Source organism: Agrobacterium sp. NPDC090273, from assembly GCF_044772305.1.
In the GTDB taxonomy this organism is placed as follows: Bacteria; Pseudomonadota; Alphaproteobacteria; order Rhizobiales; family Rhizobiaceae; genus Agrobacterium.
Map to the genome: position 1 here is coordinate 1 of NZ_JBIVYN010000010.1, position 57,671 is coordinate 57,671.

Below are 57,671 nucleotides of genomic sequence, written 5' to 3' on the forward strand. Positions count from 1 at the left end.
CCACCGCACCCAACACCGTGGCTGACGCGTTACCGCCCAGTGCCATCGTCAAAACTCCAGCTATCAGAAATCGTCGCATTCTGTCCTCGACATGTCAGGCTGCGTTTTCGAGCTTTTCAAGATGCTCCTCGCAAACGATCTTCACCAGATCGAGCAGATGTCCAGTTCGCTCCCCGAGCCACACGAACGCGCCCTCGCTGATCTCGAAATGTTTGGAGTAGCGGGCTTTGACGTAGGCTTCGTTCAGGGTGTTGAACTAGGCCCGTTCCCGGTGCTGATCTCGTGGAAAAGCATCAGCCAGCCGGCGATCCTGCTCCTCTGCAAGCGACCGCAAAAACTTGATGTTGTGCGACGCGGGACCGTAGTTTGTCAGCGTCAGCAAAACGCAGCCGTAAGCCTGCTCGAGTGCTTGATGCAAACTGAACGCTGACCAATTAACCCAGGCACCGCCCGACTTTTTCGACTGTTCAAGTTGAAAAATTGAAGTTTCAAGTATCACTTTCGCTTCAGAGAACCTGAGTTCAAAATGCTCCTGTGCTACCCGCCAACGTTCTTCCGGCGTCAGCGGCTTCGGCTCGACCAGCGGCTGCTCATCCAGTTCATAGAAAGCAATGCCTTCCTTGCGGATATCGGAAAAGAAGTACTGCCTTCCCTGAGGTTGGTATTCACCTCGCGCAGCGAATGCACGATAAAGCTGACCGGCGTTTCGATAAAGCTGTCGCGGATCAGGCGGTCGGCTGCCTTGTACCAGTATTCGGCAAAGTCCGTGAGCTTGCGATTGTTGACGATCACCGGGAGATCGAAGTCGGAGCGATAGCCTTTCATCGTATGCGGCTCGTCGACAAAACCGCCGCGGGCGTAAGAACCGAACAGGATGATTTTCAGGATCCGTCCGCGCTTCTTTCAGCGCGTCCTCGAACTCCTCATGCAGGATCTCCAGCGCGCGCGAAAGTTCTCGCTGCTTTCGAGGCGGGATACGATCGAGGGAGGATCTGATCAACTCGGGTGAAAATCAAAGACGCAAATTGCATGGTGCCCGGACCTGACATGCTTCGTCCAAAACCACAAATGACAGAAGTGCCAGTAACGGCGACACCTTTGACGCACGAGAGCGACACTCTCCGTTCAACCGAATACGCTCATGGCGATCCTTCACTCCTGGCAATTTCAAGTTCGCAGCGCCTTGTCGCTTTTGCTGAGCGAAACGATCCCGCCATGCGCGCAAGCGTGCCATCCTTGAGGGCCAGTTGATGGAACAGTGCCATGACAATGTGCCCGGCAATCAAAACCAACAGGCACCACGACAAAACCCCATGCAACAGATTGGCAGGTGCCACCATCCAGTCGATCCTGACACCGCTTGCCGGTATCCACGGCATAAAGCCACGACCGTTGCCGTAGGCCCTTAGAAGCGCCAGCGCAGGAATGACAAACATCAGCCCATAGAAACTGCAATGGACAACAGCTGCAGCTCGGCCCGACCAGCCTGAAGCGCGTTCCGGCCGCCGTCCGCGATTGATCAGCGCCCAGATGACGCGAATGACGACAAGGATAATCGTCAGCAGACCGATTGTTCCATGGCCCGGCCCGAACGATGTCACGCTCTTTACCCAGTCAGCCGGACCAAAGACACGCCACGTGAGGATCACGGCAAACTGCCAGACCAGCAGGCAGGCCATGCCCCAATGCAAGAGACGGCTGATCAGTCCGTAACGATCCGGCGAATCCAGCCACATGTTCATTGCTTTATCCTTCATGTGCTGCATCTACCCGCGAAGGGAGGCCGAGACAATGCTGCCGACACCACCCCATGCCTGCGTCCCAATAAACATTGCTCATGGAGATGCATTGAACGCCCCAGCGGTCTGGCGCTACTCGCACTTCTGTCAGTCGTCAGCCCCCTCGACCCGAGGCTAGCCATGCCTGCGGATGTCAGCAAGGGCGCACTTACGAGTTGGACCGGTCCTGCTCCTCAGATGTGCGCCTTCCCCGGCAGTGGAGGCAGGCATGGCGATCTACCATTGCAGCAACAAGCCGATCTCTCGCGGTGCCGGCAGAAGTGCGGTTGCGGCCATCGCCTATCGCACCGCAAGTCGCATCGAAACGAGCGCGAGAATGTCCTCTATGACTTCACTGCAAAGCGCGGGGTTGAACACTGCGAGATTGTCCTTCCCGACGGAATGGAGGCAGGTTGGGCACCTGACCGATCGACCCTGTGGAATGCGGCCGAGACCACTGAGCGCCGCCTCGATGCCCGCGTTGCCCGCGAGTTCGAGATCGCCCATCCGCATGAGCTGGATGACGCGCACAGACTGTCGCTAACACGCGCCTTTGCCCGTGATATCGCAAACAAATTCGGCACGGCCGTCGACTTCGCCATCCACGTGCCTGTCGAGGCTCGCCAGGGTCAAAACGACGGCCCCAACATCCATGCTCTTGTGATGATGACCACGCTTACACCTTCCACACCGCCATTGCAGCCGTCATGGACATCATCGCAACTGGTCGAACTCCAGGCAGAACAGCGAGCCAGCACGTTTTTCCACCATTGCCATGGTGGTCGGTTTTGCCGGTGCTGGCAAATCAATCATGCGGGCCGCCACAAGGCACCTGGGCGGGCAAAGGGCAGATGGCACCTGCCACAGACGGTGGGTGGCCACGTTCTGCAAAAGAAGCGAGCCAGCAGTCTGAAACAAAAGAACGGGACGATCATGCCAGCGCAAGATCAAATCAACGTGCGTTGTCGCCCGGCAACTTCGACTTCAATGAAACGCTAAATGTGTCGCCTGAAGTATCGTAACAAGCAATGCTGTCGCCATATTAGCGAAACCATTGATTTTGCTGTGAACGGGGAACCGTATGCGATTGCGGCTACTGAATATGCTGCCTGCCGGAAGCTCGCTCCACAGCAGCGCAAGGCTCATCGTCAGGTAACCCACAAGTCGTGGGGTTTCTCTTTCGCGAGGTACCCTTCAACACGCCTAACTCGTGATTGCCTTGTTTTCGAAGCGAACCCGGAAATTTCGCCTCTGGAAATCTTCCTTAAAACACACGAAAACGAGTTCGAGGTCCTTTAAAGCATCGCGTTTGCCAAGAAGACTGAGAGACGCGACAATGACTTCGTTGTAACCCCGCGTTAGGCGAAATGCAGTATTGCGTATCTCGGTCGCGTCAGGATCCCGGCGGTCTTCACGGCGTTCATAGACGATCCAGAACCTGGCATTGTCCCAGGCAAGCTGCAGCATCTCTCTGACCAGCGCATGAAATTCTTCGGCACTCATCGAAGGGGCCCATGACAATGGCGTCTCGCCCAAATCGCTCGCAGCATTGAAATAACCATCGTATTCATGATCGGCAGTGAGTGCCTGCTCGATCATTTCGAGTGCCGCGCCTTCGGAGATTGGCGTCTTGAAGAATATTGCCATGCAACTGAACCGGCCTGCGATACGACTACTGAATCAAGATTACAGACAGCGGTGAAAAAGGGCAATATTTATGCCGAAAAGGTTGTCGCGTTTGAAGCAATCGCTCACCGCCGAGATGCTTAAACTGAACGTCGCTCTCAACGGAGGAAGACCATTCAGAAGGCAAAACCGCGCATGTTCATCGAGGTCGATAACGTCAATGCAGCCTCCTTCGAACAGTGGGTCGTTGAGAACGACTACGAGAAAATAGCCCGCTTCAAGCGCTATCCCTCAAACGAAAACTTCATGATCGCTCATCGCAGCAGTCCGCATCTGGTTTAGGCGCGCGATTGGCCGCGCGCGACCACCTCTCGAATGAAAGAGAGGCTAGACCTTACCGTCTAGCCTCCCCGTTATAAAATCGTGCCAGATCAATCCATCTGGACGTTAGCGTCTTTCACGACAGGCCCCCATTTGGCGATTTCCGCCGAAACGTGGGTCTTCAATTCTTCAGGTGATGAGCCAACGATTTTCGCACTGAAATCGGCCATGCGGCCGGCAACAGCAGGGTCAGCCAGGGCCTTCTTTGCGGCTGCATTGAGCTTGTCTATCGCATCGGCTGGCGTGTTGGCCGGCGCAAAAAGCGCATTCCAGGTATAGGTCTCATAGCCCGGCACCGTCTCGGCAATCGTTGGCACGTTCGGGAAAGACGATGCACTTTCGGCAGTCGTCACGCCAAGCGCCCGAAGTGTCCCCGATTTGATATGGCTGGAGGACGAAGGCAGATTGTCGAACATGATCGAGATCTGGTTGCCGAGAAGATCGTTCAATGCTGGCCCGGCGCCCTTATAGGGAACATGCTGCATGCTGACGCCGGTCATGCTCTTGAAAAGCTCGCCTGAAAGATGAAGGGGTGTGCCGTTACCGGATGAGGCGTAGGCATATTTGTCGGGCTCGGCTTTGAGCAGCGCGATCAGTTCCGCGACATTGTTGACCTTGAGTTCCGGGTTGACGACCAGCACGTTCGGAACGACGACGAGCAGCGATACGGGGGCGAAATCCTTTTCAGGGTCATAGGGCTTCGTCTTGAGAATGAGCGGGTTCAAGGCGTGGGTCGCGACGGTCCCCATCAAGATCGTGTACCCATCCGGGTCCGCTCGTGCCACACGATCGGCGCCGAGATTGCCACCTGCGCCAGCGACGTTTTCAACGACAATTTGCTGGCCAAGCTCATCCCCCATTTTCTGAGCGATGACGCGCGCCACAACATCCGTCGATCCGCCCGCTGCAAAAGGCACGACCAGCGTGATCGTTCGTTCTGGAAAACTTTGGGCGCTCGCTGGCATTCCCAGGAAAGATAACGATGCTGCTCCGGCGGCAAGTTTCAGCAACATCCGCCGTTTCGAAAACCGCTTATTCATGAACCCTCCTCGTGTATGGCCTCCTCGCCACGCCGGTATAGTAGCCCAACTTGCCTCAAGGGCAACCCGCAGGAAGTCTTATGCTTCCCACGGGTCCGAGAGATCATCGCTGAGGACAGTGTGTGCTTAAGCCTTTATACGTTCCTCGATGACCCGCCAGTTGATCAGCTTGTCGAGAACCGCTGCAATGTGATCGGCCTTGCGATTTTCATAGTCCACGTAATAGGCGTGTTCCCAGATATCGATACCGAGATAAGCCGGGCGGCCGACCGCGACTGGATTGTTCCCGTCTTCGTAGCCGATGAGTGCGAGCCGATCGTCGTCACCGCGTGTCAACCAGACCCAACCGGTTCCAAATACAGTGTCTGAAACATCGACTGCGCGCTCGATAAAGCCGTCATATCCCCCGAATGCAGTGTCTATTGATGTTGCAACATCGCCTTGCGGCCTGTTCGGTCCACCTGGAACAAACTGATCCCAATAGGCGACGTGGTTCCAGGCCTGGGCAGCGTTGTTGAAAATCTTGACATCGCCCTCGACTTTGGACGTCGCAGACTGCCGAACAATTTCGTCCAGTTCCATATCGGCATAGCGGGTGCCTTCTGCGAGCGCATTGAGCTTATCGAAATAGGCCTTGTGATGTTTGCCGTAATGCAAACCCACGGTTTTAGCAGAAATAACCGGGGCCAAGTCCCCTTCCCCAAACGGAAGCGGTGGCTGTTTCAGTGGCAAGGCCGCACGGGCGACATGGGGCTGGGAAAACATCGTGGAAGCTGCCGCTGCCACACCGGCTGCAAGAACTGTTCGTCTTGTGATCGTCATGGGGTCCTCCTGAGGAAACTAAGCCAAGGAGAACCAACAAAGTCAGCACAGGTTGCCTTCACGATCCCGTGCTGGCGTTATTGTGGACATTAAACGGCTATCGGCATCTCCCTGGCTTCTCATCCAAGGGAGTGCCCGAAGCATGTTCGCCGAACTTACCAGCGATAATGATCGCGGCCGTCTCTCCAGTCCCTGCGGTCGCGCCATTCGCGCCACTCGCGTCGGGCCTGGCGTTCGCGCCACTCGCGACGGGCTTCCCAACGGTCTCGGCGATCCCAACCACGCTCATAGCGAGGAGGACCGTTCGGACGGCAGTAGCCCCGCGGCGAGAGGTGAAAACCACGGCCGCATGCATAGTCCACCTTCTGGATGTGGGACACCGAAGGGGCAGAAGGTTGGCCGACGGGCATCGCATTTGCGGCCGTGCCAAACAGGGTGCCGAACAGCAATCCGGCGGTGATAAACATCTTGTGCATCTCATCTCCCTCCTTGTTGGATGAGTGCGATTTAGCGCTACGGCCAGTGAACTGCAGGTGAATGAAAAGTGATCTTTTCGTGGCACAGCCACCGGACCGCCTCAGTTGCATCTTCGGCATTTTTCTGGCGGTGATCTTTGCCAGATTACCTGCGAATACTCCCTAGCGATTGCGAAACACGGTGCAGGATCCACCGCCGCTTTTGATCCGTCCGCACAGTTCGTTGGCCTCCGCTCGCGTCTCCCGACCGATGCGTGCGGCGTAACGCGGACGCGAACCGAAGTTTCCGCCGCGCTGGCGAACGAGCAGCGCTCGTTCCGCATTCAACGGTTCGGGCAGCCTGACGATTGCTCGCGTAAACAGACGGCTTGCGACAGAGGGATTATAATGCGCCGAAAGTTGCACACCCCAAGGTGCCCAGTCTGCTGACGCCAACAGAACGGGGTCCCGCATGGTTCGGGTCACGGCAAGCCGGACACAGGCCTCAAGGAAAGGTCTGTTATCATCGAGGGCGGGAGCAACGCGCTCAGGCGGCGTATCTTTCCAGGTTTCGACGGGATAGCCCGTGATTGCGAAGACATAATCGCGTGTCTCTGTGGGAAGTCGCCCCTTGTCGATGAAGGTCCGCAGTCCCGCCTCGCCGGCGTTATAAGCTGCGGCAGCCAGGCCGTAATTTCCGAACCTTGTATTCAGTTCGGCAAGGTAGGCTGCTGATTTTTCCAATGCCTCGACAACGTTGAAGCTGTCTTCAAGTCCGCGCAATTTCGCAGTCCCGGGCATAAACTGTGCGATACCTTCTGCCCCTTTCGGGCTGACCGCGTCGGCGCGAAACAGGCTTTCACGCCATATCAGCCTGGCGAAGTAATCCGGGGGCACAGCGTGGCGCAAAGCCAGCACCTCGATTGCGTGACAAAGATCATTGTCATAGCTCTCTGCACGGATGCAGAGCTCGGGAGCGACCACATGCGCAGAAAGACAGGAACCCTCGTTCTCGGTTTTTGGCTCCGAGGCTGCAGCATCTGTAACGATGCCCAGCGTGCAGACGCTCAGAACCAGCAAGCTGCCCGTGAAGCGGTTGACCACGCCATCTCCCCTATTATTCAAGGCGCAACACGCTCACTATTCTACAATCTTCGGTGTCTGCCTAGGCTTTGCCACCAATATGGGCCCGGCATCCCATCTAAAAAACCTCCCCTTCCAGCACAAAAAACCGGATGCGTTTCTTAATCCTCCCGAAACCGGCGTTTTCTATTATGCGCATATGCGAATAAGTACGATCACCAATTGGGCCTATGGCATTACCGTTGTCCTGACTGCCCTGTCGGCAGGGGCATTCATCATGGCGTCGAAAAGCGCCAACGATGAGCGGCTTGCTGTTGAGGAGCGCCTGCGGCTCGACGAACTGGTCGAGGATCTGGAAATCGGCGCTGAAGTTCGCAGCGACGAAGCGCGTCTTTATGTGATGCGCGGCGAAAAGCGCCATCTGCAAGCTTTCGAGAGTGGCGAGAATAACGAGAAACGCCTTGAGGAGGCGGCCGTGCGTCTTGAGGAGCATGGCCTCAATCAGACAGAATCCAACGCCTTGAAGCAACTGACCGTTGATGCCGACGCGCTTGATGCGCTCGAGCGGTCAGCAATTTCAGCCTACGGAAGCGGCGACACATCCGGCGCCCAGCAGATACTTTTCGGTCCGGAGCATGAGAGGCTACAGTCCGATCTTCTTGGTCAGGTCAACACATTCCGCGCTCTTGTCGATGCGCGCACGGGTGCCGCCTTTAACACTGCACGCGAATTTGCAGACTGGTGGAGCCTCGCCGCTCGCGCGATCCTTGGCCTGACTGGCGCCCTTTTTCTGGCGGTCCTTTATTTCATCCTGAGGCGGCGCATTACCATGCCGCTTGCCCGCATGACCGGGATAGTAAGCCGTCTGGCAAAAGAGGATTACGCCGTCGAGGTACCACAGGACCGGCGGCTCGATGAGATCGGCGAGATGAACAAGGCGATCCTCGTGTTCCGGGAAAACGGACTGGAGCGGGAACGTCTGGACGCGGAGCGGCGCGCGGATCAACAAACGAAAGACCTGCTGCTGCAGATGATGCACAGGCTTCAGGCCTGCCAGACGGAAGCCGAACTCGCAGATATTGTCGCCCGTTTTGCACCGCAGATATTTCCGGACCACGCCGGCGGCCTCTACATTCTGAGCAACGACAAATCGATGCTCAACAGAACGGGAAGCTGGCTTGACCCGCAACATTCAGATCCCGCGTTTACCACGGACGCCTGCTGGGCCCTGCGTCGCGGCCGCCCACACGTGAGCGGCGTCGCCGCAACAGATGTTCCCTGCCAGCACCTCCACGGCGAAGAGGCGGAGACCTTGTGCATCCCGTTGACGGCAATGGGCGACATGATCGGGCTCCTTTATCTGGAAAGGCCTGAACACAGGCCAGCTGCCAATGCCGGTGCACAGCTTTATCTGGAACTGATTGCCGAGAATGTCGGACTTGCAATCGCCAACCTGCAACTGCGCAACACGCTGACAGACCTCGCTGAACGCGATGCGCTGAGCGGGCTCTTTAACCGTCGGTTTCTCAATGAGAGGCTCGAGCATTATAGAAAATCCACATCGGAAAACAGCCTCGCCTGTTTGATGATCGATATCGATCACTTCAAGCGCTTCAACGACATGTTTGGTCATGATGCCGGAGACATGGTGATCCAGCATGTCGCGCAGATCATCCTCAACACGCTGCGTGATCGCGGCACGGCCTTCCGGTTCGGGGGCGAGGAATTCACAGTCCTCATTCCTGATCGTGGAGAAGATGACTGTTACGCATTGGCCGAAGAACTGCGTGAAAACGCCGGCCGGGCACATCTTTCGCACGACGGGCGCCCTCTTGGCCGGATTTCCATTTCAATTGGCCTGGCCATTTCGCCCGAAGATGGGCCTTCACAAACGCTCGTAAGCCGGGCGGATGCAGCGCTCCTGATGGCGAAGGCGAAGGGCCGCAATCAGACGGTCCGTGCTGCCGAAACTAGTGAGCTATCAAGCGGAAGCCATCTTGAAGAGTGATGCATTCTTGCAACTGTATGTGCGAATTTCGTGGAAAACTAATATTTACAGAAGAATTCCTGCTTGGCAGGCCCTCTTCCCCACGCAAGTATGAGTCGACCGCGGACGTCTGTATGGAGGTTTTTATGACGTACGATTGGGACGGACGAAAGACACGCAGCCTGAGGGCCGTGAAACTGACGATCATCAGCCTGACAGCACTTTTCGTGCTGACGGCACCGATACTCGCCTACCATTGAGGCGAACCAATTCTGATTAAAAAATTCAGGCAGTCTGACGGCTCGTGGCTCTCGCCCTGAGCCGTTTTTTCAACCATGTCTGTACAGGTTGGTCGTACCAGACCGTAAGAGCCCATGAGAGAACAACGACCGCGGCAATAAAGGCGTAGCCGTAAAGGCTCGCGGTTTTGCCCTGCGTAAGGCTCGGCACTAGGAACACCGTCCAGGCAAGGAGCGGAATATGCAGGACATAAACCGCGTATGATGCCGTACCAAGGAACGATGAGAGTTTGCCGACAATTTTGTCCGGCACGGTTCTGCTCGCCAGATAAAGCAGGACCGGCCACCCAAACACGACCATAGCCAGATCGTAGAACGGCCGCACGGCGCGCGAGATCGGCAAAGCAAGAACCAGGCACACAAAGGCCAGGTAGAGCAACGCGCTGAATGGCGCAATTTTGGGAACGTGGTCGCGAAAACGATAGATCAATACGCCAACCAGGAAGGAAAAGAACACCCTTCCCATGCCGGCGTACATTTCATGCCAACGGAAACCGGCGTGAAGCTTGCCGAATTCAATGGCGGCAACGACCAGCAGGCAAAGGCTAAAAAACACAACGCACAGAATGAAGCGCAAACTCGCACGCACACCCCAGCGTGCGTAGAAGGTGTTTACCACCAGTTCGTTGAACAACGACCAGGCCGGGCTTACGAGAAAAAGCGCACCGTTGAGAGTAATCGTGAAGGGTGCCGGGAGGAAAAGCAGACCTGTCAGGAGCACGACCCCAAGCTCGGAAAGATCTATTGGCCTGTGGAGGTCATCAATCGGGGTCGGCAGTCCGAGCACATAGAGGCAGATGAAAAACGCAGCCATCAAAAGAAGTGAAAGAACATAAAGCGGATAGAGACGAAAGAAACGCGCTGTCATGAATGTGGCGGGTGACGTCGTTCCGTCGGCAAGCTTCTTTCCGTAGGCATGTGCGAGGACGAAACCACTCAAGGCGAAAAACAGGTCGACAGCAAGGTAGCTTGATTCCTCAGGCCTTCCGAAAAATAGCTCTGCATGCCTGTGTACGATGAAAAGGGCAGCCACGCCCCTAATCCCATCCAGCAGAACGAACCGTTCCGGCACCGATATGGCCATCTTCAAAAACCCGAAGCAGAAAGACTGTTGAACAAACGGCGAATGCCTTCTTTCGGTTCATTGCACCGTCTCGACAGACGTTCAAGACACGATCCGTTGTAAATGAAAAAGACGCCGGAAACCGGCGTCTCATGATTTTAAGGGGCCTGTCGACCACCATGTCGCATCAGGGACAATCTAGCCCCGCTTGCGGAGAGTTCTGGTTCCGGTATCAACGAGGTTCTGAGCAGCCTCATCGACGCTTGCGCGCCCGAACGCGAGTGAATCGGCGATAGGCCGCATGACACCGCGGTCAAATTCATTTGCGCCGATCGGTGCGGGTTCCGGGTATGGATCAAGCTTTCCGGAGAGACCTTCAATATAGTCTACTGTCTTGCGCTCCGTCTCGTTGAGGCTCGGCAGAACGGCCTCGCGTACCGTCTTGGAAGGTGGCACGCCACGCTCGACACCGAGGACCTTGCCCGCAGCAACGTCATTGACAAAGAAGCTGATGAACTTCGCCGCCTCTTCCGGTTTGGTTGACGTGGAGGAAATAGACCAGATCAGCCCGGGACGGTAATAGTGCCCGGTCGGTTTGCCTTCACCTTCGCCTGGCAACATGCCCACCGAAAGCGTCTTCTTGTTCAGCTGCTGATACCCGACCAACTGATTGGAGTAGGCAAACCCGATTGCGGAATTGCCAAGTGTCAGGGAATTGGATTCGATCGTATTGTCATCGCGGGTCTGAATGTCGGCCGAAACGGCAAGACCGGCCTGCCTCAGATCTTCCCAATAGGCGAACCACTCTTTTGCGTCTTCCTTGTTGAACCCGATGGTACCGTCCTGGAAGAGCAGTTTGCCGCGCTGGCGCAGCCACACGTCGAAGACGTAGTGGTAGCGTCCACCATAGGGGACGGCCCAGTAATTGCGCCGTGCAGGCGCATTTTTCTTGTAGTCCTTTGCCAGTTCGGCAAGCGCTTTCCAGGTGATCTGTTCCTTTGGAATGGAAACGCCGCCCTCTTTCAGCGTCTCAGCGTCATACATCATGCAAAACGAGTTCAAGCCGAGACCGACGCCATAGAGCTTGCCGTCAATGCGGCAAAGGTCGACTTCGGTCTTGCCAAAACCCGAGAGATCAAGCGAGGATCCGACAAACTTGTCGAGCTCCATGCAGGCTCCACGGCCGGAATAGTCGGCGATGGTCGAGGGCTCGAGCTGGAAAATATCCGCCACATTGCGACCGGCCATAGAGGTTGCAAGTTTGGTCCAGTAGTCGGAGCCGGCGATCATTTCGCCGCTGATCGCCGTCTTTGGATCTGCTTTCTGATAAAGCGAGATCACCTCATTGGTGCGCCGGCTTCGATCGGCCGATCCCCACCAGACGCACCGCAACCGGTTTTCCTGGGCCTGCGCGTTGAAAGCGCCGACCGTTGCGCCAAGCCCCAGGGCCCCTACCCCCATTGCCGCTGTCATCAAAAACTTACGTCTGTCGATAGTTTGCATCTGCTCCTCCCGCGTTTTGCAAAATTTGCATAAATAAGTTATTTCTTGCAAATTTTCTATCGTTGCAATATTTGCATCATTATTGCTTCGTTTGCAAGCACAGGAGTCACAATGCCAGACGCCACCGATATCAACCGTCCCCGCCAGGCTGACATTGCCCAGCGCGCGGGTGTTTCGATCAGCACAGTTTCTCGTGTGCTTGCGGGAGAAAAGGGCATTAGCGCGTCGATACAAACGAAGGTTCTAGGTGTCGCCGCCGAACTCGGATACCCGCTACGGCCCGCAAACTCTGGTGTGTCCATGCCTCTTGATGGCAAACGCATCATGGCCTTCATGTCTGCGGAGCGAGCAACGGGCGATATCGGCGCGTTTTATCATGACATCCTCGACACGTTGCGCGCCCTCTCTCAAAGCGAAGGCTTTGAACTCGACATCAAACTGCTGCATCAGGCGCAGATCGACGAAACAATGATGCAGCGCGCCTGCGAGGCCGATGGTCTTCTCGCAATCGGCCTTGACCCTGAAGACGACAAGATCAGCCGCATGGCACAGGGTGTGTTGCCGACAGTCCTTGTCAATGGTGCAGACCCTGCCATGGCGTTCGACTGCGTCTCTCCCTCCAACTTCTATGGTGGACGACTGGCTGGAACGCGCTTGACGGAACTTGGCCATCGCAAGGTCGCCTATATTGGTCCCGACCATCGCCACACGGTACGGGAGCGAATTCGCGGTTTCCGTCATGCCATCCGTACGACAGAAGGCACGGATTATAACGAAGTGCTTCTTTCGACGACTGAAAGCGGCTTTGCCCAGGCTGGTGACGCCGTCCACCGTTTGCTCGCGGAAAAGCCAGAAATCACCGGCCTTTTCTGCATGAATGATGCGATTGCTCTCGGTGCACTTGGTGCAGTTCAGGAACTTGGACTGAGCGTTCCCCGGGATATTTCGGTGATCGGTTTCGACGACCTGCCATTTGCGGAGCTCTCTACGCCAAGGCTGACGACCATTCGTGTCGACCGCCGGGAAATTGCCCGTGAAGCAATCGACCTCATACGACGCCGGCTGCTCGACCCCTCCGCTAATGCCCGCCAGGTACAACTGGCCGTACATCTCGTCGAAGGTCAAACCGCGGACGTCGCGGGGAAGGCAAAAACCAATGACTGATCCCAATATCCGCTTCAACCCGCTCCACGGAAATCCCTTGCAAAGCAGAGCCGACGTGCGCAAAGCGCTCGACGATTGCTTCGCACCGCTCCTTCCCTATTTTTCGGAAGGAGCCGGGCGCGTGACGCTCAGCGGAACGGCTGCCCATTTTGATCGGGCGGCAGCGGATCTGGAGGGATTTGCACGTCCGTTATGGGGCATTGCGCCACTTGCCATCAGTGGCGACCATTTCGAACATTGGCCGCTTCTTGCCAAGGGCATAGCAAACGGCACCGATCCAAAGCACCCGGACTATTGGGGTGATGTCCGCCAGAAGGACCAGCGGCTCGTTGAGCTTGCCGCAATCGGATTTGCGCTGCGGCTTGCACCCCAACACCTCTGGGAACCGTTATCCGACGCGCAAAAAGCAAATGTCAGCCATTATTTGCTCACGGCGCGCGAGCGGACCTACGCTGACAACAATTGGAAGTTTTTCCGGATCATGGTCGATATGGCGCTCGACCACCTCGGCATTGCGTTCAATCGCGACCTCACGGAGACGTTCCAGGCTGAGCTTGACGGCTTCTATATTGATGATGGCTGGTACCGGGACGGAAACTACCGCAGGATCGATCACTACATTGCATTCGCCATGCATTTCTACGGTCTGATTTATGCAAAGCTCTGCAAACCGGATGATGTCTACGGACAACGGTACAGGGAGCGGGCACGCCTTTTTGCCGGTGACTTTGCGCAATGGTTTGATGAAGACGGCGGTACGCTCGCCTTCGGGCGCTCGATGACCTATCGTTTCGCATGCGGCGGCTTCTGGGCAGGTCTTGCCTTTGCCGATGAAGAGGCGCTCCCGTGGGGCAAGATCAAAGGTCAATATCTGCGACACTTGCGCTGGTGGGCGCAAAAACCGGTCGCCGATCGCGATGGCGTGCTTTCGATTGGATACGGTTATCCGCAACTTACCATGTCAGAAAGCTATAATTCTGCCGGCTCACCCTACTGGGCCTTCAAGGCGTTCCTGCCGCTTGCATTGCCCGAGCATCACCCATTCTGGCAGGCGAAGGAGGAACCTCTCGAGCGATCACAAAAAGTAACGCCACTTCTCCACCCAGGCATGGTGATGATGCGTTCAAACGGTACTGTGACGGCATTGAGCTGCGGCCAGGAAAACCTGATGATGCGTGGCGGGCCGGAGAAATATGCCAAATTTGCATACTCCTCCCGATATGGCTTCGGCGTGGAAGTTGACGAGCGGGGGTTCAAGACCAACGGCTTCGACAACATGCTCGCCTTTTCAGACGACGGTTTGCACTACAGGGTCAGAGAAGCCAATGAAACTGCCGTCCTTGCGCAGACAAACTTGCGCTCGACATGGCGACCCTATTCCGACGTTTCCGTTGAGACCACGCTTGTTCCATCAGGTGATTGGCACATCCGGCTGCACAGGATCGTTTCCGAGCGACCTCTCTGGGTGACGGAAGGCGGATTTGCGATCGAACGCAACGATGGCGACCGCGACCCTTTGGTCGAGGCGACAGGGCGGGCGACAGCAGATTGCGGTTCGGACCTCTCGGCAATTGTCGATCTCGGCTCGACTGTCGAAAGACAAGGCGTTGCCTTGAAAGCCCTGCCAAACACCAACCTCATTCACGCAAAAACCACGGTCCCGCAGCTGCGCGGAAAAATCCCGGCCGGGGAAAGTTTCCTAGCCTGCGCAGTCTTTGCCGTGAAGAAGGACACACAGAACGCGGAAGCTTTGCCAGACGCCCCTGATCTTCCGGACTTGGAAGCGTTGGACAGGGTGTTTTCGCAAGACGGCAGAACCGTGAGCGCGATCGCCGTCATCGGGGATGGCACATGACGAAGAGGCTTGCCCGCCTGAGCGTTGCGATGGCTCCAGAAAGAACCAGGCACGTCCTGGCGCCGGCGACTGTCGAGCGGCTTGCCCGGTCGGTGGATATTCTTGGGGATGCCGCGGTCACCGATTTCCATGATCCGAGATACCGGGCGCAGCTTGAACAAACCGAAATCCTGCTGACCGGGTGGGGATGTCCGCAAATCAGTGAGCATGAATTGTCACTGATGCCCAACCTCAGGATGATTTCGCATGCAGCCGGGACAGTCAAATATTTCCTGTCACCGGTCGTATTCAGACACGGCATTATCGTCTCGAGTGCCGCCGAGGCCAATGCACAGCCTGTTGCAGAGTTTTCTCTTGCGATGATCCTGCTTGCCGGGAAACGTGTGTTCAGCTTCCGGCGGATTTACGCGGACGATCGGGGACGTGAAAACGTCGACAGGCTGCAGTCGGAGGCTATCGGTAATCTCGGGCTGACGGTCGGCATCATCGGCGCGTCACGCATCGGGCGGCGCGTTTTGAAGTTGCTTCAGCCGTTTGATTTCGACTGTATTCTTTTTGATCCCTTCCTCACAGACAAGGACGCAAACGCCCTTGGTGCGCGACTGGTCACGCTCGAAGAGTTGATGGCGAAAAGCGACGTAATCTCGCTGCACGCTCCATCTCTTCCGCAGACACACCACATGATCGGCAAAGCCATGTTGTCCCTGATGAAGGACGGCGCAACGCTGATAAACACGGCACGCGGCGCACTGGTGGACGACGACGCATTGCTGGGCGAACTTCAGAAAGGCCGTATCGAGGCCGTGATCGACGTAACAGACCCGGAGGTGCCGCCGCGGTCATCACCCTTTTACAGCCTTCCGAATGTCTTCCTGACACCGCACATTGCCGGCGCCGTCGGGCTTGAGCGGGCGCGCCTCGGCGAGATGGCAGTTGACGAGATCGAACGCTACTGTCGCGGGGAGGCGCTTGCGCAACAAATCCAGATCGAACATCTCGAGATGATTGCATGAGACCGTTCGAACCCGGCCTTTGCTCCGTTACCTTCCGCTCGATGGAGCCGCAAAAACTAATCGGCCTCGCAGCTGCAAACGGTCTTTCGGCGATTGAGTGGGGTGGCGACATCCATGTGCCTCCAGGCGACCTTGTCAAAGCGAGGGCGGTCGGCGCTCAGACGGCGGACGCAGGCCTTCGGGTATCGTCTTACGGTTCATATCTTTTCGCGCCAGATTTCGTGTCTGCAGACGTCGACGCCGTACTCGACACGGCTGAGGCATTGAACACCCGTCACATTCGAGTCTGGGCGGGCAGCCGTAAACGCCCATCTGCCGATTATCGCCTGAATGAACGAGAGGCAGCAACAACGGCCCTCGCAAAGATCTCTGAGAGTGCCGCCAAACGTGGCATGACGATTGGCCTCGAATACCATCCGAATTCGTTGACGGATAATCTGGTATCATCGCTGCAACTGGCAAACGATCTGCCGTTCGACAATCTCTTCTTCTACTGGCAGCCCGCTCCCGGATTGCCCCTTGAAGAGGCATTAAAGGAGATTGCGGCGCTCGGATCACGTGTCTGCCATCTCCACGTCTTCGCTTGGCTTGCCGACGCAAGCAGGCTTGCCCTTTGCGAACATGAAAACTATTGGCGCGCCTGCATCGAAGCGATGCCTCAAAGCAGTTGGCCATCGGCGGCTTATACCATGCTCGAATTCGTGAAAGGCGACGATCTCGCTCAATTCGAGCAGGATGTCGCAACGCTCAAGGCAATTCTTGGGCGATCCTGAGAGCACCGTCAGCGCGGTAAGGATCAAACGGAGCGAGCCCGCAACGCGGATCAACGCCGCGTTGCGCGTAACGAAGGGTATCAGGTCAGGCTGGCGAGGAAGCGATCGATACCGGCCTGTGCGCACTGGCTATCCTGCGCGGGTGTACCGGAACTTAGCCCAATGCCGCCGACAACGTCGCCGTCCACAATCACGGGGAGACCACCGGCCACGACGAGAAGCCTTCCCCCAATTGCCGAATTGATGCCGTAAGCGGGCTGGCCGGGCTGACTTACCGTCCCGTAGCTTTCTGTCGATCTCTTAGCGCCGGCAGCGGTGTAGGCCTTGTCCTGCGCAATGATGCTGCTCGTAAGCTTGCCGCCATCCATACGTTCGAATGCGATCAACTGACCGGATTCATCGGTCACGGCAACGCACATCGGGACGCCGATCTCCTCGGCTTTTGCCACGGCACCCGCAATAAGGACGCGTGCATCCGCCAGACTAAGGCGCTTGATGGTCAGCATGAATTTCTCCTTGGTTCAAATGTAACGTCATTGGTGGGTCCAGGTTACAGGGACCGTCTCGCCACTAATATTGGAGATAGTGGATATTGATTTGTTCTAAATCGGAAAGCATCAGCCGTTACAGCACTCTAGGCCTGTTGACAAAGACAGATGGTGGCGGCGGCGCAGATCACCGCCACCATCTGACTTTGTCAACAGGGCCAAATGGGGCGAGGCGTATGCCATCGTTTTGCAACGCCGCGGCATGGTAACAGATCGTCAGCTATCCACGTTCGGCGCCGACATCCGCGCTCTTGCGAGTGCGTCTGCCTGATCGTTGCCATCAAGGCCGGAATGCCCCTTGCACCATTCTATGACGATCTCAGGGTTCGAAAGGAGGAGCCTGTCCACCTCCTGCCATAGCTCTTTGTCGGGTATCGGCCGTTTGCGGACACGGCTGTTTGCGTTGATACGCTTCCATCCATTGCCGCGCCAGATAGAGCGCCAGCGTTGACATCCCTCGACAACATGACGCGAGTCCGTCCGAATGACAGCACCTGTTTTCCGATCCCTGTCGTCCAGCCACGTCAGGGCTTTCAATACGGCCAGCACTTCGAAGCCATTGTTGGCGATGCCCGTACCCGCCCCACTGTCTGAATGGATTTCCTGGCCGTTTCGATAAACGACGAACGCCCAACCGCCCGTCAAGGTGGCAGGTTTGCAGGAACCGTCGGCAAAGATAACGAAGTGGTCGGTCATCGAGGACGTTGTAGCGCACAGATCAAGCCGCGCAATCGCCTTAGATCATGAATGCGACAAACCTCGATCGGAAAACTCCTGCCCGCGACCGCGTACAAGCAGTGCAAGGCGAATTTCCCTTCGGTGGCCGGCAAGGTGCAGCCACCGAAGTCTTTGTCTCAACATCGTGAACGCTGCCATTCGTCAAAATGACGTGGCATTTGCGCTCAAATGCGCCGCCCATCAGCTCCGAACAGATGCGTCTGCGACAGATCAAAGGCAAAAGGTATCGTCTCGCCGATACGGATCTGCCTTTGGCCATCCAGGAGAACTGTTGCAGGCTGACCATCCGGTGTGTTGGTGTAAATCACCGTAGAACCGCCAAGGTGTTCGACAAGCTGGATCGAAGCGTCACCGAGCGAGGCCGAATGCGACTGCGGGTTCACGTGTTCCGGGCGCACGCCAAATGTCAGCGGCTCGTTCTCCTGTGCCATAACCGGCTTGTCGAGCGTGATACGCTGCCCGGCAACCTCGATCGTGCGATGTGAGCTGTCACCATTAGAAAGTCTGGCGGAGAGGAAGTTCATCTTGGGCGACCCGATGAAGCCTGCGACGAACTTGTTGGCGGGGTTGTTATAGAGATCGAGCGGCCGTCCAACCTGCATGATCTTGCCGTCACGCAACACGACAATCTTGTCTGCCATTGTCATGGCCTCGACCTGATCGTGCGTGACGTAGATCATCGTGCTGCCGAGCGCCTGGTGAAGCTTGGCAATTTCGACACGCATCTGGACGCGCAGCTCCGCATCGAGGTTGGAGAGTGGTTCGTCGAAGAGGAAGATCTTTGGCTCTCGCACGATCGCCCGGCCGATCGCCACACGCTGGCGCTGGCCGCCCGAGAGCGCCTTTGGCTTACGCTGCAGAAGCGGACCAATCTGCAGAATATCTGCGGCCTTGTTCACGCGCTCTTCGATTTCAGCCTTCTTGTAACCGGCCGTTTCGAGACCGAAGGCGAGGTTCTTGTAAACACTCATATGCGGATAAAGCGCATAGGACTGGAATACCATCGCGATACCGCGCTTGGAGGCGGCGGTCTCGTTGACACGTGTCCCATCGATTTTGAGGTCCCCGCCAGAAATTTCCTCCAATCCGGCGATCATGCGCAAAAGCGTGGATTTGCCGCATCCGGACGGTCCGACGAAGACGGTAAATTCGCCAGGTTCGATCTGCAGATCGATACCGTGTACGACAGTCAGTGCGCCGTAGCGCTTGACGATTTTCTCAAGAGTGATGCTGCTTGCCATGCTGTTCCTCCCGTCCCGCGTTCAAGGCCGCCAGGTGACGTATTTCGGATGGCCCTGGCCGATCGGCAGGGCAACATCACTATTGGTATCGTTGGAATGATAGACCGCCGCCAGAAGCTCCAGCGAACGATGAGCGTCAGCGCTGGTTACCGGCGGTTTTTCGCCCGTTTCCAACGCCTGATAAAAGGCCTCCATCTGCCCGTTGAAACGTCTGCCGACCGCAGGCATTTCTGAAAGCAGCGCATCGATCTTTTTCCCGACCTCTTCGTTGGCCGGAACGATGCGCCAGGGTCCGTCGCCCGGCGAATAGGGCGAGTGATTGCTTTCAAACGTCACGTTCTCAAATGCGAGATGCAGACGGCTCTCTTCTTCCTGCGACCCAAGCGTCGCAGTCGCCGAGACAACAGCGCCGCTCTGCATGAGAAGGCTTGCAGAGACGCAATCTTCGACCTCGATCGCGTTGACCCGTGTGGTCGTGCGCGCAAATACCCGCGAGACTGGCCCCATCAGATAGGTCAGCATGTCATGAAGGTGGATGGCGTGGGTCATCATTACGCCGCCCAGTTCGGTGGCCCATCGGCCCCGCCACGGGTTGTCGTAATAGTCTGCGCCACGGTTCCAGAAGGTCTCGGCTGTTGCAACGTAAGCCTTGCCGGCCAGACCGCTTTCGACGATGCGGCGAACTTGCTGTACACCCTCTCCATAACGGTACTGAAAGATCGGCATCAGAACCCCGCTTGACTTTTCCTCTGCCGCCATCACCTCATCGACTTCGGCGAGTGAGCCGGTCAACGGTTTTTCGCAGACGACATTTTTTCCTGCTGCAAGAGCCTGCAGGATCAGTCGCGTATGCGTCGCCGGTGGCGTGCAGATATCGACGATATCGACATCCTCCATCGCCATAATCTCGTCTGAGGAGAGCGTGCGGCGCGGCACGGAAAACTCATCTGCGACCGCGTTCAGGCGTTTTTCATCGAGATCGCATAGCGCAACCAGATCGAACTTGTCAGCGTGGGGTTGATACCCTTCGACAATATGCGACTTGCCGATGCCGCAGCCGATAACGGCAACCTTGTAACGTTTAGCCACGATAGGTTCCCTCCGCCATCTGCTGTGCCTTGAGTGCGACTTCCATGGCTGCAAAGCAGCGCGCCTGCGGCATCGCAGTCTCCGTGCGATTACGGATATCATGGAGAAGCTGGCCGCCATAGGGCAACTCGACGTTCGAGCAATCGATGTGCTGAACGCCCTTCTTGTCGGTGAGGAAGAGGTGATTACCACCATCTCGCCCGGCAACGTCGATGTTCTTGCGGATCTCTATTGCACCTTCCGTTCCCGTGATGAAGAGACGCCCGTCCCCCCAACTCGGCAAGCCCTCCGGCGTAAACCAGTCCACGCGAATAAAGCCGTCGGCATCGGCAGTCGACAAATGGATGTCGCCGCTATCCTGCAAACCTGGCCATTCCGGGTGAGCGCGATTGGAAACGGTTGCTGACCGTATTTCGACGCTCTCGGCACCAGTGAAGAACAGGAACTGCTCGCACTGATGTGAGGCGATATCGACGAGAATGCCGCCATACCGTTCGCGTTTGAAGAACCATTCAGGCCGGGTTGGCGCACGCAGGCGGTGCGGACCGAAGCCTGCTGTCGAGACGACCTTTCCGATCGCCCCTGCGGCAACGAGTTCGCCTGCCTTCACGGTGGCACGATTTTCGAAATGTTCGGAATAGAGGATCGAGAAGATACGCCCGGTTTCCGCCTGGACGCGCCGCACGTTGGCGAGTTCGTCCATCGTGACCATACCAGGCTTGTCGACCATCACATCCTTGCCCGCCCGCATGGCCGCAATCGCAATCCCTGCCCTGTCACCTGGAATGGCAGAACTGATGATAAGGTCGATGCTGTCGTCATCCAGGAAACGGCGTGCGTCGTCGGTACGGGGACCGCCGGGGAATTTCTCGCCATAAGCCCGGGCCAGGTCGTCTTCCTCGGCATAAAAGCCGACAAATTCGGCACCCGCATTCAGAAGGCAGTTGGTCTGCCCGTAAATGTGGTCGTGATTGATGCCGATCGTCGCAAATCTTACAGGTTTCATTGGAAATGCCCTGGCCTTTCAGCGTTTCATGCCGGTTGTCGCGATGCCTTCGATCAGCAACCGCTGGAAAAAGAGGAAAAACAGGAAGACCGGCACCAAAGAGAGATTGGACATGGCGAAAAGCGAGGTCCAGTCGGAGCTGCCGGTGGAGTCCACGAAGGATCGCAGACCAAGCTGAACGGTGTAGGTGTTAATGTCGTTCAGATAGATGAGCGGACCGAAGAAATCGTCCCAGGTCCAGATGAAAGAAAAGATGGCTGCCGTTGCAAGGACCGGCATCGACAAGGGCAACATGATCTTCCAGTAGATGCGAAACGGGCTGCAACCGTCCATCACGGCAGCTTCGTCCAGTTCGCGCGGAATGCCGCGGAAGAACTGTACCATCAGGAAGATGAAAAACGCATCCGTCGCCAGGAATTTCGGCACGATCAGCGGGAGCGATGTGTTCACCCATCCAAGCTCGAGGAACAGGATATATTGCGGGATCAGCACGACATGATAGGGCAGCATCAGTGTGCCGAGCATGAGCGCAAACCAGAAATTTCTCCCTCCGAAGCGCAATCTCGCGAAGGCAAAGGCTGCAAGCGAGCAACCGACGACGTTGCCGATTGTCGCAAAGACCGCAATGAGAGCGGAGTTCCAGAAGAACTGGCCAAAACTGACCTGTAGCCCGGTCCAGCCGCGAATATAACCACCGATATCGACGGCCGATGGAATAAGCGACGAGGTACCGAAGAGCTCGTCCTGGGGACGGAACGATCCTGAGATCATCCACAGGATCGGATAGAGCATCGCAAACGACACAATGATCAGGGTCGTGTGCAAGAGCACCGAACGCATCGGGGAACGTTGCGGGCCATCGCCTGGCCGGGGGGCGGTAACAGCATCAGTCATCGTAGTGCACCCAGTATTTCGCGCTGAGGAACGAGAAGGCCGTGAACAGCGAAATGATGATGACGAGGATCCAGGCAAGTGCCGAGGCATACCCCATACGGAAGAAACCGAAGGCTTCCTGATAAAGATAGAGCGTGTAGAACAGTGTCGAGTTGATCGGCCCGCCCGTACCTTCCGAGATGATGAAGGCAGGCGTGAATGCCTTGAAAGCGTCGATCGTCTGGATCACGGCGTTGAAAAAGATCACCGGTGTCAGAAGCGGCAGTGTAATCCGGAAGAACTGTCTTACCTTGCTTGCACCGTCGATCTCGGCTGCTTCATACATATCTTGCGGCACTTGGCGCAGACCCGCCAGGAAGATGATCATTGGCGAGCCGAACTGCCAGACCGACAGGATGACCAGCGTGTAGATCGAATAGTCGGGGTTGGAAATCCAGCTCGGGCCTTCGTAACCGAATAGCTGCCAAAGAAGCATGTTGACGAGCCCGTCAGAGGCAAAGAGCTGGCGCCAGAGGACCGCGATCGCAACCGATGAACCGAGGAGCGAAGGCAGATAGAAGATGGCCCGGTAGAGTGTCAGACCCTTGATGCCACGATTGAATGCGAGCGCCAGAAGAAGCGCGAAGATGAGCTTCAGCGGAACCGAAAGCAGGACATAGGTGAAGGTCACCTTCATCGCGGCTGCGAATTTCGGATCATCGGTGGCAATTCGTACGTAATTGGCTGCCCCAACCCAATCGGGTGATTGCAGCAGGTCGTAATTGGTGAACGACAGATAGAGCGAGGCCAACGCCGGACCGAGAGTCAGGCCAAAGAACCCGATCAGCCAGGGCAGGAGAAACAGGTAGGCGTGAATGTTACGGTCGAAAATTCGACGCACGCCTCCCCGTTTCGGGAGAGCCGCAGCGCGGCTCTCCTCTACGAGAGTTTCAGATCGAAAGGCCATATATCACTTCCGTTTGATAACGGTTTCGGATTCCTTGACGAGCTTGTCGCCACCCTGCTCCGGCGAAATCTTGCCGAAACCGACTTCTTCAGCCGTCCGTTTCAGGACGAAGGCAAATTCCCCTGCGCCTGGAGGAGGAGCTGGCGGCAGGTTGCCGACGCCAGGGGTAATTTCTGCGATGTACTCAACCATGCTCTTGCTGACGTCATCGAGTTTCGCTGTCAGCTGGTTGCGCATGGATTCGGAGGCTGGAACGCCACGCTCGACCCCAAGGATATCGATGCCCTGGGGTTCGGCGACGAGGAAATTGATGAAACCAATTGCCTGTTCGATACCAGCGCTACCATTGGCAACACTGATAAGCATCGACGGCTTCAGATAGTGGCCCGACGGCGCATCTTTCGACACCTTCGGATATGACGTCATGGCAAGCTTTGACTTGTTGAGTGCCTGGTATCCAACGAACTGGTTGGAGTGGGCAAACGCTGTGGCAGCCTTGCCGGTTGTCAGCGCATTGGTTTCAATGTTGAGCTGATCGAGCGCCTGGATATCGGCTGGCACACAAGCCTTGCTCTTGCGAAGATCCGCCCACATGGTGAACCACTTCGTCGCATCAGCTGTATCAAAGCCGATACCACCATCTTCGGTGTAGAGAGCCTTGCCGCCCTGCCGCAGCCAGTTTTCAAAGCTCGGCTCGACACCACTGGCATCTGCGGTCGCATAATAATTGGGTTTCGGCTTCTTCTCGGCGAATTTTGCACCGTTTTCGGCAAACTCTTCCCAGGTCTGGCCGATCGTCGGCGGGGTAATGCCCGATTTTTCCCAGGCAACCTTGTCGAAGAAGACGGCACTTGAGTTTACGCCAAGATTGACGCCGTAGAGTTTGCCATCGACCCGACCGGAATCGATGTTCATCTTGCCGAAGTCGTCGATCTTCAGACCCTTGCCGATATGGTCGTCAAGTGGCGCCAGAGCACCACGACGGGCGTATTCGAAGATGTAGCGATAGTCCATCTGGATAAGATCGGGCGCGTTTCGGCCTGCAACCTGTGTTGCCAGGCGGGGCCAATAATCGCTCCATCCGGCAAACTCGCCAGCGATTTCGAGATCGGGCTTAACCTGCTTGTAGGCGGCGATTGCCTTGTTGGTACGATCGGCGCGCTCCTGCGATCCCCACCACAACATACGCAGGCGGGCGGCCTGTGCTGACGCGGAACCTCCCCCCAATGTTGCGAGTGAAAGGGCCGCAAGCCCGGCCGAAAGCACAGTACGCCTCTGAAGCATCACGGACATTGGCAACTCCTCCCTATTGACTGCCAAATTAATGATGAGAGCAAACGACACTTGCCGTTTTATAACTAATTGGTTACATGGGAACACCGATCGTTAGCATTGTCAAGCGGGTGCTGAAGTGGAAAAAACAGAGAAAATCATCCCGAACGAACCGGCATCGGAGGAAACGTCTGCGGCAAAGCGCAAACGCGCCGTCACGCAGACCAGAAACCCGGAGCGAACCCGGGCAGCCATTCTCGAGGCAGCCCGGCGCGAGGTCGCGGCGAAGGGCCTGGCTGGCGCGCGAATCGATGTCGTGGCTCGCCGCGCCGGCACCAACAAGCGAATGATCTATCACTATTTCGGTGACAAGGACGCACTCTACCTCGCTGTTCTGGAAGACGCTTACCGCCACATCCGCCATGCCGAGCGACGCCTCGATCTGACACGCAAGGCGCCGAGCGAAGGCCTGCGGGAACTGGCGCTTTTCACATGGCACTATTATCTCGATCACCCGGAATTCCTAAGTATCCTCGCTACAGAAAACCTCAATAGAGCGCGCTATCTGAGGCAATCTCAGGCAATTGCCGAGATGCACTCGAACTTCATCTCCGAATTGGAGGACGTGCTTCGCCGTGGCAGGGAGACCGGCGAATTCCGGACCGGGTTGGATCCAGTTGATGTCTATCTGACCATAGCATCACTCGGTTTCTTCTATCTGTCCAACCGCTTCACGCTCTCCACGATCTTTCAGCGTGACCTCGGCGCCCCGGCTGAGCTCGAAAGATGGGGTCAACATATCGTCGACACCGTGCTTGCTGCACTGCGTCCAACTTGATCGTTGCGCAGTAAATTCCCCTTTCAGGCCAAGGGGAAGAGAGCGTGTGCGGTTGCGAAGGACACCAGGATTTCTCCCATAACGTTTAGTTGGCGGTGCTGGAAACGGCTCCGCCTTTTTTCATTTTTGAGCGCAAATGCGCCTTGACAGATCGCCCCCATCGCGATCACAAATAACCAAATGGTTACAAATATCCGTTTTGGGAAAAACCGCAGTCAGCGGTAAGCGAGCTGTCTTGGGAGGACAATTCATGAAACGTATCGGCGTCATCATGCACGGAATCACCGGCCGCATGGGCTACAATCAGCATCTCGTGCGCTCAGTACTGGCCATTCGTGACCAGGGTGGCGTGACACTGAAGAGCGGCGAAAAGGTCATGCTCGACCCGATCCTCGTTGGTCGAAACGCAGAAAAGATCGAGGAAATCGCCAAGCGGCATAACGTTGCCCGCTGGACAACAGATATCGACGCAGCACTTGCCAATCCGGAAGACACGCTGTTCTTCGATGCCGGAACCACGCAAATGCGCGGCAGCCTCCTGGAAAAGGCCATCAAGGCCGGCAAGAATGTCTACTGCGAAAAGCCAATCTCCGACACGATGGAGGAAGCGATCGCCATCGCAAAACTGGCAGAGAGTGCCGGGATCAAGCACGGCGTTGTGCAGGACAAGCTGTTTCTGCCGGGTCTTCGCAAGCTCGCCATGCTGCGCGATAGCGGCTTCTTCGGGAAGATCCTCTCGGTGCGCGGAGAATTCGGCTACTGGGTTTTCGAGGGTGACTGGCAGCCAGCGCAACGCCCCTCCTGGAATTATCGCCTGAAGGATGGCGGCGGTATCATTCTCGACATGCTGTGCCACTGGCGTTACGTGCTCGACAATCTCTTCGGAAAGGTTCAGTCGGTCAGTTGCCTTGGCGCAACCCACATTCCTCAGCGTTTTGATGAGCTGGGCCGTCCTTATACTGCAGACGCAGATGATGCTGCCTATGCCACATTCGAGCTGGAAGGCGGCGTGATTGCCCATATCAACTCATCCTGGGCAGTGCGCGTGCGTCGTGATGATCTCGTGACCTTCCAGGTCGACGGCACCCACGGTTCGGCGGTGGCAGGCTTGACGAAATGCTGGACGCAACATCGTACAAACACGCCGAAGCCCGTCTGGAACCCAGACCAGCCACAGACGATCGATTTCTACAAGACCTGGCAGGAGGTTCCTGACAACGTCGTCTACGACAACGGCTTCAAGGCGCAGTGGGAAATGTTCATTCGCCACATCGTCGACAACGAACCCTGGCCTTATGGCTTGATGGAAGGCGTCAAGGGCGTGCAGCTTGCCGAACTCGGCATCAGGTCGTGGAAGGAGCGTCGCTGGCTCGATGTTCCGGAAATCGTCTGAGGAAATCGAGCATGAGCGAACTCCAGCTTCCCAACGAAGATCGTACGATCGGGCTTTACAAACTCTCCGGCACTCCCATTGCTCTTGAGAAGCGGGAGGCAGCCGATTTCAATCGTGTCGCCTTCGCCGCCGCTCACGTGGTGGCGGACCCCCTCGCCGACAATGACCCATGGCTGACGCCCGCCATCGATTGGGACGCCACCTTGCGGTTTCGTCACCGGCTCTGGGACCTTGGGCTTGGCGTTGCAGAGGCGATGGATACAGCGCAGCGTGGCATGGGCCTGGCGTGGCCGCAGGCTCAGGAGCTGATTTCCCGAGCGCTTAAGGAAGCCGCGACCAGAAAAGATGCGCTGATCGCCTGTGGTGTCGGAACCGATCATCTCAGCGGCACAGATTACAGCCTCAACCAGATTGTTGACGCTTATCTGGAACAGCTTAATTTTGTTCAGGGACAAGGCGGTCGCGTTATCCTTATGGCAAGCCGCGCTCTTGCCGCCGCCGCCCGCTCACCAGACGACTATCTGGAAACATATTCGCGCGTGCTAGAAAAGTCTGACAACAAGGTCGTGATCCATTGGCTCGGTGAAATGTTCGATCCAGCCCTTGAGGGATACTGGGGCTCGGCCGACCACATGACGGCCATGGATACTTGCCTAGCGATGATCAAAGGCAATGCCAGCAAGATTGATGGGATCAAGATTTCGCTTTTGTCGAAGGAGAAGGAAATCGTCATGCGCCGCCGCCTACCCGAAGGTGTGCGGATGTATACGGGTGACGACTTCAATTATGCCGAACTGATCGCCGGCGATGACCAGGGCCATTCGGATGCACTGCTTGGCATATTTGACGCGATTGCACCGGCGGCCTCAAAGGCGCTTGCGAGCCTGAAGCGCGGGGCAGATAACGAGTTCTTCGACATTCTCGAACCCACGGTCGCGCTTTCGCGGCACATCTTCAAGGCACCGACGCGTTTTTACAAGACGGGCGTCGTCTTCCTGGCCTACCTCAATGGCCTGCAGGATCACTTCACCATGGTCGGAGGGCAGGAAAGCACCCGTTCCACGCAACATTTCGCCGAACTCTTCCGGCTGGCTGACAAGGCGAATGTCCTCTCGAACCCGGATGAAGCCACCCACCGCATGAAGGCGTTTCTCGCCGTGAGGGGTATCCATTGAAATGGCCGCTCCCCACATCTTAAGGGCTGTCGACGCCGAAGTTCTTGAACGCGGTGTGACAATGCGTATGCCGTTTCGTTTCGGGGCTGCGACTGTCACCGAGGCACGGCAGATCTTTCTGCGCCTAACCGTTGAAGACCACACCGGTCGGACAGCGAACGGCTACGCCGCCGAGTTGATGGTACCGAAGTGGTTTGACAAGAACCCGGCGCTGAGCAACACCGACAATGAGCGTCAGTTACGGCGCTCACTAGAAATTGCGGTTTCACTTGCGCTTGCGGCAAAGGCCGCAAGCGCATTTTCCATTCATGCCGAGCTGGAACCACAACAGCACCAGAACGCTGCAGAAGAGGGCTTGAATGGCCTCATCGCATCTTTCGGGCTCGCCCTGGTCGACCGTGCGATCCTGGACGGTCTTTGCCGCCTGACCGCCCTACCGGTTGCCGACGCGGTGCGCCAGAACCTGTCCGGCATTGATACCAGCACGACGCCTGATCTTGACGGCTTTGATGTCGGCTTCTTTCTCCGCGACCTGTCGCCAAAACCAACGATTATGTTGCGTCACACGGTGGGCTACATCGACGCTCTGACACGGGGCGAAATCAAAACACCACCGAGAAATGACGGTTTACCTGAGTGCCTTGAAGACGAAATCCGGGCCTATAGGCCACGATACTTCAAGCTGAAGGTCTCCGGCAGGCCACAGGACGACGTGGAGCGGCTATCGGCCATTGCGTCTGTCCTCGACACGCTCCCCGATTATCAGGCAACCCTCGACGGCAATGAACAGTTTGAGAATGAAGATGCCTTGATCGACCTCATCGATCGCATTGAGGCATCGCCGTCTCTCACGCGTCTACGCCACTCGCTGCTATTCGTGGAGCAGCCCTTTGCCCGTGCGAGCGCTCTTTCCGTGCCCGTCAGCAAAGTTGCACGTCGGATATCAGTCGAGATCGACGAGTCCGACGGTACCAAAGACGCATTTCTCGAGGCGAAAAAGCAGGGTTATCGCGGTGTTTCGTCCAAATCCTGCAAGGGATTCTACCGCTCCATCCTGAACAGAATGCGGGTCGATGCCTGGAACGAGGAAAAGGATGGCGGCTACTTCATGTCGGCAGAAGACCTGACAACCCAGGCCGGCATCGCGCTCCAGCAGGATCTCGCACTCGCATCAATCATTGGTCTGACGCATATCGAACGCAATGGCCATCATTACGTGGACGGCATGCAAGGTGCCTCACCTGAAGAAGGCCGGGCATGGGTATCGGCACACAGCGACCTTTATCACGAAGAAAAGGGCCGCCCGAGGCTTCAGATCCGCAACGGAGAAATTTCACTCGAGACTACACTGCGGGCACCCGGCCTCGGCATCAACGATGCTGCGGCTCTTGCCACGTTCAAAACACTTCAGGAAAAACGGGAGGATGCCGCATGAGCCTGGAAGGTCTTTCGATCAATTTCGCTACCGTCCGCCAGGGCGGTTCATTCGGTGCCATCGTGGACGCTTGCCTTGCGCACGGAATTACGGCCATCTCTCCGTGGCGTGAACATGTTCATGGCGTCGGTCTTTCTGAAGCAGCCCGCATCGTTGCGGAAAACGGACTGCGCCTGAGCGGTCATTGCCGCGGCGGCTTTTTTCCGGCACCGGATGCGGAAGGGCGTCTCAAGGCGATCGATGACAACAAACGCGCCGTAGACGAGGCTGCCGCCATGAAGGCCGACTGCCTGGTTCTTGTTGTTGGCGGTTTGCCTGCCGGCTCACGCGACATCAAGGGCGCACGGCAAATGGTGGAAGACGGGATGACCGAGCTTTTGCCTTATGCTCGAGCGGCAGGTGTCCCGCTTGCGATTGAACCGCTCCATCCATTTTACGCAGCAGAGCGGGCCTGCTTCAACACGCTCAAACAATCTCTAGATCTTTGCGACAAGCTTGGCGCCGGAACAGGGGTTGCCATCGATGTCTACCATGTGTGGTGGGATCCCGAGCTTGAGGCTCAGGTAGCGCGCGCCGGGCGCAACGGACAGATCCTTGCGCATCACATCTGCGACTGGCTGGTGCCAACGACCGATCCCCTCAATGACCGCGGCATGATGGGCGACGGCGTCATTGATCTGAAGGCGTTTCGCGCCATGATCGAGGCGGCCGGGTTCTTCGGACCGCAGGAGGTCGAGATCTTCTCGCATCGCTGGCAGGCACGCCCCATGGACGAGGTCCTTTCGACCTGTGTCGAGCGTTTCAAAACCGTGTGTTGATTTTGGTTCGGGAAAGCGACAAGCCCGAGCAAGATCAAACAACGCAGACACTACACATCGCACGCGTTCACCTGCCCAACACATGCCAATCACGGCGTCTGCGTTGCGGTGACGCCTCCGCCCTTTAATCGCATTGCCTCCGGCCCGTCCACGTTGTGACGAGGCCGGAGGGATACGATCGGGAGTTTTATTCAGCGGCTATTGCAGCCTTGCCGCTATTCAGCGCAATCAAACGATTGGCTCGCTCGAGGCTTTGCGGTTGTTCGGAACGGTAACGCCGCCCGATCTCCATCATCAGTACGGTTTGCGGCAGGAAGGTCAGCTCCGAAAAGATATCGTCCCAGTCGATATCGCCCCAGCCAAGCGGCATATGCAGATCGCCGATCCCGAGCGCTGTGTTTTCCTGCGGATGATAGGCCGTATAAAACCCCTGCGGACGCCCGAATGAATCATGGACATGCAAGTGACCGGCCACGGGTGCCATGGCGCGAAGCTGGTCGCGGAAATCCAGCCCGCGATAGGTGGACTCGATATAGGCGTGGCTGAAGTCGATGAGCGCGACAAGGTTCGGATGATTGATGGTCCGAACGGTCTCTGCGACCTCTGCAGGCGTTTGACGATATTGACCGGGCTGCGTCGAGAAGATGTTTTCCAGCGCAACACGAACACCATGTTCTTTGGAAAACTCGGCCAGCTCGACGAGCGCGTCACGCTCACGTTTGTCGGCATCGGCACGTTCGGCAATCTGGTCGGGACGCAGTGCACCCCCATGCTGGACGAGAATACCGGCTCCGATGCGCTCACAAAGCACTGCGAGCGCTTTTGCTGCATCGAGCTGATAACGGCAGGTCACAGGATCCATGAAATTGGAAGAGACAAGGCCGTGTACCGTGTATCGGAAATCGAACTGCTTGACGAGTTTGACGAAGCGCTCGGCGCGCTCTTCGATGATACGGCCGCCCGCCACGATATCGAGGCTTGTCACACCGATCTCGACGGTGTCGCAGCCAATATCTGCAAGCGCCCTCAGATCGCTTTCAAGTGTTGCCAGTTCACCGTCGTCCGAACCAGCGTTGAAGCCGGTGCCAATTAGATTGCTCATCTTCGTTTTCTCCAGGGGTAGGACTATGCTGTTTCGGTAAGCGTGGCGCGCAGACGGAGTGCGAGATCCGGACTGTCGCTGGTCAAGTGACCGATCCCGCGTTGCAGCCAGTCGCGGATCAGACCCTCGTCATTCAGCGTCCAGACGCAGAGACGCGACAGCGGCAGTTTTGCGGTAATATTCGACCATTCCTCGTCCATGAGCTCATGGTGTATTGCAACGATATCGACGAGGCGCTCAACTGTGTCGATAAAGCTCGAAAGGCCACCCTGTCTTTGAGCCCAGTCGCGATTGACGGAAGCAAGGCGGGCGATACCTGGGGCTTCAAGGCGGCAATCTTCCAGGATCGATGTGTCGAAGGAGGTCAGGTGGCAACGACCGCCAACTTTGAACCTCTCAATCTCTGCAGCGACTTTTGCGGCAATCCCTGGATAGGGTTTTCCCACTTCATCCACCTTGATCTCGACATGCAGATCTTTTCCTGAAGGCGCGAGAACCTCGAGCACCTCCGATAATGTTGGAACGACGTCCTGACTATCCTTGAGGCGGGTGGCAATGCGATCTTCTGCAGAAAGCCGGCGGACAGCTCCCTGCCCTCCGGTTGTCCGGTCCAGGGTCGCATCATGGATCACGATCAACTCGCCTGCATCGGTCAAATGGACATCAAACTCGATTGCGTCGACGTCAAGTGAAAGAACGTTTCTGAAGCCGGTCAGGCCATTTTCGGGCCAGAGATTGCGGGCGCCACGGTGGCCGGTGATTTTTGTCATGGGCATATCCTGATCAGGTTGAGGTCAGCGAAGTGTTGGGTCGAGTTTGTCGCGCAACCAGTCGCCCACCAGCGAAATCGAAAGCGTCGTGACCATGATGACAAAGGCGGGAGCCAGCATGATCCATGGCGCGCGGGTGAGATATTCACGGCCAAAGCCGACCATGTTGCCGAGGCTTGTCTCCGGCGGCTGAACGCCAAGGCCAAGGAACGACAGGCCGCTTTCCATGAGGATGATTTCGGGAAACGTCAGTGTCATAGATACGATCAGGGTCGAAGCGACGTTGGGCAGGATATGCTTGAGGTAGACGCGCGACGGCGTTGCTCCAAGCTGCACGACGGCTGCGGCGTAACCTTGTGCACTGGCAGAAATCGCCAGACCACGCGCAATACGCGCGTATCTCTCCCAACCGTAAAATCCCATCAGGCAAATCAGGAGAGGCATGGACGATCCAAAGAAGGCGAGTACCGCAAGCGACATGATGAGAAACGGCAAGGCTGCCTGAAAATCGGCCAGCACGAGCACGAAATGCTCCACCGTTCCCCGGAACTTGGCCGCCAGGAAACCGAGCGTCGTTCCGAAAACTGCGGATATGATCGTTGCGCCGAACGCTATCACCAAAGAGACGCGGATCGACTGGATCAGGCGTGAAAGGACATCCCGTCCAAGCTCGTCTGTGCCAAGCACATGCGGAAACGTGCCCGGCATGGCAAGACGGGCCCGAAGGTCCATGGCCGCAATCCCATAAGGACGAAGCTGATCGGCAAAGATCGCCACCAGAACCATGAGGCCAAGCCAGAAGAAACCGAAGCCAACGGAGAACGGCAGTTTCCGAAGGCCTTTTCCGATGCGCACGAGCATATGGTTTTCGGATTTGGTGGGAAGTGAAGTGTCTGCAACCGTCATGATCACACTCCTCAATGGCCGGACTGGCTGCGAAGCCGGGGATCGAGCCAGCCATAAAGCAGGTCGACGACGAGGTTGGAGATGACCATTGCAGCGGCAATGACAAGCAGGATGCATTGCACGACCGCCAGATCGCGGTTGGTGACCGACACGACCAGAAGCCTGCCGATGCCTGGCCAGGAAAAGATGGATTCCACCACCACGGCACCGGCAATCAGGGAGCCGACCATAAAGCCGACAATGGTGACAATCGGTACGGCTGCATTCGGCAGTGCATGGGTCCAGACCACATCATTCCACTTCAGCCCTTTGGCGGAGGCCGTCCGGATGAATGGCTGGCTCATGACTTCAATCATTGCTGAGCGGGAGAACCGGGCAAGAATGCCGATACCACCAATGCTCATGGTCAAAGTCGGCAGGATACCGTGCTGCCAGGTGTCCTGTCCGCCCGATGGAAGAAGACCAAGCGTGATCGAGAAGATCAGCACCAGCAACAGTCCCATGACAAAAGACGGGATTGTGAAACCGAGAATGGCGCCAAAGATCACGCCGCGGTCGATTACGCTCTGACGATGCAGGGCGGCATAGACGCCAGCCGGAATACCGATGACCAGTTTCAGAAGCAGCGCTGGTATTGTCAGTTGCAGGGTTGCCGGAATGCGTTCGACGACGAGTTGAATGGCGGATGCCTTGTCGCGCATCGACACACCGAAATCACCGGTAAAGATCGATTTCATGTAAGCGAGGTATTGCACCCAGAGCGGCTGATCGAGCCCCCACGCGACGCGAAAAGCCCGCAAGGATTCCTCGGGAACATCGGGCCCGAGCATAACCTGCGCTGGATCGCCGGACATGCGCAGGACAATGAAAGCGAATGTCAGCACGGCAAGAATGGTCACAAATGCGCGCAACAGGCGGATGAGAACATAACGTATCATCGTCTCTATTCCTCAGGCAGCAACGGCAAGTGCCGGCACCAGATGACAGGCGGCCGTGCGTCCCGGCGCGATCGCGCGAAGCTCCGGCACCGTATTGCGGCACTCGGCAGTCGCCATCGGACAACGGGGATGGAACGCACAGCCCGTTGGCCTGCTCGCCGGATTTGGCGGTTCGCCTTGCAGGATCACACGACCTTCGAGCGGTCTGCCGGGAACCGGAACACTCGACACCAGCGCTTTGGTATAAGGATGCTGGGGTGTCCGGAAAATCACGTCGGAGGATGCTTCTTCGACAATACGGCCGAGATACATCACGGCGACACGGTCCGCGATGTTGCGAACGACCTTGAGATCGTGGCTGATGAAGATCATTGCGATATCGTGATGTTCCTGCAGATCGCGCAACATGTTGACGACCTGTGCCTGGATGGAGACATCGAGCGCTGAAACTGGTTCATCACAAACAAGAAGCCTGGGGCGCGACGCCAGTGCACGGGCGATGACGGCTCGCTGGCGCTGGCCTCCTGAAAGTTCATGTGGATAGCGCCCTGCCTGATCGGGACGCAGACCGACCGCACTCATAAGCTCGCCAACGCGTGAAGCAACGTGCTCGTTCGGAACAAGAGAATGGATCTCCAGAGGCTCGCCGATCTGTGCAGCGATCGTCAGGCGCCGGTCGAGGGCCGAAAGCGGGTCCTGGTAGACGAGCTGCATTTTTGCACGCAGCTTGCGCCATTGCGGTGTCCCGAAAGCTGGCATCGACTGTCCCTCGAAAGAGACCTTTCCCCCCTGTGGCGCGTCAATTCCAAGCAACATCCGACCGAGTGTCGATTTGCCAGATCCGCTTTCACCGACAATCCCGAGTGTTTCACCGGGACGAACCGAGAGCGACACGCCGTCGACTGCCCGCACGGGTGTCTGTTTTCCAAAGACGCCACGCCGCACCTGATAGGTTCTGACCAGATCCTGTGCTTCAATCAGATTTGCCATGTCAGAACGCTCCTTCAAGGACCGGGCTCCGGCTCATTTTTGGCGTTGAACCGAGCGGCCGAAGGCAGGCAATTCTGCGGCCATCGGACGCCGCCGATATTTCAGGCCTTTGTGTTCGGCAGGCATCGACGACATTCGAGCAGCGGGGCGAAAACGCGCACCCTTCCGGCAGGTGCCGTGGATCGGGGACGGTTCCGGGGATAGGAACAAGGCGCTTGCGTTCGCCATCGAGGCTAGGAAGTGCATCGAAAAGACCACGGGTGTAGGGATGGCGTGGGTTGGCAAACAAGGCGGCAATTTCGCCCTGTTCAACGACGCGGCCCGCATACATCACGAGTGCACGCTCACAGACCTGCGCAACGGCGCCAAGGTCGTGGCTGATGAACACAGTCGCCATGCCGGTTTCGCGGCGAAGTTCAATAAGAAGGTCGAGGATCTGCGCCTGGATGGTTGCATCGAGCGCAGTCGTCGGCTCATCGGCAATCAGGAGATCAGGCTCGCCGGCTAGCGCCATGGCGATCATCAGACGCTGACACTGACCGCCGGAGAATTCATGCGGAAAAAGGTCGATACGACGACGTGCATCGGGAATTCCGACCATATCCAGCAAACGCAGTGCTTCAGCTTTGAGCGCTTCGCCCCTCAAGCCGCGATGAAGAGACAGCGCCTCGGTGATCTGGCGCCCGATGCGAATGACAGGATTGAGTGACGAAGACGGATCCTGGAAAATCATGGCGATCTTACCGCCACGTACGGCCTCAAGTGCGGCGCGCGGTTGCCCAACAAGCTCGCGACCTTCAACGCTCACCGAACCGGTAACGCTTGCCTTACCGGGCAAAAGTCCAAGAGCTGCAAGCCAGGTGACCGACTTGCCACAGCCTGATTCACCGACGAGACCGATCGCCTCGCCGCGTTTCACATCGAGATCGATGCCATGCAACACCTGAACGCCATCAAAGGAAACCTTGAGGTTACGCAACTCCACAAGATTGGACGTCATCGCGCTCACCTTTTCTATTGGAAGGGAAGTTCAAGCCGTCGTTAGAAACGGCAATAGAAATGCCGGCCGCTCTTATCGGGTGGCCGGCGCAATTTTTGATCGATCAGGTCGACCAGTTGTTGGAACGGAAGTCCATTGCAAAGGCGGGCGCGGCCTTCCACTTGAGCGACTTCTTCATGCCGGTGAAAACGGCATTCTGGTGCAGAACCTGATAGACCGGATCTTCGCGCTCGCAGATTTCGAGCATGCGCGCGAATGCTTTCTTGCGCTGATCGTGATCGGTCGAGGTTTCCATAACGACGGAGAGCTTGTTAACCTCCTCGTTTGACCAGTCCTTCTTCTGCTGCACTTCACCGTTCGGACCGAACTGCGTGACCATCGGCGTGATCGGATCGTTGATGGAGTTTCCGGCAGACCAGTCACGCACGCCCTTGACGCCCTGCGGATCGTGAATCTGAGCCCAGTTTTCCTTCATTTCGATCTCGACGTTGAGACCGACCTGTTTCCACATCTCGACCATGATCTGCGCATTGGCAGTCTGGTTGGTGTAGTAGTTGTTGAGCAGGCGATATGGGATCGGGTCGCCTTTGTAACCGGCTTCCTTGAGGAGCTTCTGCGCCAGTTCCGGATTGAACTCCGGAGCAGCCCAGCCATCGACGAACATCTTCGTTGCGCTGTAGGAATCGAACTGGAGACCGGCCGGGATAACCGTCTGGCCACCCCAGAGCGCCTCGACGATCGCCTGACGGTCGATCGAATGGGTCATTGCACGACGCACGAGCGGATTTGCAAGGATCGGGTTCTGGGTGTTGAAGACCGAGATACGATGGTTCCAGATAACGGAATTCTGCACTTCGAGGCCCGGCGCTGCCGCAATGGTGGCGATCTGGTCAGGTGGTAGGTCACAGGCGAAATCATACTCGCCTGAGAGCAGGCCGTTCACACGCGACGCAACTTCCGGAACCTCGACGAAACGGATTTCCTGAAGTGGCGGACGGCCACCCCAATATTCATCGAAGGCAACGAGCGTCAGCGAAACGTCGGGCTTGTATTCACCGACCATGTAAGGGCCTGTGGTGACTGGCTTGCGCGCCCACTCCGCATAGGACGCAGCCTCATCCCAGGCACGACGGTTGGCGATCTGGCTGCCACCGGAATAGAGACGTCCTTCCAATGTGACGTCCGGCGTGGCGTTGTGGAAACGCACGGTGTATTTATCGACGGCTTCGACACCTGCCAGCGCCGGCCAAAGACGCCGTGCTGCACCAGGCACAACGGCCGGCAATTCCTTGACGGTCGCAGGTTTGTTGTCGGCTTCGAAGATCGTCTTGCCGCCCTTCGGCTCAGTGTTACCAAACACCCGCTCCTTGGAAAAGGAGAACACCACGTCTTCAGCCGTCAATTCGTCGCCATTGTGGAACTTGACGCCCTGGCGAAGCTTCAGTTCAAGGGTCTTGTCATCGATGCGCTTCCATTCCGTCGCCAGTCCGGCAACAGGTCCCTGATTGCCCATCCAGTCGCGCAGGATCAGGCCTTCCCAAAGGTTCGGGTAAAAGACCCGCTCACCGACGTTCGACTGTTCGTACCAGACATCAAGTGTGTTGTTGTTGGTGATCTTCTGCACAGCGATCGTTACCGACGGCCGCTGACCCTGGCTGAATGACATGCGTGGCAAGATGAGCGTGCCTGCGGCAGCGCCCATCAATCCAAGCGCGTGGCGACGATTGATGGAAAGCATCGTGATTTCTCCTTCGAGAGATGACAGACGACGATGGGCCGAAACGGAAAACCCGTCTCTGCACCGTTTTGATGAAGGGCTTTTTACGGCCCGGTGAAGCTTTGATGACGGCCCCGCGCGGTTACCGCGAAGGGCAGATTTCAGGTGTGAACAGTTGGCCAACCGAAAAAATTACGGACCTTGAGAACACTGTCACAATCGAAAGTTACGAGGTTCATGTGGTCGCCGTTTGGGAGGGCCGCACTATGCTAGATCATTGATTTGGGAAGCGTGGGCTCTTGCGAACCGGATGGGCTTGACCACGCCTCCCTCTGCGGCCAATGATTAAGTTACAAATGTTACGCACATGTGACAATTGATACGGGGGATGGTTTGGATAACCGGGACATGATGGTGAAGGCGGCGTGGCTCTATCACGTCGAAGGTTTGACGCAGGCGCAGATCGCTGAGCGAATGAACCTCACCCGCAGGCGCGTCAACGAGTTGCTGGCGATGGCCCTGGATCAGGGTATTGTGCGCATCAGCTTTGCATCCCCACTTGCCGAGAGTGTCGAACTCGAATCGAAGCTTTGTTCGGTTTTCGGGCTCGAAGAAGCTGTGGTTGTCATGACACCTGCAGACCCCGGCCAACTGCAGACAGTCATCGGGCGAGCAACGGCAGCCTTTCTCGACAGGCTTATCCAGGTTCGCAAACCGGCCTCGCTGGGTGTTGGCTGGGGCACGACGTTGCGCGAAACCGTCGAGCACATGACGCCAGTCAACGCTCCCGACATCAAGGTTCGATCAATGATGGGCGGGCTGACAAGAGGTTCAGAAATCAACACCTTCGAAATCGTACGGCGCTTTGCCAAGGTTCTCGGTGCGGAATGCCATTATCTCGCCGCCCCGATTTATGTCGACAGTGCAGGCTCTCGCGACATCATCATGGCGCAACCTGCCTTCCGTGATCTTTTGCAGGAAGCCGCGAATGTAGAGGCATCGTGCCTCAGCGTTGGGGACCTGACGAAGGAATCACTCCAGGTGCGCTATGGTCTGCCTTCAAAACAGGTCATCGAAGAGTTGCGGGCAGCCGGCGCGGTGGGAGATATCATCGGGCATTATCTTGATGGGCGGGGCAATCCCGTGGACCACGGCATGAATGAGCGGGTGATCGCGCTCGATCTTGAGGAGTACAGACAGATACCCTGCCGGATCATTACCTCTGGCGGCGTGCACAAATACAACTCGTTGCGGGCAGCCTTGTCAGCAGGCCTGGCAACGGTTCTCGTCACAGACACCGAGAGCGCAAGGTGGCTTCTTGAAAACCCCGTTCCGCCTCCAGCATGAGACGAATGTACGCTCTCAAATTCCCTGTTAGTCAGCCAGACGACAGTGCCGCGACCGGATCGAGACGGGATGCGTTGCGAGCCGGCAGGTAACCGAAGACGACGCCGATCAGGGTTGAGCAAACAAAGGCCGCGACGATCGAGGTCCCCGAGTAGACAAGGGCAAAATTGCTGCTGAAGAGGCTGAAAGCTGCTCCGAACCCGAGGCCGCCGAGAATGCCGAGGGATCCTCCGATGATGCAGACGAGTACAGCCTCAATCAGGAATTGCCTTAAAATATCGCTGCGCCGTGCCCCGACGGCCATCCTGACACCGATTTCGGAGACACGCTCTGACACTGACACGAGCATGATGTTCATGACACCGATGCCGCCTACGAGAAGAGAAATCACCGCGATGGCAGCAATGAGGATCGTCATGGTCCGCGTGGTGCTGGTGATCGTTTCCCTTATGTCGTCAGTGTTGAGAATATAGAAATCCTTGGTGCCGTGGCGTTGTGTCAAAAGGGACGTCACCGCTTGCTCCGCCAATGACGCCTCTACATCGTCGCTCACCTGTACCGTGATACTGCGCAATGAAAGACTGCCGAGGAACCGGGATTGGACGGCGGTGTATGGGAGATAGAGCGACAGGTTCTGGCTCGAACCGAAGCCGCCCTGCTGCGCCTGGGTCACACCAACAATGCGGGCTGGAACCTTGCCGATCAGAATGACCCGCCCGACAGGGCTACCGGTGAAGTCGGCAAAGAGCGACTTACGGGTATTTTCGTCAATCACGACGTCCTGCGCCTTTTCGCGGACACTCGCCGCGTCAAAAAAGCGGCCCTCCGACAGCTTCGTGCCCTTGGCAGCAAAATACTGGTCACTGACGCCGTTGACGAGCGCGTTTGCTTCCTTCGCCCCGAAGCGGACTGTACTTGATGTCGATACGGTAGGTGTCACCGCAGCAACATAGGGCTGGCCTGCAAGGGCATCCGCGTCGGAAACCACCAATGTTGTGATTTTTCCCGACCGAATGTCGCCGAAATCCTTGCCTGCGAAGATTTCCAGCGTATTCGTTCCAAGGCTTGAAATATTTTGTAGCACGCGCTGTTGTGATCCTTGCCCAAGTGCAACTACGCCGATGACTGAGGCAATACCAATGATGATGCCCAACATCGTCAAGAAGGTCCGCAACTTGTGCGCCCGCATAGAAAGAAGCGCCATGCGGAATGCTTCCTTTAGGGATGACCAGATCCCACTTAGGCCACCTTCTGAAGCAGGTTCGAGTTTCGCGGCTGAAGCCCCTGAGACAACTCTATTTTCCGCGTTGTCGCGCTCCGGGCGATCAGAAACGATTTCCCCATCGCTGATTTCAATGATGCGGTCGGCGCGCCTGGCGATTGCCATATCGTGGGTCACGATGACAACTGTGCGCCCTTCGGCGTGCAATTCGCTGAGGATGCGCAGCACTTCCTCGCCGCTCGTGCTGTCGAGAGCGCCTGTCGGCTCATCAGCCAGAATAATACCGGCGTCATTCATCAAGGCGCGGGCGATGGAAACGCGCTGTTGCTGCCCGCCGGAGAGTTGGCCTGGGCGATGATCCAGTCGCGCGCCCATACCGAGGCGGTTTAACAGCTTCGCAGCATTGCTTTTGCGTCCAGCCTGGGATTGCCCCGCATAGATCGCAGGGATCTCCACGTTGCCGAGTGCCGACAGTTCGCCGAGAAGGTGATAGCGCTGAAAGATGAACCCCAGATGTTCGCGCCTGAGCGCTGATAATGCATCCGCATCGAGATTGGCCGTTTCCTGACCAGCTATCGTATAGGTTCCGGAGGTCGGCCGGTCGAGGCAGCCAAGAATATTCATCAGCGTCGACTTTCCGGAACCGGACGCTCCGACGATGGCGACCATTTCACCGGCCTCGATCGTCAGATTAACGTTCTTGAGCACGCTGATTGTGCCATCGCCGGAGGGGTATTCGCGGCTGACCGCCTTAAGTGCAATGAGTGGCTCGCCCATGGCTCAGAACCCCATCGGCGGCGGTCCACCACCTGGGCCACCGACTGCAGTCGTCGTGACCTGAGATGACGCCTCGCCCGTTACCACACGCTCATGTTCGGCAAGGCCGGAACGAACCTCGACCGTAACCTTGTTGTTCAGTCCGGTTTCGACCTTGCGGTCGACGACTTTGCCATCGTCGACGAGGACACGAACCGAATAGGCGCCATCTCCAAGCTGCGCACCGAGAGCAGCAGCAGGGATGGTCAGGACGTTTTTGGCATCTCCGAGGACAATGTGAACCTCGGCAGTCATGTACGTCCGAAGCTTCCCATCCGGGTTCGGCACGTTGAAAACGCCATTGTAATAGATCGCCTCGGACGAAGAGGTCGAACTCGACGAGGAAGACGACGACGTTGAGGAACTGGATGAACTGAAGCTGGAATCGCTGCGAACGGACTCTGGCGCAGGCTCGATCGAGGCAAGCGTCGCCTCGTAGCGTTTGTTGGGTTCTCCGAGCACGGTAAAATAGACAGGCAGATCTGGCTGAACGCGGGTGATGTCGGCTTCGGATATCTCCGTACGTACGGTCATGCTATCGAGCTGGCCAAGAATAACGATGGTCGGTGCAGATTGCGTTGCATTAACCGTCTGGCCTTCCTGGCTGACGATAGAAAGCACAGTACCGGCGATCGGTGCAATAATCCTTGTGTAGTCGAGATTGGCTTGTGCTGTCTCCACGGCGACCTGCGCTTCTTCGATCTGCGCGTCCAGCGCCTGGATTTGCGCTTCGCTGACAGCAAGAGCAGCAGCCGCGCTTTCCAGATCCGCGCGCGACGTCGTATTTTTAGAGGCCATGTCTTTTTGGCGGGCAAGGCTTTGATTGTTGAGAAGCAGCGTTGCTTCTTTTTCAAGGCGCTGAGCCTTAACGTTGGCAAGTGCCGCCTTCGCGGTCCTGAGACTGTTCAACTGTGTTACGGAATCAATCTCGGCGATCAGATCACCCGCTTTGACAACGTCGCCAAGGGCGATCTTGACTGCAGTAATGCGGCCCGAGGCCTGGGCGCCGACGGCAACCAGGCGAGATGGCTTCAAAGTGCCGGTCGCAAGCACAGTCTGCTCAACATCTCCTCGCGTCACCGCAGCCGTCATGACGTTTGGTGTCGCAGCACTGCTATATTGCGAAGAGATCCAGAAGCCGCCTGCCGCGAGGATCGCGAGAGCGATGAACGCGCCTGTCTTGCGTGCCGTTTTCATGTGTCTTTCCTGTCCGATAATTATCGGGTAGCCGCTCTCTTCGAAACTGCCTTGGTGCAGTTGGCTTGTGCGGCCTTTCCATTCGCCATCTTCTGCTTGGCCTTCGCGCAGACAGAAACTGGCTGTTTTTCCTCCTGGCGTGTCTTGGCCGGAGTTGGCGACGAAGGCTTGTCTTTCGCTAAGGCAACCGACAATGCGAGGCTCAGACCGAAGAGCGACGCCAGTGCGCCGTAGAAATATTTCATCCTGATGTCCTTTTGAATTCGCGCGGGGGACCGCAAGTCGGCGATCCCCCGGCTAGACCGTTTCCGGCCGGGTTCCTCCTTTACTGGGGGGCAGTTTTAAAGGAGGAATTTCTGATTTTGTCAGCCTCTCGGCCCGTCGTTATCATGCCAATGCGCATCCCCGGAGGGCGGCCCCTCCATTGGATCGCTGGGGCCCCTCAGGGAGGGACCAGGAGGAGGCGCAATCAACATCTTCTCTACTCCGGAGAGCTTCGCCAGTTGGTCCGATGTCAGGACTGTGCGCAACGTTTGGGCTGCACCTTGCAGGGCCTTGGCCTTTTCAGCTTTGGCAAGGATTGCACCCGCCAGCCGCTCACCCGGCAGACCGGCTTCAGGAGCTTCGTCTGTCCGGACCTGCGCAGGAGGCAATTTATCCCTGCCGGACGCATCCGCTGCAAAGTCAGGCAACGGCCGCGGCGGTCTGGGACCAAGGGAAAGTACGTCTTGCAAAGCGGTTGTATAGGTGCGCCATGGGCCGAGCTGATCGGGAGTGATGCCGATATAGACTTCCGCCGCAGAAAGCTGTGCTGCGAGCCCAAAGGTGAAATGGACGGCGACGTCGTCCATCCGCGCCGGCGGCGAAAGGTGATCTGGACGGACAGGGGTTGCCTGCTCCTTCGTTACATTCTGCGAAGGCACATCCTGCGCTACGGCAGGCAAGACCACGGCGGCGCCACATATGACGGCGGAGACGACGGCAGTAATCAACAGAGGCTGTTTCATCTTTCTTTCCTTCCCTTGTGGGGCACGGAAAGAGATTATGGGGGCAGAGTTTCCCTCTTTCGTCCCAATGTTTCTGGCCTTGGCCCGATTGGCCATTTTTGTAAACGAATGTTTCCGGACGAGCGTCAGAAAGCTTTCGTTGCAAAAATCCGGCTTTTATTTCTGCCGTTTCGATATAGTGCCGCCAAAAGGTTGGATAAAATGACGGCTAACGCACCCACTCACATATTGATTGTTGACGACGATCTCGAAATTCGTTCGCTTCTTGCAAAATACCTTGGTTCGCAGGGCTTCAGGGTCTCTGCGGCGGCGGATCGCCGCGAATTTGAAGAACGTATTTCAAGCTCTGATCCGGATCTCGTCGTTCTGGATGTCATGCTGCCAGACGGTTCCGGCCTCGATATCTGCCGCGACCTCCAGGGCCGCAAGACACGCACACCTGTTATTCTTCTCACAGCGCTAAAAGAGGACGTGGACCGTATCGTCGGACTTGAAATCGGCGCAGACGACTATCTCGGCAAACCCTTCAATCCACGCGAACTGACAGCCCGCATCAAGGCAGTGCTTCGCCGTTCAGGCGCCCAGGAGCCTGCTGCACCAGGTGCAAACGTCTATAGCTTTGCAGATTTTTTTGCTGACCCTGAACAGCGCTCGGTTACACGCACGAATGGCGAAAAGATCGATCTGACAGGCGCCGAGTTTGATCTGTTGAAAGTATTTCTGGACAGGCCCGGTCGTCTGCTTTCACGCGACCAGATACTTGACCTAACGCAAGGCAGGGACCGCGGACCGTTTGACCGGTCGATCGACGTCCTGATGAGCCGCCTGCGCAAAAAACTGGATATGGATGATGCTCCGCCCATTTTCAAAACTGTCCGAAACGGCGGTTACCAGATGACCGTATCCGTTAAATCCCAACCGGTGCAGCGATGAATTCCCTCAGAAACCGGATAGCAGCGCTCCTCATCGCTGCTATCATTGCTGTCGTGGCGCTTGCGACATTCACGGCGCAACAAACGCTGCAGCCACCCTCACCTCTCTCTACGATAGATCCCATCGCGCGCCTCCTTGGATTGGCTGTCACCATCGCAGAGCGCGAGCCGGCATTGCTGCCCGACGAAGGCCTGTCAGTCCAGGCCGAACCACCGGCCGGGCATGTCGACGGGATGCTCTCCGAATTTCTTGGCAAGGCGCTCGCGATCCAGGGGAACGGTCGGGCCGCAATGGTGGTCCGCGTCGAGAACCATCCGGCACCGGTTGCCGCTGTCGCGCTCGAGAAAGGCGGCTGGCTGGTGGCAGAGGTCCCTAATCTTGGCCCTCCTCCCGGCGGCTGGAAAACGTTTGGCATGTGGATCGTGCTGATCGTCCTGGGTAGCGCTCTTGTTTCGATCTTCGCCGCGCGAAAAATCACGCGCCCGCTCGACCTGCTGGAAAACGCAGCGGAGAGCATCGGGCCTGACGGATCTTTGCCACATCTGCCAGAGACTGGCCCCGGTGAGATACGCGCCACGGCGCGTGCCGTGAACACCTTGACGGCACGCCTCAAGACAGCCGTTGAAAGCCGGATGCGCCTCGTTGCCGCTGCAGGACACGACCTCAGAACACCAATGACCCGCATGCGGCTTCGAGCAGAGTTCATCGAGGATGATGCCGAACGGGCAAAGTGGCTCGCAGATCTCGAAGAACTCGACGCGATTGCCGATAGCGCCATCATGCTGGTTCGCGAAGAGGTCAGTCAGGACCCGGTTCGCGACGTTGATGTCGGCAAGATGCTGGAGGAAATCACCAGCGAACTCGGTGACCTTGGACACCAGGACGCAATCGACTTCCAAAAACCGGATAACTCGGCCGTAATCCAGGCTGCTCCGCATGCGCTGAAAAGAGCGCTGCGCAATCTCATCTTGAACGCTGTCACCCATGGGAAGGGTGCCGATATCCATCTGACACAGGATGATAGTGAGGTGGTCGTGATAATCACCGACGAAGGTCCTGGCATTCCCGAGGAGCTGATCGGACGCGTGTTCGAGCCATTTTTCCGCGTCGACCCTGCGAGGCGAAAATCAGTCCCGGGTGCAGGACTTGGGCTGGCGATCGCAAAGGAGATTATCGAGCGTTTCGGCGCGACAATCTCGATCGCAAACCGCAAGAAAACGGGGCTGGCACAAACAGTGATTTTCCCAAAGTCTGCAAAATAGAAAACGCCGGGTTTCCCCGGCGCTTCCTCGAATTCAGCTTAGATGATGGCGTTGTTGCAAGCCGTAGACGGGGGTATCGAGCCCCACCTGACGTGCCTTGAGCTGCAGAGACAAGTATTGGGAGTAATGGCGCGACTGGTGAAGATTTCCGCCGTGGAACCAGAGGGCCTCCTGCTGGGTCGGCTTCCACATATTGCGCTGCTCGCCTTCCCATGGTCCCGGGTCCTTTGGCGTGTCAGAGCCAAGCCCCCAGCACTTTCCAACCTTGTCGGCAACGTCCTTGGAAATGAGGTCGGCGGCCCAGCCGTTCATTGAACCATAGCCGGTCGCGTAGACCACGAGGTCTGCCTTGAGCTCGCTGCCATCTTGCAATACAACTGCATCCTCTGTGAGATGTGATACGTCTGAACCGGATTTCAGTTTGATTGAGCCGTCGATGACAAGATCGCAGGCGCCGACGTCGATGTAATAACCCGACCCGCGCCTCAGATATTTCATGAAGAGACCGGAGCCGTCAGCACCCCAATCCAGCATGAAGCCTGCTTTCTCGAGTGCCGCATAAAAATCGGCGTCTTTCTCACGCATCCGATCGTAAAGCGGTATCTGAAACTCATGCATGATCCGGTAGGGCAGCGAAGCGAAAATCAGGTCGGCTTTCCTCGTCGTCATGCCCGCGGCAACCGCCCGTTCCGAATAGAGATCACCCAACCCGATTTCCATCAGGGAATCTGAACGGACAATATGCGTAGAAGACCTCTGCAACATCGTGACATCGGCTCCAGCCTCCCAAAGTGCTGCGCAGATATCGTGGGCGGAGTTGTTCGAGCCGATGACGACAACCTTCTTGCCGGCATATGCGTCTGGTCCAGGATGCTGTGACGAATGCTGTTGCTCGCCCTTGAAGAGATCCTGCCCAGGTATCTTTGGAACATTGGCCTTGCCCGACATGCCGGTGGCAAGCACGAGTTGCTTGGGCCGCAGCACGACGTCCTCGCCGTTTCGCTCGACGACAACCGTCCATTCCCTGGCGGCGTCATCGTAGCTGGCCGATTTGCAGGTCGTTGAGCCCCAATAGTTGAGCTCCATAACTTTCGTATACATTTCCAGCCAGTCGCCGACCTTGTCCTTCGGGGTAAAAACTGGCCAGTTTTCCGGGAAGGGAATATAGGGGAGATGGTCGTACCAGACCGGATCATGCAGGCAGAGTGATTTGTATCGCTTGCGCCAGCTATCTCCCGGCCGCTCGTTCTTTTCGATGATGATTGCCGGGACACCCAGTTGGCGAAGCCGGGCGCCGAGAGCAACACCACCCTGTCCGCCGCCAATGATCACAACATAGGGCTGTGTCGTGTAACCGAGTGCTTCGGTCTCCTTCTCGCGCTTTTCCTTCCAGTTCGTCCGGTTTTTGCCATGCCCATGTTCCGCCCCCATCGGACGGCGAAGCCCCTTTGGTTCTTCATGCCCCTTGATTTCGATCATCGTCGTCAGCAACGTCCAGATCAGGCCGTTTTTCAGACGAATATGACCGTAACCACGTGTCGTCGCCGTTTCGAATTCAAACCAGCCATCCGTAACGCCGCCTGCGTCACCTGCGGCTTCGTTGGTATCCTGTACGAAATTGCGAGGTTTGATACGAGACAGCTGGCTCTGCAGCATGTCCCTGACCTGCGGGCGCCCTTCCATGGTTTTCAAGTTCCAGGTGAACGTCACGAGATCGCGCCAGTAGCACTCCTCCTGAAAGAGGTTGACGGCGGCTTCGACATCTCCTCTTTCCAGGGCCTCACTCAACTTGGAAAGTACGGCATCGATTTTTGTCGCAGGGCTAACGTCAAGCATATCATCTCCTCCATGGTTGCTTGATGGACTTCTTTAGTCGTCGTCCGTTTCGCGGGCGCCGACCAAAACCTTAGAGCACCAGCGCCGGGCTCCTCTCCCGGCGCTGGTAGCATGATGCTTACTTCGAGAGATCGATCAGGATTTTGAGATGCGTTCCGGCCGGATCGAGCAAGGCGTCGAAACCCTCTTTGACGGCGGTATCAAGCGTGATGCGTTTGGTGACGACCTTGCTCGCCGGAAGTAGTCCAGAGGCAATCAGCCTGATCACCCTGGGCCAATAATGCGTGGGATAGGCCCATGAGCCTTTGACCTCCAGATCTCGGAAAGTAACCTGGAACCAGTCGAGCGGGTTTTCGTGCGGATGCAGGCCGGTTTGAACGACAACACCCTGCTTGCGCACCGCGTCCACACATGCCTTCAACGCGTGTTCGTTGCCCACGCATTCAATGGCGACATCACAACCTACATTGCCCTCGGTCCGGGAACGAACGACATCACCAACATTGTCGCGCTTTGGATTGATGGTAATGACGTCGGGCAAAATCTCTCGTGCGTAGTCGAGACGTTTATCGTTGAGGTCTGAAACGAAAAGCTGTGCGGCACCGGCAGCACGCGCGGCAAGCAGGGTCAGCATGCCGATCGGTCCGGCTCCAGTGACCAGCACACTATTGCCGGCGGTAACGCCACCGCGATCGCAGGCGTAGACGGCAACGGCGGTTGGCTCAACCAGGGCTGCCTCCTCATCCGTCATGTCATCCGGTATCTTCTGGACGTTATAGTCATTGACGAGCGCAGCTTGCGCCATCCCTCCGCCGATCCAGCTCAAACCGACCAGGGCCAATTCAGGGCTAAGGTGAAACAATCCGCGATCCGAGAAATAGTCACCGGACCGGGGCATGACGAGTGGCTGGATCGAAACGCGATCGCCCACCTTGACGTTGGTTACGCCCTCGCCAACTGCCTCGACAACACCACCAAATTCGTGGCCGAGGACCTGGGGACCATGGGCGCCGGTAAACGGATGCGGTTCTTTGGGAATGAAAATTGGGCCGTAGCTATATTCATGAAGATCTGTTCCGCATATTCCGACGAACCTATTGCGGACAACGACCTGACCGGGACCCGGCTTTTCCGGCTCGGCAATATCTTCGATCCGCAGATCCTTGGCCGCATGAAACCTGAGCGCGCGCATGTTTTCTCCCATTGGCTGCTTTTAATGCCAATTGGGCAGCAAGAGACATGCCAGCAGGTCTGAGAGGCCGAAAACCCCTTCCCCGCCGGGCAATCCGGATCATTGATAGTTTTTTTGGATAACCGGGATTGCAACACCTGTGGCGCAACAGGTGTTGCAGTTTGCATCAGTGGAGCCTTCCAATGCCGTATCGCTTCATTTGCCGATGAAGCGTTGAACGATCGATGCCAAGGCGGCGTGCAGCTTCTGAAATATTGCCTTGGCAGGCCGACAATACCGCCCGCAGTTCCTGCTCGCGGTTGCCCTGTGCATCGACCGGTTGATGCGGCATGACGCTTTCGGGGAGATCCTCCACCTCGATTACACCGTTTTCACAAATTGCCCCTGCAAATGCGATGACATTGTCGAGTTCACGGATATTACCCGGCCACGGATAGGCAGAAAGCGCCGTCTCCGCGTCGCTCGACAGGGAGAGCGGTCCCCGTCGGGGGCCATGTTTTTCCAGCAGTCGTTTAACTACCCAATGGAAATCGCTCCGCTCGCGGAGCGATGGGAGGGTGAGAATTGCCGTGTTCAGCCGGTAATAAAGGTCGCCCCGAAAACGGCCATCCGCTATCATGTCCGCTAATGGCCTGTGGGATGCCGACATCACACGGAAATCGACCTTCCTGGCGACCGACCCACCGACCGGCAGCACCTCGCCTTCGGCCAGAACACGCAGAAGCCGGCTCTGCGCAGCAAGCGGCATGTCACCAATTTCGTCCAGGAAAAGCGTTCCGCCCTCCGCCTCCTCGATCAAACCTTTTCGTCCTTTTGCAAGCGCCCCGGTGAAAGCGCCTGGCAGATATCCGAACAGCTCACTTTCGATCAATTGTTCGGGGATTGCTGCGCAATTGACAGCAACAAAACGGCCAGTGACACCGCTTGCCTCGTGCACGATGCGAGCGAGATGTTCCTTGCCGGTTCCCGTCTCTCCCTGAATCAGGATTGGCAAAGTTGTTGGTGCGAGCTTTCTCACCTTGCGGCGCAGCGCCTCGATGTCTGGTGTCTGACCACCAAGGCGGTCCATGGCAGACAAATGCGGCACATCCCGCCGAATATTGACGCCGATCGGGCGCTGCTGCGGTTCGATCGCATGCACGTAAAGCGTTGAACCATCGCGGACCGCGATGCGTCTGTCCTGCGGCAAGCGGCTTCTGGTCAGGGATGCGAGATCGTCGACCTCCGCTTCGAAAAATCGAGACACCGGTTGCCCGATCAGTGCGTCGGTGTTTCTCCAGTCAAGACCGCATGACGACGCCAGGATGCGGGCCCCGCCGTGCGTCATGCCGGTGATGAGCCCACCGCCATCCAACGAGATTGCCGCCTCAGGGTCCACATCGAGGAATTCCGGTGCGCCAGCAAACCGCAAGACAAGGTCGTGGCGGCTATGCGCCATCAGGTTCGCAAGTTCAATGCGCCGGACGGTAGACGAAACGAGATGGCGCGCCATGTTCTGGCTCGCCTTGAGGATCGGTGAACTCAGAAGCGAGATATCTAAAACCGCGGCCAGCGATCCGTGCATGTCGTAAATCGGCGCTGCTGTGCATGAGAGAGGCGTATGGGTCATGTCGAAGTGATCCGACTGATGGATTGTCAGCGCTTCGCCTGTTGCGATGCACGCTCCGACTGCACAGGTTCCTGCACGCGGCTCGGACCATTCTGCGCCTAGATAGAGACCTGCCTTTCGCAGATTGTTATTGAAAGACGGGTCTCCCAAAAACTCGACAGTGACACCCTGACGATCAGAGAGAAGCAGAACGTAATTTTGCTCTGCGACCTGACGGTAGAGCCTTTCCAGGCCGGATCTTGCGATGTGGACGAGATCCTCGGCCTGCTGGCGATGTTCACGCAGGCGCGTCTCAGAGACGATGACCGCCTCGCGTGCCTTGGCAGGATCAAGGCGGTACTCCTCCAGACATCGCCGCCACGACTCGACAACAACGTCATCACGTCCGGTATTTGCACCATGCCCGACGTTTTCGATTTCCCTGATGTGATCAGCAAATTGCATCGAGACTGTAGCGGCTCCTCCCGAAAGCCACCCTCCCTTTCAATCCATGTCTATCGTCTAGCACAGATGATGCACCATGGCGACGGCCGCATTCGGTCGGTTGACTGAAGGGATTATGCCGCCTCGTCGTCGAGGTAGCGTTCCACGAGACGCGCCCACATTGCGGCCCCGGTCGTCAGGCTGCCATCGGCGAAGTCGTATTTCGGATTGTGCAGCATGGCTGAATTCTCGCCGTTCCCCATCCGCAGGAAACTCCCCGGCTTGCGCTCCAGGAAATAGGAGAAATCCTCGCTTCCGGGAATGAGATCGGAGGTCGCTACCTTGTCGGCACCGACCAGCTCCTCTGCCACCAGACGCGCAAATTGCGTTTCGGCATCGGAATTGACGACAACCGGATAACCACGTTCATAGTCCACCTCGACAGTTGCCCCGTGCCCCTCTGCAACTGACCGCGCAAGCTTCTTGATACGCTCTTCGAGGAGATCCCTGATTTTAGGATCAAACGAACGGATGCTGAGCCCCAGTTTTGCGTATTCGGGGATGACATTGACCACTTCGCCGGCATGGATGGTTCCCACCGTAACGACAGCGGTCTGTGTCGGATCGATACTACGCGAGACCACTGTCTGCAGTGACACGACGAGATTGCAGGCGACTACGATCGGATCGACAGCCAGATGGGGGCGCGACGCATGACCACCCTTGCCCCGGATTGTGATGTGCGCCGTGTCGGACGAGGCCATCATCGGACCAGATCGCAGACGGAATGTGCCTTCCGCAAACCCCGGATGATTGTGCAGGCCAAAAATCGCGTCGAACGGAAAACGCTCGAACAGGCCGTCAGCAATCATCTTTTGCGCACCACTTGGTTTCCCCGCCTCCTCGGCTGGCTGAAAAACCAGTGTGACCGTACCGTTAAAGCGCCGGGTTTTTGCGAGATACTGGGCTGCACCGAGGAGGACCGTGGTGTGACCATCGTGCCCGCAGGCATGCATTACGCCTGGTCTCGTGCTCGCATAGGCAAGGCCCGTGTCTTCCAGAATTGGCAGCGCATCCATGTCCGCCCGGATGGCTATGCCCTTGCCGCCAATTCCTGCACTGAGACGGGCAACAACACCGTGCCCACCGATATTGCGCGTCACCTCATAACCCCAACCTTCCAGCTTGTCCGCCACATACCGCGCCGTCTCCGCCTCCTCGAAAGAAAGCTCCGGGTTGGCATGAAGGTGCTGGCGGGTCTCCTTCAGCTCCGCTTCCATGTCGTCGAAATCAGAAAGACGCGCATAGGCATTGTCAAAAGTCGGCATTGGATTCCAGCTCTGGTTAGCGATTCCGGTTCTGCCTCGTACCTTTGCCGCTGAACTTCGCTGGATCAAACAAAAAGCATCATGCCTTGCCTCGAAAATTCACCTGCGAGCATTCGGCACCACAAATACATGATAATAATACTCATGTTTATTGCCATCCTGCAGGTTTTCACCTATGGACCGCTCAACAGTACAGTCTTTTCCGTTCGGAACCCGCCTCATGTGGAGCAAACCCACGTCCCGCACCCTCATCGATGACGCTCTGCAGCTTCACTATGAAGATCTTTGCCGGGCGATGGTCCGGCGTGGGCATACGGCGGGTATCTCGCAGGAGATCGTGCACGATCTGTATCTGCGTCTGACCGGAAAACCGAGATTGCCTGAAAACCGTTCGCTGATACGCGCATTTCTGGTTCGGGCCTGCGCCAATCTTGGCATTGACCGCCTTCGCCGCGAGCAGTTCGAAAGGAAGCTCTTTTCCGGGAGCGCCGAAGAGGCACTCACTGTTCCCCAACCCGTAATCGATGCCGAAAGTCTTGCGGACAGGGAGCACCGGCTGAACATTTTGCGTCAGGCAATCATGAAGATGTCACTGCAGAGAAGACAGGTCTTCCTGGCGAGCTGTATCGGCGACCTCAATTCGGAAGAGATTTCAAAGCGAAGCGGCATTACAAAAAACATGGTGGATCGCCACCTGCGCAAAGCCTACCTCCATTGCCTGGAGTGCCTTGAGGACACGTTATGACAGGCACATCTGTGAAAACAGCGACCGCACTTCGCGAGCAGGCTATCGACCTCTTTCTTCGGCAACGCGACCGGCCGGATGACATGGTCCTTGCCGCAGATGTTGAGGCATGGCTTGCAGCCGACGAACAGCACGCGGCGGCTTTTGAGCGTGTTCGATGTCTTATGGGCGATGCCGGTCTTTTGGTGACGGACGACCATGCATTTGTTGTTAGAGCAACGCGTAAGAGCAGCCTCACCAATGGCAAGATTGCTACAACCGTTGCATTCGCCGTTACGCTCGCTGCGGGTCTCTATCTTGCCGACATCCCGATGCGGTTGCGTGCAGACTACATGTCGGACACGGCGGAACGGCAGATCGTCACGACGCCAGATGGGTCGACTATTACACTCAATGCCAACTCCGCCATTGCCTTGCGCTTCACCGCAACCGAGCGCCAGGTTCTGCTGTTGCGCGGAGAAATCTTTGCCCAAGTTGCTCCCGATGCTATGCGACCATTCTCGGTCGTGGCGTCAGGTGGCACGACCACTGCGCTCGGCACCGCATTCGACGTCAACATGCAAGACGGCACGACAAACGTCGCTGTTCTTGAGCACAGTGTTTCTGTTGATCTGCCAGGACAGCATGATGCCAGCCGACTACAGGAAAACCAGCAGGTGAGCTACAAATCGGATGGAACGATCGGCGCGGTCGAGGCGGTTGACCCGACATCGATCGGTGCCTGGCGACACGGTCGCTTTGTTTTCGAGGACAAGTCGCTGGAGGAGGTTGTCGGAGCGTTCCAGCGTTATATTCCAGGTCGCATTATCGTAACGCAGGACAAGCTTCGTGAAAAACGACTGTCGGGTAGTTTTGACTTGTCGGATCCGCGCGCAGCTCTCATCGATCTGGCCACGGCGCTCGACGTTCGGGTGATGACTGCTGGTCCCTACCTCACAGTGCTCTATTAATTTTTTCCTTGGGGTGTCCTTTATGAACCGGCTCATTCGTTCGGGAAGCAGAAACCTGTCTGCTTCACCCGAAAGGTGCCCCTGATGAAAAGAAACAAGCCCGTTGCAAGCCGCAAAAGCGGAGCAACCCTTCTTCCGCTTCTGTTTGCCAGCGTCACGATCCTGGCCGTTCCACATAGCGCCGATGCGCAGCAAATGCAGACGGTTGCCATCGACCTGCCAGCTGGCACGATGACAGGCGCACTCAACCGTCTTGCCAGCCAGTCGGGGCTACAACTCGTCTATGATGCATCGATCGCAAACGGCCTTCGAAGTGCTCGTGTCAACGGAACGATGACACCGACCGAGGCGCTCGACAGACTGCTGTCAGGCACCGGTATTCACTACCGCGTCATCGGTGGCAAAACGATCAAGATGGAGAAAACAGCGCCTTCCGCTGCTACATCCGCCGAAACCGGCGAGACGGCTCTCGCGCCAATCACGATCAAAAGCGGTCGCGTCTTCAATGGTGATGCTCCAAGTGTCAGCGAAATCAGTTCAGAAAAAATTGAAGCAGCCCAGGCCAACTCCCTGCCACAGCTTCTGTCACGCACGCCCGGCGTGACCGCCGGAGGCGGTGTCAGGGCGCAGGGGCAGACCTTATCCATTCGTGGGTTCGCGCGCCAATCCGACACACGCATCCTGCTCGACGGTGCGCCCAAGAACTTTGAACGGTATGACCAGGGGACTGTCTTTATCGATCCGGAACTCTTGAAGCGCGTAGAGATCCAGAAAGGCGCAACGTCCGTCCGTTACGGCAACGGCGGCTTCGGCGGCACCGTGATCATGGAAAGCAAGACAGCCTCGGACATGCTGAACAAAGGTCAGACGTTCGGCATGTGGGGCAAGACAAGTTATCAAACCGCAAACCGCCAGTTTCTTGAATCCGGTGCCATTTATGGAAAATCGGATTTCGGCGGACCTGTGACCTACGACGCACTGGCATCCGCGATCTGGCGCAAGAGCGATAATGTTCGCGTGGGTGGCGGCCAGGTTTATGACGCCTCGAACGACAAGCTGACGTCCTTCTCCGCTAATGCAGGGGCCGCCTACGATGGTCATGAACTGCGTGGTTCGGTGATTTACGGAAAATCTGCTGACTACGGCCCACTTGCGGCCAATCGCGGCGATCTTGGCGTGACGGCTTTCAGCATTTCACGCTACGGCGCTGAGCAAGCAAGATTGCGTGCGTTGGCTTGGCGCGACATGAAAGACTTCTCCTCCACCTTGAAATATGCCTACGACGGAGACAGCGACCTTGTAAATTTCAAGGCGATGGCGAGCTTCTCGGCGACCAGCCTCGATATGACACGCCCGACAATTGCCGGCTTTGTACCTACAGCCTCACTTGGTGGCATGAACGACGAGACGAAATATACAGACTTCAAACTTGAAGCAGAAAACACATCCAATTTCGAACTCGGTGGTGTCTCGCACGTCGCCAATTACGGCGTCCAGTACATGCGCCATGACCGCGATTCGCTGATGTATGACATCGGCAACCGAACGAGTGCCCAGTACAACTATGGACATTATGCGTCCTGGATCAAACCTGAGGGCACGCAGGAGACGATCTCAGCTTTTTTCCGGGATGAGATCGGCTTCACCGACACCTTCAAGGTAACACCGGGGATACGCTTCGACCACGTTCGTTCCGAGGGTGTTCCGAACGCAGCCCCCCGTTACAACAATCCTCTTGCTGGTCATGATTACTCCGCCGTTTCCCACAGCGGGGCGACGCCAGCACTCAGCGCCCGTTGGGAGTTAACACCCAATACGACATTCTATGCTGACTGGGCATACGCGATGCGCGCGCCGGTCATTGATGAACTCTACTCAAGCCAGAGCGTTGCAAGCACGGCATCTGCGACATCGCGCAATCTGGAGGTCGAACGAAACAACAACTTCAATCTGGGCGTCTCCCAGCAGTTCGACGATGTATTCACCAGTGGCGATACCATACGTGCATCGATTGGTGGGTTTTACAATCACGTCACGAACCCAATCACGCGCCGTTTCGGTAGTGCTAACCTCGCACGTGTAAGCAATGTCCCATTCTATTGGAACACGCCATCTTACAAGATTTACGGACTCGAGTTCTCGACCAGCTACGATTCGGAATATGTGTTCGGAAATCTTGGTCTTTCATGGATGAATGGATCGCGCCATGGTGCGATCAACGATGTCTATGGTCCCGATACCTACGCAAATGATCTTTCGCCGTTTACGGCAACGGCGCAACTTGGCTACAAAATTCCGGATTGGGATCTGTCACTAAGCTGGAATGGTCTGTTTGTGGCCCATCAAGAACGCACTCCCGTCAATCAGGGTACTGGGTACTTCTACGCCCGCCCGGAAAGCCTCGGATATGCAGTTCACGGCATTTCGCTCGACTGGACACCAAAGGAGGGTAAATTTGCCGGCACCGAAGTCCATGCCTCGATCGATAACCTCTTTGACAAGTATTACATGCCTTATCTGAGCGATGGCATCGCTGCGATGCCAGGGCGCAATTTCAAGCTGTCGATCAGCCGTAAATTCTAGGTCGTGCAAAAAACCGACTGCCGAACATGAACTGCGGAATCCACTTCCGCAGTTCCAGTCAAATCGCCAAAACTTCCCCGTCAGCGCGCGCTGGAGATCGATTTCCGGAGCGTCCAGGCATCTTCCCGACGAGTTGCTCGTACGATCAGCGGATGTCCCTTGGGAACAGATCCGTGACATCGGCAACATTCTGCGCAACGCATAAAATCGGAGATGAAAAATTTGGACTGTTGCTACCGAGCATATCACATTCCTCAACGACACCGTTCACACGATTCAAGCATCAATTTTGACCGAAGGCTGTCTAGCCGTGCACAACCTGCTTTTTTTGCGAATTCGAAACGCATGGGAAAGATCATCTGAGAATTAGACGCACAGAAGCCAAACCCCACAACTTGTTCGCTGAAAAATCATTTTCGAGGCAAATCAATTTTTTCTACTCGTGCATCGTTCGGCCTCAAACTTCTTGGCTGGTTCCAGCCCAAAGCCGTCATTGCTTGCCACGAAAGATATGGGTCGTGTTGTCGCGCTCAATTGGGGTAAATCCAATCGCTGGCCAGAATGCTTCCGCCTCTGGGCCTGCGGTATAAAGTACGATCGGGCAATCGAAAACTTTCGCATGTTCAAGAACAAACAACGCGATCTGTCTGCCAACCCCTAGCCTTCGATAGGCTGGCCGAACGTAGAACCGCCTCATACGCAGCCAACCGCTATCCATGAAATCCTGTGTCGTGCCGCCAATACCGGCGACCTCACCATCGATTGTGGCAAGAGCTAGAATCTCCCCTGGGCGCTCAAAGCGATTGGCTCCGCTGCGCCATTCGTCTTGAAGCACAGAAATCATCTCAAAGCCTTCTGCTTCCGCCTCTTGCAGCAATTGATCAAGCTGGTCGGGCAATTCTACAATTTGACTAACTACAACAGCATCACGGTCGCCCATCATCCGAATTCCACCTCTAATCGAGCTGTCTCAACCAAACCTGAATTCGGAGACTAGTTCAATGTCCGCTGATGCGCAGAACAGCCATGACGGCTCCCTTCCGTTGCAACCCGGTCGACGCCGCATGCCCGGCTCCATCAGTTCTTCATGGTCAGCAACTCAGGGAATTTATAGTAACGCAATCGCTTGTCCCGGCAGCGATAGTCATTCTTTGAGGCGTCCACGCTCAAATTCTGATACACGGCTACTCCGATATACGACCAATTGGGGTTGGAACGTTCCGCCGTACGCGTGCAATAAGCGTAAATCTGCCTTTCGGGATCGAGCAGCACTACGCTCGAAATCTCGGCTTTTGTGAAATAACCGGGTTTGATAGTTCCGCGCATCGCGTCCAAATAGTCACGTTTAATCGGTCTGGACGGTGGACGTTGCGAATCCAAAACAGATTGTGGGGCTGGAGTTTGGCAACCAGCCAATACCATTGCTGCAGCGCAGAGAAGAAAAGTCGTCTTCATCAAAATGAAATCCCAAAGAGAAAGGCGCAATAAAATAGCAGACTAACAAAAGCGTTCACGCTCAACGCGGAAGTTAGCCTAGAATCCAAGTATTTCCTTTCTTATTAC

General features: G+C 56.8%; 50 protein-coding genes and 2 pseudogenes. 18 read left to right on the forward strand and 34 right to left on the reverse strand.

Features of this window, described 5'->3' with window-relative positions; translation table 11 throughout:
* Positions 1–94: 94 nt before the first annotated feature.
* Both ACIQT8_RS21895 and ACIQT8_RS21900 read right to left on the reverse strand, forming a co-directional pair.
* Positions 95–1,000 (reverse strand): annotated as a pseudogene (locus tag ACIQT8_RS21895) (nucleotidyltransferase and HEPN domain-containing protein).
* A 139-nt stretch (positions 1,001–1,139) separates the two neighbouring features.
* Entirely contained in the window at positions 1,140–1,757 is a 618-nt protein-coding gene (locus ACIQT8_RS21900) for a cytochrome b (protein ID WP_400969704.1), read from the reverse strand.
* Between the two features lie 250 nt (positions 1,758–2,007).
* Between ACIQT8_RS21900 and ACIQT8_RS21905 the strand changes: the two are divergent.
* A pseudogene (locus ACIQT8_RS21905) lies at positions 2,008–2,453 on the forward strand (MobA/MobL family protein); the annotation flags it as partial.
* A 528-nt stretch (positions 2,454–2,981) separates the two neighbouring features.
* Here the strand turns inward: ACIQT8_RS21905 and ACIQT8_RS21910 are convergent.
* A complete protein-coding gene (locus ACIQT8_RS21910) occupies positions 2,982–3,425 on the reverse strand; it encodes a hypothetical protein (protein ID WP_400969707.1) in 444 nt (147 codons plus the stop codon).
* A gap of 174 nt (positions 3,426–3,599) precedes the next feature.
* On the opposite strand from ACIQT8_RS21910, the gene ACIQT8_RS21915 reads away from it, so the two are divergent.
* Positions 3,600–3,746, forward strand: coding sequence for a hypothetical protein (locus tag ACIQT8_RS21915; RefSeq protein WP_400969710.1), 147 nt, complete (start codon positions 3,600–3,602; stop codon positions 3,744–3,746).
* 89 nt (positions 3,747–3,835) lie between these two features.
* On the opposite strand, the gene ACIQT8_RS21920 is transcribed toward ACIQT8_RS21915, so the two are convergent.
* The 4 genes from ACIQT8_RS21920 to ACIQT8_RS21935 all read right to left on the reverse strand — a co-directional run bounded on the left by ACIQT8_RS21920 (position 3,836) and on the right by ACIQT8_RS21935 (position 7,152).
* On the reverse strand, positions 3,836–4,825 hold the full coding sequence (locus tag ACIQT8_RS21920; protein WP_400969713.1) for a Bug family tripartite tricarboxylate transporter substrate binding protein: 990 nt from the start codon (positions 4,823–4,825) through the stop codon (positions 3,836–3,838).
* 126 nt (positions 4,826–4,951) lie between these two features.
* On the reverse strand, positions 4,952–5,647 hold the full coding sequence (locus ACIQT8_RS21925; protein ID WP_400969716.1) for a superoxide dismutase: 696 nt from the start codon (positions 5,645–5,647) through the stop codon (positions 4,952–4,954).
* A 155-nt stretch (positions 5,648–5,802) separates the two neighbouring features.
* Entirely contained in the window at positions 5,803–6,123 is a 321-nt protein-coding gene (locus tag ACIQT8_RS21930) for a GCG_CRPN prefix-to-repeats domain-containing protein (RefSeq protein WP_400969719.1), read from the reverse strand.
* 162 nt (positions 6,124–6,285) lie between these two features.
* Positions 6,286–7,152, reverse strand: coding sequence for a transglycosylase SLT domain-containing protein (locus ACIQT8_RS21935; protein ID WP_400970133.1), 867 nt, complete (start codon positions 7,150–7,152; stop codon positions 6,286–6,288).
* Between the two features lie 232 nt (positions 7,153–7,384).
* Here ACIQT8_RS21935 and ACIQT8_RS21940 point away from each other — a divergent pair, with 232 nt between their 5' ends.
* Complete coding sequence (locus ACIQT8_RS21940; protein ID WP_400969722.1) at positions 7,385–9,193, forward strand: diguanylate cyclase; 1,809 nt, start codon at positions 7,385–7,387, stop codon at positions 9,191–9,193.
* Between the two features lie 264 nt (positions 9,194–9,457).
* Here ACIQT8_RS21940 and ACIQT8_RS21945 read toward each other — a convergent pair whose 3' ends face one another.
* Positions 9,458–10,555 carry an acyltransferase family protein gene (locus ACIQT8_RS21945; protein WP_400969725.1) on the reverse strand — a complete coding sequence of 366 codons (1,098 nt, stop codon included), beginning with the start codon at positions 10,553–10,555 and terminating at the stop codon, positions 9,458–9,460.
* 177 nt (positions 10,556–10,732) lie between these two features.
* Positions 10,733–12,037 carry an ABC transporter substrate-binding protein gene (locus tag ACIQT8_RS21950; protein ID WP_262526374.1) on the reverse strand — a complete coding sequence of 435 codons (1,305 nt, stop codon included), beginning with the start codon at positions 12,035–12,037 and terminating at the stop codon, positions 10,733–10,735.
* A gap of 111 nt (positions 12,038–12,148) precedes the next feature.
* Here ACIQT8_RS21950 and ACIQT8_RS21955 point away from each other — a divergent pair, with 111 nt between their 5' ends.
* From ACIQT8_RS21955 to ACIQT8_RS21970, 4 genes are read left to right on the forward strand one after another with little or no spacing between them, the layout of a single operon-like run.
* Positions 12,149–13,201 (forward strand): LacI family DNA-binding transcriptional regulator, encoded by a 1,053-nt coding sequence (locus tag ACIQT8_RS21955; RefSeq protein WP_400969730.1) that lies wholly within the window; start codon positions 12,149–12,151, stop codon positions 13,199–13,201.
* Positions 13,194–15,056, forward strand: a complete 1,863-nt coding sequence (locus tag ACIQT8_RS21960; RefSeq protein WP_400969733.1) for a DUF2264 domain-containing protein — start codon at positions 13,194–13,196, stop codon at positions 15,054–15,056. The genes ACIQT8_RS21955 and ACIQT8_RS21960 overlap by 8 nt, the downstream gene beginning before the upstream one ends.
* A complete protein-coding gene (locus ACIQT8_RS21965; protein ID WP_400969736.1) occupies positions 15,053–16,069 on the forward strand; it encodes a hydroxyacid dehydrogenase in 1,017 nt (338 codons plus the stop codon). Before ACIQT8_RS21960 ends, ACIQT8_RS21965 begins: the two co-directional genes overlap by 4 nt.
* Positions 16,066–16,842, forward strand: a complete 777-nt coding sequence (locus ACIQT8_RS21970; RefSeq protein WP_400969739.1) for a sugar phosphate isomerase/epimerase family protein — start codon at positions 16,066–16,068, stop codon at positions 16,840–16,842. Before ACIQT8_RS21965 ends, ACIQT8_RS21970 begins: the two co-directional genes overlap by 4 nt.
* Positions 16,843–16,922: 80 nt before the next feature.
* Here ACIQT8_RS21970 and ACIQT8_RS21975 read toward each other — a convergent pair whose 3' ends face one another.
* The 8 genes from ACIQT8_RS21975 to ACIQT8_RS22010 form a co-directional block, all read right to left on the reverse strand.
* Positions 16,923–17,348 (reverse strand): heme-binding protein, encoded by a 426-nt coding sequence (locus ACIQT8_RS21975; protein WP_138792595.1) that lies wholly within the window; start codon positions 17,346–17,348, stop codon positions 16,923–16,925.
* A 258-nt stretch (positions 17,349–17,606) separates the two neighbouring features.
* Entirely contained in the window at positions 17,607–18,086 is a 480-nt protein-coding gene (locus ACIQT8_RS21980; protein WP_400969743.1) for a ribonuclease H, read from the reverse strand.
* A gap of 206 nt (positions 18,087–18,292) precedes the next feature.
* Positions 18,293–19,369: an ABC transporter ATP-binding protein gene (locus ACIQT8_RS21985; protein ID WP_400969746.1), complete on the reverse strand. Its 1,077-nt coding sequence runs from the start codon at positions 19,367–19,369 to the stop codon at positions 18,293–18,295.
* A gap of 21 nt (positions 19,370–19,390) precedes the next feature.
* Positions 19,391–20,458, reverse strand: a complete 1,068-nt coding sequence (locus ACIQT8_RS21990) for a Gfo/Idh/MocA family protein (RefSeq protein ID WP_400969749.1) — start codon at positions 20,456–20,458, stop codon at positions 19,391–19,393.
* Positions 20,451–21,464, reverse strand: a complete 1,014-nt coding sequence (locus ACIQT8_RS21995; RefSeq protein WP_138792599.1) for a Gfo/Idh/MocA family protein — start codon at positions 21,462–21,464, stop codon at positions 20,451–20,453. The genes ACIQT8_RS21990 and ACIQT8_RS21995 overlap by 8 nt, the downstream gene beginning before the upstream one ends.
* Positions 21,465–21,482: 18 nt before the next feature.
* The gene (locus ACIQT8_RS22000; protein WP_262526385.1) at positions 21,483–22,358 is read right to left on the reverse strand and encodes a carbohydrate ABC transporter permease; all 876 of its coding nucleotides are present in this window, start codon (positions 22,356–22,358) and stop codon (positions 21,483–21,485) included.
* Complete coding sequence (locus ACIQT8_RS22005; protein ID WP_400969754.1) at positions 22,351–23,304, reverse strand: carbohydrate ABC transporter permease; 954 nt, start codon at positions 23,302–23,304, stop codon at positions 22,351–22,353. Before ACIQT8_RS22005 ends, ACIQT8_RS22000 begins: the two co-directional genes overlap by 8 nt.
* Positions 23,305–23,307: 3 nt before the next feature.
* The gene (locus tag ACIQT8_RS22010) at positions 23,308–24,597 is read right to left on the reverse strand and encodes an ABC transporter substrate-binding protein (protein ID WP_262526386.1); all 1,290 of its coding nucleotides are present in this window, start codon (positions 24,595–24,597) and stop codon (positions 23,308–23,310) included.
* 118 nt (positions 24,598–24,715) lie between these two features.
* Between ACIQT8_RS22010 and ACIQT8_RS22015 the strand changes: the two genes are divergently transcribed.
* The 5 genes from ACIQT8_RS22015 to ACIQT8_RS22035 all read left to right on the forward strand — a co-directional run bounded on the left by ACIQT8_RS22015 (position 24,716) and on the right by ACIQT8_RS22035 (position 30,235).
* Positions 24,716–25,414 carry a TetR/AcrR family transcriptional regulator gene (locus ACIQT8_RS22015; RefSeq protein WP_400969757.1) on the forward strand — a complete coding sequence of 233 codons (699 nt, stop codon included), beginning with the start codon at positions 24,716–24,718 and terminating at the stop codon, positions 25,412–25,414.
* 250 nt (positions 25,415–25,664) lie between these two features.
* Positions 25,665–26,807 (forward strand): Gfo/Idh/MocA family protein, encoded by a 1,143-nt coding sequence (locus ACIQT8_RS22020; RefSeq protein ID WP_400969760.1) that lies wholly within the window; start codon positions 25,665–25,667, stop codon positions 26,805–26,807.
* 11 nt (positions 26,808–26,818) lie between these two features.
* Complete coding sequence (locus ACIQT8_RS22025; RefSeq protein ID WP_400969763.1) at positions 26,819–27,982, forward strand: dihydrodipicolinate synthase family protein; 1,164 nt, start codon at positions 26,819–26,821, stop codon at positions 27,980–27,982.
* 1 nt (position 27,983) lies between these two features.
* Positions 27,984–29,417: a mandelate racemase gene (locus ACIQT8_RS22030; RefSeq protein ID WP_400969766.1), complete on the forward strand. Its 1,434-nt coding sequence runs from the start codon at positions 27,984–27,986 to the stop codon at positions 29,415–29,417.
* Positions 29,414–30,235 carry a sugar phosphate isomerase/epimerase family protein gene (locus ACIQT8_RS22035; protein ID WP_400969768.1) on the forward strand — a complete coding sequence of 274 codons (822 nt, stop codon included), beginning with the start codon at positions 29,414–29,416 and terminating at the stop codon, positions 30,233–30,235. Before ACIQT8_RS22030 ends, ACIQT8_RS22035 begins: the two co-directional genes overlap by 4 nt.
* Before the next feature lie 187 nt (positions 30,236–30,422).
* Here ACIQT8_RS22035 and ACIQT8_RS22040 read toward each other — a convergent pair whose 3' ends face one another.
* The 7 genes from ACIQT8_RS22040 to ACIQT8_RS22070 form a co-directional block, all read right to left on the reverse strand.
* Positions 30,423–31,337 (reverse strand): TIM barrel protein, encoded by a 915-nt coding sequence (locus ACIQT8_RS22040; RefSeq protein WP_138792607.1) that lies wholly within the window; start codon positions 31,335–31,337, stop codon positions 30,423–30,425.
* 23 nt (positions 31,338–31,360) lie between these two features.
* Complete coding sequence (locus ACIQT8_RS22045; protein ID WP_400969773.1) at positions 31,361–32,107, reverse strand: glycerophosphodiester phosphodiesterase family protein; 747 nt, start codon at positions 32,105–32,107, stop codon at positions 31,361–31,363.
* Between the two features lie 24 nt (positions 32,108–32,131).
* Positions 32,132–32,968 carry an ABC transporter permease gene (locus tag ACIQT8_RS22050; protein WP_400970136.1) on the reverse strand — a complete coding sequence of 279 codons (837 nt, stop codon included), beginning with the start codon at positions 32,966–32,968 and terminating at the stop codon, positions 32,132–32,134.
* A 56-nt stretch (positions 32,969–33,024) separates the two neighbouring features.
* Positions 33,025–33,951: an ABC transporter permease gene (locus ACIQT8_RS22055; RefSeq protein ID WP_400969776.1), complete on the reverse strand. Its 927-nt coding sequence runs from the start codon at positions 33,949–33,951 to the stop codon at positions 33,025–33,027.
* A gap of 12 nt (positions 33,952–33,963) precedes the next feature.
* Positions 33,964–34,941: an ABC transporter ATP-binding protein gene (locus ACIQT8_RS22060; RefSeq protein WP_400969779.1), complete on the reverse strand. Its 978-nt coding sequence runs from the start codon at positions 34,939–34,941 to the stop codon at positions 33,964–33,966.
* 1 nt (position 34,942) lies between these two features.
* On the reverse strand, positions 34,943–35,941 hold the full coding sequence (locus ACIQT8_RS22065; protein ID WP_400969782.1) for an ABC transporter ATP-binding protein: 999 nt from the start codon (positions 35,939–35,941) through the stop codon (positions 34,943–34,945).
* 103 nt (positions 35,942–36,044) lie between these two features.
* Positions 36,045–37,679 (reverse strand): ABC transporter substrate-binding protein, encoded by a 1,635-nt coding sequence (locus tag ACIQT8_RS22070; protein ID WP_400969785.1) that lies wholly within the window; start codon positions 37,677–37,679, stop codon positions 36,045–36,047.
* Between the two features lie 372 nt (positions 37,680–38,051).
* On the opposite strand from ACIQT8_RS22070, the gene ACIQT8_RS22075 reads away from it, so the two are divergent.
* On the forward strand, positions 38,052–39,005 hold the full coding sequence (locus tag ACIQT8_RS22075) for a sugar-binding transcriptional regulator (protein WP_400969788.1): 954 nt from the start codon (positions 38,052–38,054) through the stop codon (positions 39,003–39,005).
* Positions 39,006–39,036: 31 nt separating this feature from the next.
* Here ACIQT8_RS22075 and ACIQT8_RS22080 read toward each other — a convergent pair whose 3' ends face one another.
* The 4 genes from ACIQT8_RS22080 to ACIQT8_RS22095 all read right to left on the reverse strand — a co-directional run bounded on the left by ACIQT8_RS22080 (position 39,037) and on the right by ACIQT8_RS22095 (position 43,247).
* A complete protein-coding gene (locus ACIQT8_RS22080) occupies positions 39,037–41,004 on the reverse strand; it encodes a MacB family efflux pump subunit (RefSeq protein ID WP_400969791.1) in 1,968 nt (655 codons plus the stop codon).
* Between the two features lie 3 nt (positions 41,005–41,007).
* Positions 41,008–42,240 (reverse strand): efflux RND transporter periplasmic adaptor subunit, encoded by a 1,233-nt coding sequence (locus ACIQT8_RS22085; protein ID WP_400969794.1) that lies wholly within the window; start codon positions 42,238–42,240, stop codon positions 41,008–41,010.
* A 20-nt stretch (positions 42,241–42,260) separates the two neighbouring features.
* Positions 42,261–42,485, reverse strand: a complete 225-nt coding sequence (locus ACIQT8_RS22090) for a hypothetical protein (RefSeq protein WP_400969797.1) — start codon at positions 42,483–42,485, stop codon at positions 42,261–42,263.
* A gap of 120 nt (positions 42,486–42,605) precedes the next feature.
* The gene (locus ACIQT8_RS22095; protein ID WP_400969800.1) at positions 42,606–43,247 is read right to left on the reverse strand and encodes a hypothetical protein; all 642 of its coding nucleotides are present in this window, start codon (positions 43,245–43,247) and stop codon (positions 42,606–42,608) included.
* Between the two features lie 201 nt (positions 43,248–43,448).
* On the opposite strand from ACIQT8_RS22095, the gene ACIQT8_RS22100 reads away from it, so the two are divergent.
* A complete protein-coding gene (locus tag ACIQT8_RS22100; protein ID WP_400969803.1) occupies positions 43,449–44,180 on the forward strand; it encodes a response regulator in 732 nt (243 codons plus the stop codon).
* A complete protein-coding gene (locus tag ACIQT8_RS22105; RefSeq protein WP_400969806.1) occupies positions 44,177–45,442 on the forward strand; it encodes an ATP-binding protein in 1,266 nt (421 codons plus the stop codon). The genes ACIQT8_RS22100 and ACIQT8_RS22105 overlap by 4 nt, the downstream gene beginning before the upstream one ends.
* Before the next feature lie 33 nt (positions 45,443–45,475).
* Here ACIQT8_RS22105 and ACIQT8_RS22110 read toward each other — a convergent pair whose 3' ends face one another.
* From ACIQT8_RS22110 to ACIQT8_RS22125, 4 genes are all read right to left on the reverse strand, one after another.
* Entirely contained in the window at positions 45,476–47,278 is a 1,803-nt protein-coding gene (locus ACIQT8_RS22110; RefSeq protein ID WP_400969809.1) for an NAD(P)/FAD-dependent oxidoreductase, read from the reverse strand.
* 118 nt (positions 47,279–47,396) lie between these two features.
* On the reverse strand, positions 47,397–48,470 hold the full coding sequence (locus ACIQT8_RS22115; RefSeq protein ID WP_400969812.1) for a 2,3-butanediol dehydrogenase: 1,074 nt from the start codon (positions 48,468–48,470) through the stop codon (positions 47,397–47,399).
* Positions 48,471–48,636: 166 nt separating this feature from the next.
* Entirely contained in the window at positions 48,637–50,523 is a 1,887-nt protein-coding gene (locus ACIQT8_RS22120) for a sigma-54-dependent Fis family transcriptional regulator (RefSeq protein ID WP_400969815.1), read from the reverse strand.
* Positions 50,524–50,636: 113 nt separating this feature from the next.
* Positions 50,637–51,830, reverse strand: a complete 1,194-nt coding sequence (locus tag ACIQT8_RS22125) for a M20 aminoacylase family protein (protein ID WP_400969818.1) — start codon at positions 51,828–51,830, stop codon at positions 50,637–50,639.
* 220 nt (positions 51,831–52,050) lie between these two features.
* Between ACIQT8_RS22125 and ACIQT8_RS22130 the strand changes: the two genes are divergently transcribed.
* The 3 genes from ACIQT8_RS22130 to ACIQT8_RS22140 all read left to right on the forward strand — a co-directional run bounded on the left by ACIQT8_RS22130 (position 52,051) and on the right by ACIQT8_RS22140 (position 56,108).
* Entirely contained in the window at positions 52,051–52,575 is a 525-nt protein-coding gene (locus ACIQT8_RS22130) for an RNA polymerase sigma factor (protein WP_400969821.1), read from the forward strand.
* On the forward strand, positions 52,572–53,525 hold the full coding sequence (locus tag ACIQT8_RS22135; protein WP_400969823.1) for a FecR family protein: 954 nt from the start codon (positions 52,572–52,574) through the stop codon (positions 53,523–53,525). Before ACIQT8_RS22130 ends, ACIQT8_RS22135 begins: the two co-directional genes overlap by 4 nt.
* Positions 53,526–53,609: 84 nt before the next feature.
* Positions 53,610–56,108, forward strand: a complete 2,499-nt coding sequence (locus tag ACIQT8_RS22140; protein WP_400969826.1) for a TonB-dependent receptor domain-containing protein — start codon at positions 53,610–53,612, stop codon at positions 56,106–56,108.
* 490 nt (positions 56,109–56,598) lie between these two features.
* On the opposite strand, the gene ACIQT8_RS22145 is transcribed toward ACIQT8_RS22140, so the two are convergent.
* Together ACIQT8_RS22145 and ACIQT8_RS22150 are read right to left on the reverse strand one after the other, a co-directional pair.
* Positions 56,599–57,051, reverse strand: a complete 453-nt coding sequence (locus tag ACIQT8_RS22145; RefSeq protein WP_400969829.1) for a GNAT family N-acetyltransferase — start codon at positions 57,049–57,051, stop codon at positions 56,599–56,601.
* A 134-nt stretch (positions 57,052–57,185) separates the two neighbouring features.
* The gene (locus ACIQT8_RS22150; RefSeq protein ID WP_400969832.1) at positions 57,186–57,563 is read right to left on the reverse strand and encodes a hypothetical protein; all 378 of its coding nucleotides are present in this window, start codon (positions 57,561–57,563) and stop codon (positions 57,186–57,188) included.
* Between the last annotated feature and the right edge of the window lie 108 nt (positions 57,564–57,671).

Coding starts and splice junctions, on each gene's coding strand:
- ACIQT8_RS21920 (WP_400969713.1), bottom strand. CDS start 4,825: ATGAATAAGCGGTTTTCGAAACGGCGGATGTTGCTGAAACTTGCCGCC.
- ACIQT8_RS21955 (WP_400969730.1), top strand. CDS start 12,149: ATGCCAGACGCCACCGATATCAACCGTCCCCGCCAGGCTGACATTGCC.
- ACIQT8_RS21975 (WP_138792595.1), bottom strand. CDS start 17,348: ATGCTGACCATCAAGCGCCTTAGTCTGGCGGATGCACGCGTCCTTATT.
- ACIQT8_RS22020 (WP_400969760.1), top strand. CDS start 25,665: ATGAAACGTATCGGCGTCATCATGCACGGAATCACCGGCCGCATGGGC.
- ACIQT8_RS21965 (WP_400969736.1), top strand. CDS start 15,053: ATGACGAAGAGGCTTGCCCGCCTGAGCGTTGCGATGGCTCCAGAAAGA.
- ACIQT8_RS22090 (WP_400969797.1), bottom strand. CDS start 42,485: ATGAAATATTTCTACGGCGCACTGGCGTCGCTCTTCGGTCTGAGCCTC.
- ACIQT8_RS22140 (WP_400969826.1), top strand. CDS start 53,610: ATGAAAAGAAACAAGCCCGTTGCAAGCCGCAAAAGCGGAGCAACCCTT.
- ACIQT8_RS22105 (WP_400969806.1), top strand. CDS start 44,177: ATGAATTCCCTCAGAAACCGGATAGCAGCGCTCCTCATCGCTGCTATC.
- ACIQT8_RS22150 (WP_400969832.1), bottom strand. CDS start 57,563: ATGAAGACGACTTTTCTTCTCTGCGCTGCAGCAATGGTATTGGCTGGT.
- ACIQT8_RS22135 (WP_400969823.1), top strand. CDS start 52,572: ATGACAGGCACATCTGTGAAAACAGCGACCGCACTTCGCGAGCAGGCT.
- ACIQT8_RS22030 (WP_400969766.1), top strand. CDS start 27,984: ATGGCCGCTCCCCACATCTTAAGGGCTGTCGACGCCGAAGTTCTTGAA.
- ACIQT8_RS21930 (WP_400969719.1), bottom strand. CDS start 6,123: ATGCACAAGATGTTTATCACCGCCGGATTGCTGTTCGGCACCCTGTTT.
- ACIQT8_RS21995 (WP_138792599.1), bottom strand. CDS start 21,464: ATGAAACCTGTAAGATTTGCGACGATCGGCATCAATCACGACCACATT.
- ACIQT8_RS22115 (WP_400969812.1), bottom strand. CDS start 48,470: ATGCGCGCGCTCAGGTTTCATGCGGCCAAGGATCTGCGGATCGAAGAT.
- ACIQT8_RS22025 (WP_400969763.1), top strand. CDS start 26,819: ATGAGCGAACTCCAGCTTCCCAACGAAGATCGTACGATCGGGCTTTAC.
- ACIQT8_RS22065 (WP_400969782.1), bottom strand. CDS start 35,941: ATGACGTCCAATCTTGTGGAGTTGCGTAACCTCAAGGTTTCCTTTGAT.
- ACIQT8_RS21940 (WP_400969722.1), top strand. CDS start 7,385: ATGCGAATAAGTACGATCACCAATTGGGCCTATGGCATTACCGTTGTC.
- ACIQT8_RS22095 (WP_400969800.1), bottom strand. CDS start 43,247: ATGAAACAGCCTCTGTTGATTACTGCCGTCGTCTCCGCCGTCATATGT.
- ACIQT8_RS21960 (WP_400969733.1), top strand. CDS start 13,194: ATGACTGATCCCAATATCCGCTTCAACCCGCTCCACGGAAATCCCTTG.
- ACIQT8_RS22050 (WP_400970136.1), bottom strand. CDS start 32,968: ATGCTCGTGCGCATCGGAAAAGGCCTTCGGAAACTGCCGTTCTCCGTT.
- ACIQT8_RS22035 (WP_400969768.1), top strand. CDS start 29,414: ATGAGCCTGGAAGGTCTTTCGATCAATTTCGCTACCGTCCGCCAGGGC.
- ACIQT8_RS22085 (WP_400969794.1), bottom strand. CDS start 42,240: ATGAAAACGGCACGCAAGACAGGCGCGTTCATCGCTCTCGCGATCCTC.
- ACIQT8_RS22005 (WP_400969754.1), bottom strand. CDS start 23,304: ATGGCCTTTCGATCTGAAACTCTCGTAGAGGAGAGCCGCGCTGCGGCT.
- ACIQT8_RS22130 (WP_400969821.1), top strand. CDS start 52,051: ATGTGGAGCAAACCCACGTCCCGCACCCTCATCGATGACGCTCTGCAG.
- ACIQT8_RS21915 (WP_400969710.1), top strand. CDS start 3,600: ATGTTCATCGAGGTCGATAACGTCAATGCAGCCTCCTTCGAACAGTGG.
- ACIQT8_RS22145 (WP_400969829.1), bottom strand. CDS start 57,051: ATGATGGGCGACCGTGATGCTGTTGTAGTTAGTCAAATTGTAGAATTG.
- ACIQT8_RS22125 (WP_400969818.1), bottom strand. CDS start 51,830: ATGCCGACTTTTGACAATGCCTATGCGCGTCTTTCTGATTTCGACGAC.
- ACIQT8_RS21910 (WP_400969707.1), bottom strand. CDS start 3,425: ATGGCAATATTCTTCAAGACGCCAATCTCCGAAGGCGCGGCACTCGAA.
- ACIQT8_RS21970 (WP_400969739.1), top strand. CDS start 16,066: ATGAGACCGTTCGAACCCGGCCTTTGCTCCGTTACCTTCCGCTCGATG.
- ACIQT8_RS22070 (WP_400969785.1), bottom strand. CDS start 37,679: ATGCTTTCCATCAATCGTCGCCACGCGCTTGGATTGATGGGCGCTGCC.
- ACIQT8_RS22010 (WP_262526386.1), bottom strand. CDS start 24,597: ATGTCCGTGATGCTTCAGAGGCGTACTGTGCTTTCGGCCGGGCTTGCG.
- ACIQT8_RS22080 (WP_400969791.1), bottom strand. CDS start 41,004: ATGGGCGAGCCACTCATTGCACTTAAGGCGGTCAGCCGCGAATACCCC.
- ACIQT8_RS22055 (WP_400969776.1), bottom strand. CDS start 33,951: ATGATACGTTATGTTCTCATCCGCCTGTTGCGCGCATTTGTGACCATT.
- ACIQT8_RS21945 (WP_400969725.1), bottom strand. CDS start 10,555: ATGGCCATATCGGTGCCGGAACGGTTCGTTCTGCTGGATGGGATTAGG.
- ACIQT8_RS22100 (WP_400969803.1), top strand. CDS start 43,449: ATGACGGCTAACGCACCCACTCACATATTGATTGTTGACGACGATCTC.
- ACIQT8_RS21900 (WP_400969704.1), bottom strand. CDS start 1,757: ATGAAGGATAAAGCAATGAACATGTGGCTGGATTCGCCGGATCGTTAC.
- ACIQT8_RS21925 (WP_400969716.1), bottom strand. CDS start 5,647: ATGACGATCACAAGACGAACAGTTCTTGCAGCCGGTGTGGCAGCGGCA.
- ACIQT8_RS22045 (WP_400969773.1), bottom strand. CDS start 32,107: ATGACAAAAATCACCGGCCACCGTGGCGCCCGCAATCTCTGGCCCGAA.
- ACIQT8_RS22040 (WP_138792607.1), bottom strand. CDS start 31,337: ATGAGCAATCTAATTGGCACCGGCTTCAACGCTGGTTCGGACGACGGT.
- ACIQT8_RS21950 (WP_262526374.1), bottom strand. CDS start 12,037: ATGCAAACTATCGACAGACGTAAGTTTTTGATGACAGCGGCAATGGGG.
- ACIQT8_RS22000 (WP_262526385.1), bottom strand. CDS start 22,358: ATGACTGATGCTGTTACCGCCCCCCGGCCAGGCGATGGCCCGCAACGT.
- ACIQT8_RS21980 (WP_400969743.1), bottom strand. CDS start 18,086: ATGACCGACCACTTCGTTATCTTTGCCGACGGTTCCTGCAAACCTGCC.
- ACIQT8_RS22060 (WP_400969779.1), bottom strand. CDS start 34,941: ATGGCAAATCTGATTGAAGCACAGGATCTGGTCAGAACCTATCAGGTG.
- ACIQT8_RS22110 (WP_400969809.1), bottom strand. CDS start 47,278: ATGCTTGACGTTAGCCCTGCGACAAAAATCGATGCCGTACTTTCCAAG.
- ACIQT8_RS21985 (WP_400969746.1), bottom strand. CDS start 19,369: ATGGCAAGCAGCATCACTCTTGAGAAAATCGTCAAGCGCTACGGCGCA.
- ACIQT8_RS22120 (WP_400969815.1), bottom strand. CDS start 50,523: ATGCAATTTGCTGATCACATCAGGGAAATCGAAAACGTCGGGCATGGT.